50 protein-coding genes and 1 riboswitch (1 of these 51 running past the window's edge) are annotated in these 56,881 nt (G+C 70.6%); of the genes, 23 read left to right on the top strand and 27 right to left on the bottom strand.

Features of this window, described 5'->3' with window-relative positions; all coding sequences use genetic code 11:
* Nucleotides 1–59: 59 nt before the first annotated feature.
* Together ABT352_RS21830 and ABT352_RS21835 are read right to left on the bottom strand one after the other, a co-directional pair.
* Nucleotides 60–1,679: an isovaleryl-CoA dehydrogenase gene (locus tag ABT352_RS21830; protein WP_350946713.1), complete on the bottom strand. Its 1,620-nt coding sequence runs from the start codon at nucleotides 1,677–1,679 to the stop codon at nucleotides 60–62.
* Between the two features lie 281 nt (nucleotides 1,680–1,960).
* Nucleotides 1,961–3,418, bottom strand: coding sequence for an ankyrin repeat domain-containing protein (locus ABT352_RS21835; RefSeq protein ID WP_350946714.1), 1,458 nt, complete (start codon nucleotides 3,416–3,418; stop codon nucleotides 1,961–1,963).
* 164 nt (nucleotides 3,419–3,582) lie between these two features.
* On the opposite strand from ABT352_RS21835, the gene ABT352_RS21840 reads away from it, so the two are divergent.
* From ABT352_RS21840 to ABT352_RS21850, 3 genes are all read left to right on the top strand, one after another.
* A complete protein-coding gene (locus ABT352_RS21840) occupies nucleotides 3,583–4,341 on the top strand; it encodes a DUF1707 SHOCT-like domain-containing protein (protein ID WP_350946715.1) in 759 nt (252 codons plus the stop codon).
* A 109-nt stretch (nucleotides 4,342–4,450) separates the two neighbouring features.
* On the top strand, nucleotides 4,451–4,948 hold the full coding sequence (locus ABT352_RS21845) for a SigE family RNA polymerase sigma factor (RefSeq protein ID WP_350946716.1): 498 nt from the start codon (nucleotides 4,451–4,453) through the stop codon (nucleotides 4,946–4,948).
* A 1-nt stretch (nucleotide 4,949) separates the two neighbouring features.
* The gene (locus ABT352_RS21850) at nucleotides 4,950–5,747 is read left to right on the top strand and encodes a hypothetical protein (protein ID WP_350946717.1); all 798 of its coding nucleotides are present in this window, start codon (nucleotides 4,950–4,952) and stop codon (nucleotides 5,745–5,747) included.
* Between the two features lie 121 nt (nucleotides 5,748–5,868).
* Here ABT352_RS21850 and ABT352_RS21855 read toward each other — a convergent pair whose 3' ends face one another.
* The 8 genes from ABT352_RS21855 to ABT352_RS21890 all read right to left on the bottom strand — a co-directional run bounded on the left by ABT352_RS21855 (nucleotide 5,869) and on the right by ABT352_RS21890 (nucleotide 11,368).
* Complete coding sequence (locus tag ABT352_RS21855; RefSeq protein ID WP_350946853.1) at nucleotides 5,869–7,110, bottom strand: RNA-guided endonuclease InsQ/TnpB family protein; 1,242 nt, start codon at nucleotides 7,108–7,110, stop codon at nucleotides 5,869–5,871.
* Nucleotides 7,111–7,274: 164 nt separating this feature from the next.
* Entirely contained in the window at nucleotides 7,275–8,078 is an 804-nt protein-coding gene (locus tag ABT352_RS21860) for a sirohydrochlorin chelatase (RefSeq protein WP_350946718.1), read from the bottom strand.
* Entirely contained in the window at nucleotides 8,075–8,803 is a 729-nt protein-coding gene (locus ABT352_RS21865; protein ID WP_350946719.1) for a phosphoadenylyl-sulfate reductase, read from the bottom strand. Before ABT352_RS21865 ends, ABT352_RS21860 begins: the two co-directional genes overlap by 4 nt.
* Nucleotides 8,800–8,976, bottom strand: coding sequence for a hypothetical protein (locus ABT352_RS21870; protein WP_350946720.1), 177 nt, complete (start codon nucleotides 8,974–8,976; stop codon nucleotides 8,800–8,802). The genes ABT352_RS21865 and ABT352_RS21870 overlap by 4 nt, the downstream gene beginning before the upstream one ends.
* The gene (locus tag ABT352_RS21875) at nucleotides 8,973–9,116 is read right to left on the bottom strand and encodes a hypothetical protein (protein WP_012893136.1); all 144 of its coding nucleotides are present in this window, start codon (nucleotides 9,114–9,116) and stop codon (nucleotides 8,973–8,975) included. Before ABT352_RS21875 ends, ABT352_RS21870 begins: the two co-directional genes overlap by 4 nt.
* 49 nt (nucleotides 9,117–9,165) lie before the next feature.
* Entirely contained in the window at nucleotides 9,166–10,848 is a 1,683-nt protein-coding gene (locus tag ABT352_RS21880) for a nitrite/sulfite reductase (protein ID WP_350946721.1), read from the bottom strand.
* A 148-nt stretch (nucleotides 10,849–10,996) separates the two neighbouring features.
* Nucleotides 10,997–11,131, bottom strand: a complete 135-nt coding sequence (locus ABT352_RS21885) for a putative leader peptide (protein ID WP_350946722.1) — start codon at nucleotides 11,129–11,131, stop codon at nucleotides 10,997–10,999.
* 111 nt (nucleotides 11,132–11,242) lie between these two features.
* Nucleotides 11,243–11,368 carry a hypothetical protein gene (locus ABT352_RS21890; protein WP_350946723.1) on the bottom strand — a complete coding sequence of 42 codons (126 nt, stop codon included), beginning with the start codon at nucleotides 11,366–11,368 and terminating at the stop codon, nucleotides 11,243–11,245.
* A 192-nt stretch (nucleotides 11,369–11,560) separates the two neighbouring features.
* Here ABT352_RS21890 and ABT352_RS21895 point away from each other — a divergent pair, with 192 nt between their 5' ends.
* The 4 genes from ABT352_RS21895 (at nucleotide 11,561) to rsgA (ending at nucleotide 15,927) form a co-directional block, all read left to right on the top strand.
* Complete coding sequence (locus ABT352_RS21895) at nucleotides 11,561–11,959, top strand: YccF domain-containing protein (protein ID WP_350946724.1); 399 nt, start codon at nucleotides 11,561–11,563, stop codon at nucleotides 11,957–11,959.
* Nucleotides 11,960–12,052: 93 nt separating this feature from the next.
* Nucleotides 12,053–13,063, top strand: a complete 1,011-nt coding sequence (locus tag ABT352_RS21900; RefSeq protein WP_350946725.1) for a YihY/virulence factor BrkB family protein — start codon at nucleotides 12,053–12,055, stop codon at nucleotides 13,061–13,063.
* Between the two features lie 8 nt (nucleotides 13,064–13,071).
* Nucleotides 13,072–13,155, top strand: a riboswitch (ZMP/ZTP riboswitch).
* 32 nt (nucleotides 13,156–13,187) lie between these two features.
* Nucleotides 13,188–14,444 (top strand): serine hydroxymethyltransferase, encoded by a 1,257-nt coding sequence (glyA, locus tag ABT352_RS21905; RefSeq protein ID WP_350946726.1) that lies wholly within the window; start codon nucleotides 13,188–13,190, stop codon nucleotides 14,442–14,444.
* A gap of 364 nt (nucleotides 14,445–14,808) precedes the next feature.
* Nucleotides 14,809–15,927 carry a ribosome small subunit-dependent GTPase A gene (gene rsgA, locus ABT352_RS21910; RefSeq protein ID WP_502992887.1) on the top strand — a complete coding sequence of 373 codons (1,119 nt, stop codon included), beginning with the start codon at nucleotides 14,809–14,811 and terminating at the stop codon, nucleotides 15,925–15,927.
* 182 nt (nucleotides 15,928–16,109) lie between these two features.
* Here rsgA and ABT352_RS21915 read toward each other — a convergent pair whose 3' ends face one another.
* The 4 genes from ABT352_RS21915 to ABT352_RS21930 all read right to left on the bottom strand — a co-directional run bounded on the left by ABT352_RS21915 (nucleotide 16,110) and on the right by ABT352_RS21930 (nucleotide 19,780).
* Entirely contained in the window at nucleotides 16,110–16,424 is a 315-nt protein-coding gene (locus ABT352_RS21915) for a WhiB family transcriptional regulator (protein ID WP_012893126.1), read from the bottom strand.
* A 105-nt stretch (nucleotides 16,425–16,529) separates the two neighbouring features.
* On the bottom strand, nucleotides 16,530–17,486 hold the full coding sequence (locus ABT352_RS21920) for a ferredoxin family protein (RefSeq protein ID WP_350946728.1): 957 nt from the start codon (nucleotides 17,484–17,486) through the stop codon (nucleotides 16,530–16,532).
* Between the two features lie 126 nt (nucleotides 17,487–17,612).
* Nucleotides 17,613–19,145 carry a glycerol-3-phosphate dehydrogenase/oxidase gene (locus ABT352_RS21925; RefSeq protein ID WP_350946729.1) on the bottom strand — a complete coding sequence of 511 codons (1,533 nt, stop codon included), beginning with the start codon at nucleotides 19,143–19,145 and terminating at the stop codon, nucleotides 17,613–17,615.
* A complete protein-coding gene (locus tag ABT352_RS21930) occupies nucleotides 19,142–19,780 on the bottom strand; it encodes a TetR/AcrR family transcriptional regulator (protein WP_350946730.1) in 639 nt (212 codons plus the stop codon). The genes ABT352_RS21925 and ABT352_RS21930 overlap by 4 nt, the downstream gene beginning before the upstream one ends.
* A 46-nt stretch (nucleotides 19,781–19,826) precedes the next feature.
* On the opposite strand from ABT352_RS21930, the gene ABT352_RS21935 reads away from it, so the two are divergent.
* From ABT352_RS21935 to ABT352_RS21945, 3 genes are all read left to right on the top strand, one after another.
* Nucleotides 19,827–21,401, top strand: a complete 1,575-nt coding sequence (locus ABT352_RS21935; RefSeq protein ID WP_350946854.1) for an FAD-binding oxidoreductase — start codon at nucleotides 19,827–19,829, stop codon at nucleotides 21,399–21,401.
* Between the two features lie 75 nt (nucleotides 21,402–21,476).
* Nucleotides 21,477–22,985: a metallophosphoesterase family protein gene (locus ABT352_RS21940; protein ID WP_350946731.1), complete on the top strand. Its 1,509-nt coding sequence runs from the start codon at nucleotides 21,477–21,479 to the stop codon at nucleotides 22,983–22,985.
* Between the two features lie 35 nt (nucleotides 22,986–23,020).
* Nucleotides 23,021–24,616: a bifunctional 3'-5' exonuclease/DNA polymerase gene (locus ABT352_RS21945; protein WP_350946732.1), complete on the top strand. Its 1,596-nt coding sequence runs from the start codon at nucleotides 23,021–23,023 to the stop codon at nucleotides 24,614–24,616.
* An 82-nt stretch (nucleotides 24,617–24,698) separates the two neighbouring features.
* Here the strand turns inward: ABT352_RS21945 and ABT352_RS21950 are convergent, their stop codons facing one another.
* The 5 genes from ABT352_RS21950 to ABT352_RS21970 all read right to left on the bottom strand — a co-directional run bounded on the left by ABT352_RS21950 (nucleotide 24,699) and on the right by ABT352_RS21970 (nucleotide 32,477).
* Nucleotides 24,699–26,042, bottom strand: coding sequence for an MFS transporter (locus ABT352_RS21950; RefSeq protein WP_350946733.1), 1,344 nt, complete (start codon nucleotides 26,040–26,042; stop codon nucleotides 24,699–24,701).
* 238 nt (nucleotides 26,043–26,280) lie between these two features.
* A complete protein-coding gene (locus tag ABT352_RS21955) occupies nucleotides 26,281–28,383 on the bottom strand; it encodes a serine/threonine-protein kinase (protein ID WP_350946734.1) in 2,103 nt (700 codons plus the stop codon).
* A 215-nt stretch (nucleotides 28,384–28,598) separates the two neighbouring features.
* Nucleotides 28,599–30,008: a YlbE family protein gene (locus ABT352_RS21960; RefSeq protein WP_350946735.1), complete on the bottom strand. Its 1,410-nt coding sequence runs from the start codon at nucleotides 30,006–30,008 to the stop codon at nucleotides 28,599–28,601.
* A gap of 122 nt (nucleotides 30,009–30,130) precedes the next feature.
* Nucleotides 30,131–31,579: an AllF/FdrA family protein gene (locus tag ABT352_RS21965; RefSeq protein WP_350946736.1), complete on the bottom strand. Its 1,449-nt coding sequence runs from the start codon at nucleotides 31,577–31,579 to the stop codon at nucleotides 30,131–30,133.
* Entirely contained in the window at nucleotides 31,566–32,477 is a 912-nt protein-coding gene (locus ABT352_RS21970) for an oxamate carbamoyltransferase subunit AllH family protein (protein ID WP_350946737.1), read from the bottom strand. Before ABT352_RS21970 ends, ABT352_RS21965 begins: the two co-directional genes overlap by 14 nt.
* 189 nt (nucleotides 32,478–32,666) lie before the next feature.
* Here ABT352_RS21970 and ABT352_RS21975 point away from each other — a divergent pair, with 189 nt between their 5' ends.
* The 7 genes from ABT352_RS21975 (at nucleotide 32,667) to ABT352_RS22005 (ending at nucleotide 40,575) form a co-directional block, all read left to right on the top strand.
* Nucleotides 32,667–34,238, top strand: coding sequence for a PucR family transcriptional regulator (locus ABT352_RS21975; RefSeq protein WP_350946738.1), 1,572 nt, complete (start codon nucleotides 32,667–32,669; stop codon nucleotides 34,236–34,238).
* 95 nt (nucleotides 34,239–34,333) lie between these two features.
* Nucleotides 34,334–34,549, top strand: coding sequence for an RNA-binding S4 domain-containing protein (locus ABT352_RS21980; protein ID WP_350946739.1), 216 nt, complete (start codon nucleotides 34,334–34,336; stop codon nucleotides 34,547–34,549).
* Nucleotides 34,550–34,830: 281 nt separating this feature from the next.
* Entirely contained in the window at nucleotides 34,831–36,219 is a 1,389-nt protein-coding gene (locus ABT352_RS21985) for a uracil-xanthine permease family protein (protein WP_350946740.1), read from the top strand.
* Nucleotides 36,216–37,085, top strand: coding sequence for an FAD binding domain-containing protein (locus ABT352_RS21990; protein WP_350946741.1), 870 nt, complete (start codon nucleotides 36,216–36,218; stop codon nucleotides 37,083–37,085). The genes ABT352_RS21985 and ABT352_RS21990 overlap by 4 nt, the downstream gene beginning before the upstream one ends.
* Entirely contained in the window at nucleotides 37,078–37,554 is a 477-nt protein-coding gene (locus ABT352_RS21995; protein WP_350946742.1) for a (2Fe-2S)-binding protein, read from the top strand. The genes ABT352_RS21990 and ABT352_RS21995 overlap by 8 nt, the downstream gene beginning before the upstream one ends.
* A complete protein-coding gene (gene cutA, locus ABT352_RS22000; RefSeq protein ID WP_350946743.1) occupies nucleotides 37,551–39,941 on the top strand; it encodes an aerobic carbon-monoxide dehydrogenase large subunit in 2,391 nt (796 codons plus the stop codon). The genes ABT352_RS21995 and cutA overlap by 4 nt, the downstream gene beginning before the upstream one ends.
* A 232-nt stretch (nucleotides 39,942–40,173) precedes the next feature.
* Nucleotides 40,174–40,575: a hypothetical protein gene (locus ABT352_RS22005; protein ID WP_350946744.1), complete on the top strand. Its 402-nt coding sequence runs from the start codon at nucleotides 40,174–40,176 to the stop codon at nucleotides 40,573–40,575.
* 242 nt (nucleotides 40,576–40,817) lie between these two features.
* On the opposite strand, the gene ABT352_RS22010 is transcribed toward ABT352_RS22005, so the two are convergent.
* The 3 genes from ABT352_RS22010 to ABT352_RS22020 are packed head-to-tail and all read right to left on the bottom strand — an operon-like array spanning nucleotide 40,818 to nucleotide 43,867.
* Nucleotides 40,818–41,411, bottom strand: a complete 594-nt coding sequence (locus ABT352_RS22010) for a hypothetical protein (protein ID WP_350946745.1) — start codon at nucleotides 41,409–41,411, stop codon at nucleotides 40,818–40,820.
* Nucleotides 41,412–43,628, bottom strand: a complete 2,217-nt coding sequence (locus ABT352_RS22015) for a hypothetical protein (protein WP_350946746.1) — start codon at nucleotides 43,626–43,628, stop codon at nucleotides 41,412–41,414.
* A complete protein-coding gene (locus ABT352_RS22020; protein WP_350946747.1) occupies nucleotides 43,625–43,867 on the bottom strand; it encodes a hypothetical protein in 243 nt (80 codons plus the stop codon). Before ABT352_RS22020 ends, ABT352_RS22015 begins: the two co-directional genes overlap by 4 nt.
* Nucleotides 43,868–44,315: 448 nt before the next feature.
* Here ABT352_RS22020 and ABT352_RS22025 point away from each other — a divergent pair, with 448 nt between their 5' ends.
* Nucleotides 44,316–44,735 carry a PPOX class F420-dependent oxidoreductase gene (locus ABT352_RS22025; protein ID WP_350946748.1) on the top strand — a complete coding sequence of 140 codons (420 nt, stop codon included), beginning with the start codon at nucleotides 44,316–44,318 and terminating at the stop codon, nucleotides 44,733–44,735.
* Between the two features lie 65 nt (nucleotides 44,736–44,800).
* Here the strand turns inward: ABT352_RS22025 and ABT352_RS22030 are convergent, their stop codons facing one another.
* On the bottom strand, nucleotides 44,801–45,700 hold the full coding sequence (locus tag ABT352_RS22030) for an LLM class flavin-dependent oxidoreductase (RefSeq protein WP_350946749.1): 900 nt from the start codon (nucleotides 45,698–45,700) through the stop codon (nucleotides 44,801–44,803).
* 437 nt (nucleotides 45,701–46,137) lie between these two features.
* Here ABT352_RS22030 and ABT352_RS22035 point away from each other — a divergent pair, with 437 nt between their 5' ends.
* Entirely contained in the window at nucleotides 46,138–46,680 is a 543-nt protein-coding gene (locus ABT352_RS22035; RefSeq protein ID WP_350946750.1) for a hypothetical protein, read from the top strand.
* A gap of 174 nt (nucleotides 46,681–46,854) precedes the next feature.
* Here ABT352_RS22035 and ABT352_RS22040 read toward each other — a convergent pair whose 3' ends face one another.
* Nucleotides 46,855–47,418: a MarR family winged helix-turn-helix transcriptional regulator gene (locus ABT352_RS22040; protein WP_350946751.1), complete on the bottom strand. Its 564-nt coding sequence runs from the start codon at nucleotides 47,416–47,418 to the stop codon at nucleotides 46,855–46,857.
* A gap of 151 nt (nucleotides 47,419–47,569) precedes the next feature.
* On the opposite strand from ABT352_RS22040, the gene ABT352_RS22045 reads away from it, so the two are divergent.
* Nucleotides 47,570–49,177 (top strand): LLM class flavin-dependent oxidoreductase, encoded by a 1,608-nt coding sequence (locus ABT352_RS22045; RefSeq protein ID WP_350946752.1) that lies wholly within the window; start codon nucleotides 47,570–47,572, stop codon nucleotides 49,175–49,177.
* A 41-nt stretch (nucleotides 49,178–49,218) separates the two neighbouring features.
* On the opposite strand, the gene cydB is transcribed toward ABT352_RS22045, so the two are convergent.
* From cydB to ABT352_RS22060, 3 genes are all read right to left on the bottom strand, one after another.
* Nucleotides 49,219–50,160: a cytochrome d ubiquinol oxidase subunit II gene (gene cydB / locus ABT352_RS22050; RefSeq protein ID WP_350946753.1), complete on the bottom strand. Its 942-nt coding sequence runs from the start codon at nucleotides 50,158–50,160 to the stop codon at nucleotides 49,219–49,221.
* An 11-nt stretch (nucleotides 50,161–50,171) separates the two neighbouring features.
* Nucleotides 50,172–51,638, bottom strand: coding sequence for a cytochrome ubiquinol oxidase subunit I (locus ABT352_RS22055; RefSeq protein ID WP_350946754.1), 1,467 nt, complete (start codon nucleotides 51,636–51,638; stop codon nucleotides 50,172–50,174).
* A 489-nt stretch (nucleotides 51,639–52,127) separates the two neighbouring features.
* Nucleotides 52,128–53,000, bottom strand: coding sequence for a polysaccharide deacetylase family protein (locus ABT352_RS22060; protein ID WP_350946755.1), 873 nt, complete (start codon nucleotides 52,998–53,000; stop codon nucleotides 52,128–52,130).
* A 271-nt stretch (nucleotides 53,001–53,271) separates the two neighbouring features.
* On the opposite strand from ABT352_RS22060, the gene ABT352_RS22065 reads away from it, so the two are divergent.
* The 3 genes from ABT352_RS22065 to ABT352_RS22075 all read left to right on the top strand — a co-directional run.
* Nucleotides 53,272–54,339, top strand: a complete 1,068-nt coding sequence (locus ABT352_RS22065) for a fatty acid desaturase family protein (RefSeq protein WP_502992888.1) — start codon at nucleotides 53,272–53,274, stop codon at nucleotides 54,337–54,339.
* A 232-nt stretch (nucleotides 54,340–54,571) separates the two neighbouring features.
* Nucleotides 54,572–55,294, top strand: a complete 723-nt coding sequence (locus ABT352_RS22070) for an SRPBCC family protein (protein WP_350946756.1) — start codon at nucleotides 54,572–54,574, stop codon at nucleotides 55,292–55,294.
* Between the two features lie 209 nt (nucleotides 55,295–55,503).
* Nucleotides 55,504–56,881, top strand: partial view of a Na+/H+ antiporter subunit A gene (locus ABT352_RS22075; protein ID WP_350946757.1) — the start only. Its footprint extends 1,415 nt past the window's final position; the window shows 1,378 of its 2,793 coding nt (coding positions 1–1,378); the start codon lies at nucleotides 55,504–55,506; its stop codon lies beyond the right edge, outside the window.

The following is a 56,881-nucleotide window of genomic DNA, read 5'->3' on the forward strand; positions in this document are numbered from 1 at the left end:
GCCGCGCCGGCCCCCGGCTGCGCCGGGGCCCCCCCCCCCCCACCGCCCGCCACCGGAGGTCAGAAGGAGGCGCGGTCGAGGAGGGCGTCCAGATCCAGGCCGGCGGGCAGGGTGCCGAAGGCGCGGCCGGTGTCCCCGGCCAGGCGGGAGACGCAGAAGGCGTCGGCGACGGCCGCGGGGGCGAGCCGCACGAGCAGGGAGCCCTGCAGCACCAGCGCCATGTCCTCGGCGACGCGCCGGGCGCGGACCTCGAAGTCGCCTGTGTCGTCCAGGGACTTGCGCAGGCGGTCGGCGGCGGCGTCCAGGTGCCGGTCGGCGCCGGCGGCGAGCGCGACCTCGGCGAAGAACACCTCCCGCGCCTCGGGCTCGCGGCCCAGGGCGCGCAGCACGTCGAGCGCCGCGACGTTCCCCGATCCCTCCCAGATGCCGTTCAGCGGCGATTCACGAAACAGCCTGGGCATCTGCGACTCCTCGACGTAGCCGTTTCCTCCCAGGCACTCCAGCGCCTCCGCCGCGTGCGCCGGAGCGCGCTTGCAGATCCAGTACTTGCTCACGGCCAGCGCGGTGCGGCGCAGCGCGGCCTCGGCCTGGTCGCCGGCGATGGCCCGGTCGGTGGCTCCGGCCAGCCGCGTCATCAGGACGGTCGCCGCCTCCGACTCCAGGGCGAGCTCGGCCAGGACGTTGCGCATCAGCGGCTGGTCGGCGAGCTTCCTGCCGAACGCCCCGCGGTGCCGGGTGTGGTGGACGGCCTGCGTGACGCCGTACCGCATGCCGGCCGCCGAGCCGATCACGCAGTCCAGCCGGGTCATGTTGACCATCTCCAGGATGGTCCGCACTCCGCGTCCCTCCTCGCCCACCAGATGGGCCGTCGCGCCGTGGTACTCCACCTCGGCGCTGGCGTTGGACCTGTTGCCCAGCTTGTCCTTCAGCCGCATCAGGTGGACGGCGTTGCGGGTGCCGTCGGGAAGGACGCGGGGGAGCAGGAAGCACGACAGTCCGCCGGGGGCCTGGGCGAGGACGAGGAACACGTCGCACATCGGGGCGGAGTTGAACCACTTGTGCCCGGTCAGGGCGTAGCTCCCGTCGCCCAGCGGTTCGGCGCGGGTGGTGCCCGCGCGAACGTCGGAGCCGCCCTGCTTCTCGGTCATCGCCATTCCCGCGAGCACGCCGCGCTTGCCGAGCGGCGGGCGCAGCCCGAAGTCGTAGCTCCGCGAGGCCAGCAGGGGCTCCCAGTCGGCGGCGAGCGCCGGGCTGTGCCGCAGCGCGGCGATCGAGGCGTAGGTCATCGAGATCGGGCAGCCGTGTCCGGCCTCGACCTGGCTCCAGACGTAGAACTTGGCGGCGCGGGCCACGTGCGCGCCCGGCCTGGCGCTCGCCCACGGGGTGGCGTGCATGCCGTTGTCGACGGCGACGGTCATCAGCTCGTGCCAGGCGGGATGGAACTCCACCTCGTCGATCCGCCTCCCGTAGCGGTCGTGGGTGCGCAGGACGGGCGGGTGCTCGTTCGCGAGCCTTCCCCACTCCTGGGCCTGTTCCGAACCGGCGAGAAGACCGAGCCGGCGCAGTTCCCCGGTGGCCCATCCCGCCCCCTCGCGTTCCACGCCGTCCATCAGGGCGGCGTCGGCGGACACGTCGTGTCCGGTGAGCGGGTGAGCCTGGTTGAAGACGTCATGGGTCACGTGCGGCCTCCGGTAACTCATTCGGCTCGTCGCCGGGTTCTGCGCCTATCTCAACATCCTGCCGGGGGAAAGTTGCCCTTTATTGGGCGCTATATCCGATTTACGTCCGCTGTTGGACACCGGCTTCCGGAAGTTCACCCCGCCGTACGCGTACGGCGCGGACCGCGCGGACACGCGTACGGACCACTGTCGGCCACGCGGGAGGATCCGCGCTCGTCCCGACGACGCCGGGACGAGGCGAGAGCGGGCGCGGACCGCCGGGTGAGGCCCCCGCCCGCGCGTCAGGGATTCTTGACCAGGTCGCGGACGTAGTCGTCGTCCTCGTCGCTCTCCGCGAGCACGCGCTCCGCGCCCCGCTGAGCTCGCGCGTCCCCCCGGGTGGCGAGGCCGCGCGTGGCCTCGGCGACCGTGTTCAGGTCCTCGTCGTCGAGCCTGGCGGCGAGCGCGTCGCGGATCCGCTCGCTGTCCTTGGGGTCCTCCGTCAGGCCCGCCAGGCCCATGGTGGCCCAGTCGCGCACCTCGGCGTCGGGGTCCTCGGTCATGGAGATGAGCAGCGCGAGCCCTTCGGCGTGACCCGGGGGCAGGACGGCGGCGAGCGCGGCGGGATCGGCCTGGGTGCGGGTCCAGCCGTCGGCGGTGACGATCTCCAGCACCTCGGGCAGGGCACGCGGGTCGGCGTGGTGACCGAGCGCGCCGAGCACCGAGCGCAGCACCCGCTCGTCGCCCTCGGTGGCCGCCATCCGTCGCAGGATCGGCAGCGACTCCTCCAGGAACGGCTTCTCGTTCTCGGTGAAGCCGAGCTGGGCGAGCACGTCGACGGCGAACTCCCGCTTGCGCGGATCCTCGTTCGAGCACAGCCGCGCCGCCGCGTCGAAGGTCTCACCGTCGTCGCGCCTGCTCAGCGAGCTCGCCACGGTCCACCAGGTCTCGGCCTCCTCGTCGATGTCCCGGTAGGGCATCGCCCGCTCGACCAGCTCGTCGAACGGCAGCCGCTCGCCCGTGGCGTCCTCCAGCAGGGTGGCGACGGCCGCGTGCCCGCGCTGGCAGGTGAGTTCGGCGACGCGGGTCCCGTCGGGTCCCACCGCCGCGACGGTCACCAGGTCGGTGCCGTCCTTCGCCCTGCTGCGGCCCACGACGAACTGCGAGCCCTCGGGGGCCTGCTCGGTGAGCTGCTCGAGAAGCGCGCTCTCCAGCTGGGTGCCCAGCCAGTCGTAGGCGATGGAAAGCGGCGTGTCGCCGTCGCCGTCGGGCCGGTCGGCCTCGGCGCCGGCCTGCAGCAGCGTCTGTACGACGCCCAGGGCGCCGCGCCGGGTGGCCAGGGTGAGCGGGGTGTCGCCGCCCTCGTTGGCGTCCTCGGGGTTCGCTCCCGCGGCGAGCAGCGCGCCGACCGCGTCCGCCCGCCCGTTGGCGGCCGCCCAGAGCAGAGCGGTCCATCCGCCGGCCTCCCGCCCGGACACGTCGGCACCGGCGGCGAGCAGCGCCCGCAGGACCTCGACATGGTCCCAGGAGGAGGCCACGCACAGGGGCAGTCCCTCGTCCTCGCCGCCACTGATCCGGTTGGGGTCGGCTCCGTGGGCCAGCAGCGCGCGCACGATGTCCACGCGGCCCTGGTTCGATGCCAGGTAAAGGGCGGTGGGCTCTTCCGTGCCGTCGGGGTCGGCGCTCGTGCCGTTCCGCAGCAGCCGCTCGGCCCGCTCGGCGTCGTTGGCCGCCACCGCGTCCAGGAGTTCTCGGTACATGCCTCCGGATCATATGGCGTGCCTCCCCGGCACGGCCGTACGCCGGTCCCGCGCCCCTGGTGGGGGGGCGTCATCCGATCTGATTAGCGAGTTTCCTCCCTCGGGGGGATCCGCACGCCGTAGCAACTCGCGATATGTTGTGAGTTATGAATAATCCCGGGGAAATGCGGGTCTCGGACGCGGAGCGGGAAGCCGCCGTCGAGTGGTTGCGGGTCGCCTCCGTCGAGGGCCGTCTCACCCTCGGGGAGCTGACCGAGCGTACCGAGGCGGCCTACACCGCCGTCACCCAGGCCGAGCTGGCGGTGATCACCTCCGACCTGCCCGGCGGTCGCCCGGTGCCCGCACCCGCCTATCCTCAGCCCTCGTCGGGGGAGGGCGGCTCGGTGCGGCGCTGGTTCGTGGCGGTGATGAGCAGCTCCAAGCGGCGCGGCACCTGGCGGATCGACAAGCCACTCGGCGCCGTCGCCGTGATGGGCGACGTGCTGCTCGACCTGCGCCAGGCGGAGGTGCGCACGGGGGTGGTCGACATCATGGCCACCGCGATCATGGGTGACGTGAAGATCATCGTCCCGGACGGGGTGGACGTCGAGATCGACGGCATCGCCATCATGGGGGACAAGAAGGTCCAGGTCATCGAGGCACCCCCGGGCACGAACGCGCCGCTCGTCCGGGTCGCGGCCTACGCCCTCATGGGAAGCGTCAAGGTGGTCGGGGACTCCAAGGCCAAGCCACTCAAGAAGGCGATGGCGGCCTGGCGCAAGCAGTGGGAGGAGATGCGCGCCGAACTCACCGGCGAATACGGCCACCACCGGGCGGGACCCGGCCCCCACCAGATCCACCCCTCCCCCCAGGAGCCTCCGAGGCCCCCCTGGCCCCCGGCGCCGCCTCAGCCTCCCCACCCCCCTCAACTACCCCACCTCTGAGGGGCCGCCTCACCTCTCGCTCATCGGGACAACTTCGGAGCATGTGCAACATCCCGGGATCCCCAGGGCGTAGTGATCGGTGACATACACCGACAGTGAGGATCCCCCGATGCGAGATCGGGCTGACTTCGAGCACTACGTGGAGCAGTGCTCGCCGCGCCTGTTACGGGCCGCCCACCTGTTGTGCCGCGACTGGGGCACGGCGGAGGACCTGGTACAGACAGCCCTGGCCAAGGCATGGCTCGCCTGGCGGAGGGTGGGTGACGATCCGGACCCGTACGTCTACCGCATCATGGTCAACACCCACGCCACCTGGTGGCGCCGCAGATGGCGCGGAGAGCTGCCGAGCGCTGTCCTCCCCGAGATGCCGGACGGCGACACGATGGACGCGGTGGCCACCCGGGAGGCGGTCCGGCAGGTTCTGGCCGGGCTTCCCGGCAGACAGCGGGCCGTGATCGTCCTGCGTTACTTCGCGGACCTGCCCGACCAGCGGATCGCCGAGATTCTCGGCTGCTCGGTGGCGACCGTACGAAGCCAGGCCAGCCGAGCACTGCGCAAGCTGCGCGTCGATCCCGCGGCCGTCGCCGCGATCACCACGGGGAGCTGAGATGACGATCACCGAATCCGAGTTGCGCGAGATCCTGAACGAGGACGAGGGTGAGGGCCACAACAGGGGGGTGACCGTCGCCGGTGTCCACCGGCACGCCCGCGCGATCAGGCGCCGCCGCCGCTGGACGGCGGGCGGTGCGGTAGCGGCCGTCATCGTCGCCGTGGTGGCCCTCAACACCCCTGCGGGCGGCGTCGCCGACGACCTCGGCATCTGGACCGGCGTCATGGCCCGGCCGTCTCCCACGGTCCCGACGACGTCACAGCCGCTGGGCGGGCCGTTTCCGGGAGACGAGGTCGCGAGCGGCGACTACAGGACCGGCGGGGTACGCGAGGAACTTCGCGTCATGTCCTGGAACAATTCGCTGAAGGTCAGTGTCCGCTGCTCCGGGCCGATACGGCGGGCGGTCGTCTGGATCGGCGACGGCCCCGCGCTGTGGCGTCTCTGCGGAACCGATCCCGATGGAAACGTCGTGGAGGTCTTCACCGAGAACCCGAGCGGTGCGGCGGGGGGCGGCGACCGTCCTGCAGGGGAGCAGGTCGTGACCGCGGCCATACTGCCCGGCGAGATCGACGCAGCGGGCAGGACGGTGAGCCAGTTGGCCCAGGCGATGGACGGCCTCTTCGACGGCTGGGAGGAGCAACTCGCCGCGGCGGAGTCCTTCCCTCTCGACTGGTCGCTCAGGGTACGGGAGATGATCTACCCGCTCTGCCGGGACAACGTGCGTCAGCTGGATCCGCGTACCGGGGAGATAGTCCGCCTGACCTGCGAGGGCAGGGACAAGGCACCCCCCGGGTGAACCCCGGGGGTCCCGAGGGTGGGGGCCGCGCTCAGGCGGTGGCGAGGGCGGGGTGTCGGTGGGTGGCGAGTTCTTGACGCGCTCCCCGGCCTGAAGGGCCGAGGATTCAGTCCGTGCCGCGTCATGCGGCACCTCTGTGGCTACCTGCTTCATCGGCGTCGGCCACCGCGAGCGGTGGTCTTACGTCACCTCCACAGGCGTTTAACGTCTCCGCCTCCCGCCGCCTGTCGGCGGCGGGTTTCCGTCCAGCGGCGACGGTCCGTCGGCCCTCGGCCAGCACGTTGCGTGCGGCGTTGACATCACGGTCATGGACCGCCCCACACGGGCACATCCACGATCGGACGTTCAGCGGCAGAGCGGTGGCCACAGCCGCGCACTGCGAGCACCGCTTGGAGGAGGGGAACCACCGGCCGACCTTGGCGAAGGTCCGCCCGTACCGCTTCGCCTTGTACTCCAGCATGGCCACGAACTGCGACCAGCCCGCGTCATGGACGCTCTTGGCCAGCCGGGTGCGCGCCAGTCCCTTGACCGACAGGTCCTCCACGTAGATCGCTTGGTTGTCGCGAACCAACTGGGTGGAGAGCTTGTGGGCGAAGTCCCGGCGCGCATCAGCCACCCGGGCATGCGCGCGGGCGACCTTGACAACGGCCTTGGAGCGGTTGGCCGACCCCTTCACCGTACGACTCAGGGCCTTTTGCGCCTTACGGAGCCTCTTGGCCGCGCGGCGCAGGAGACGCGGGTTGTCGATCTTCCGGCCGTCCGACAGCACCGCGAAATGAGTGAGACCCAAATCGACGCCGACCTCGGACGTCGTCTCGGGCAGCGGCTCATCACCGGTCTCGACCGCGAACGAGGCGAAGTACCGCCCGGCCGCGTCCTTGATGACCGTCACCGACGACGGCTCGGCGGGCAGTGGGCGCGACCAGCGCACCACCACCTCGCCGATCTTCGGCAGGCGCAACCTCCCGCCCGCCGTGACGGCGAAGCGGGCGTTGCGGGTGAACCGGATCGCCTGGCGGTTGTCCTTACGCGACCGGAACCGGGGCGGGCCGACCTTCGCCCCTTTGCGCTTACCGGTGATGGAGGCGAAGAAGTTGCGGTAGGCGGCGTTCAGGTCGGCCAAAGCCTGCTGCAACACCACCGCCGACACCTCACCCAGCCACACCCGCTCCGACGTCGCCTTCGCGACGCTCAGACGCCGGGACAACTCCGTATCCGAGACATAAGCCAACCCCGCCCGGTGGGCGTCCTGACGAGCACGCAGCCCGTCGTTGAACACCGTCCGCGCACACCCGAACGCCCGCGCCAGCGCCTGGCGCTGAGCGGCGTCGGGATAGAGCCGATACCGGTAACGAAGCTGCACGGTGGCGATGGTCGCATGACGCAACGCCTGAGCGCTCGACAACTCCACGACCAGTTGGGACGCCAGATCGACGTCGCCCCCTTCACCGGCGAATCCACGCACGGGGAGCCCCGCGCCGCCCCGGTGTCCTGCACCTGGTGGGCCGAGCGGCAAGACCAGGAAGGTCAGGGCACGCCCACGCCCTGGAGGGCACTCCCGCGCGGGCCTTCACCCCAGGCCTGAAGGCCGGAGCACTGGCCCGCATTTCGGTAGCGTTCGAGCAGCACCGCGGCGACCTCGGGGGCGGCGCCCAGCACGTCGGCGACGGCGTCGGCGCCCGCCGCCAGGGTCTCGCGGCGGATCCTGTCGGCGAAGTGGCCGGGGGCGAGCAGGTAGGGGGCGACCACGATCCGTGAGGCGCCCGAGCGCCGCAGGCGCAGCACGGCCTCCTCGGGGGTGGGACCGGCGGCCGAGGCGTAGGCGGCGGTCACCGACCGCCAGCCGCGTTGCCTCGCCCAGTCTCCGGCGATCCCGGCGACCGTCGCGTTGGCCCGCCGGTCGCTGGAACCGGCCGAGACCAGCACCACGGCGGTGCCGGGCTCGCCGGGCTCCACGCCGGCCTCGGCCAGGCGCCGCTCCAGTGCGGCGACGAGCAGCGGGTGCGGGCCGAGCGTGGCGCCCGCGTGCACGCGCAGCAGGGGCCTGCGCGCCGTCGCCTCGGCCAGCGCGCCGGGGATGTCGACCCGGCTGTGGTAGGCCTCGGTGAGCAGCAGCGGCAGCACCGCCGCCTCGGTGAGCCCCGACAGCGCCATGGGAAGCGTCGGGGAGGCGTGGTCGAGGTAGGCGGTGCGTACGAGGAGCTCGGGCCGCGCGTCCCGTACCAGGTCGAGCAGGGCCTCCACCGTCGCGGCGGCGCGCGGGTCACGGGACCCGTGCGCCACCGCGACCAGCGGTGTCCCGAGAGCGGCGCCGGTGGCACGCCAGGTCATACGTGGAGCCCGCACTCGGTCTTGCCCATGCCCGCCCAGCGACCGCTGCGCGGGTCCTCTCCCGGGGCGACCTGGCGGGTGCAGGGGGCGCAGCCGATCGAGGGGTAGTCGTCGTAGTGCAGCGGGTTGATCAGCACCCCGTTGTCGGCCATGTAGTTGTCGACGTCGTCCTGCGTCCACCGGGCGATCGGGTTGATCTTGACCATCTGGCGCTTGGCGTCCCACTCGACGACCTTGACGCCGGCGCGGGTGACGGCCTCGTCGCGGCGGATGCCGGAGACCCAGGCGAGATACGGCTCCAGGGCGCGATTCAGCGGCTCGACCTTGCGCAGGTAGCAGCACAGGTCGGGGTTGCGCCCGAACAGGCGCGGGCCCAGGTCGCGCTCCTGCTCCGCCACCGTACGGGACGGCTTCACGTCGATCACGTTCACGTCGTAGACCTGCCGGACGGCGTCACGGGTGCCGATCGTCTCGGCGAAGTGGTATCCGGTGTCGATGAACAGCACGTCCACGCCGGGCTTGACCCGGCTGACCAGGTCGATCAGCAGGGCGTCGCTCATGGAGGCGGTCAGGCAGAGCCGGTCGCCGAAGGTCGCCGCCGCCCAGCGGATGATCTCAAGGGCCGAGGCGTCCTCAAGGAACCGCGCGGCCGACTCGACGATCTCCTGCAGGTCGAGGGTCCCGCGCTGCTGACGTAACCCGACTTCGATGTCCACCAGTGTCATCGCTCGCTCATCCAATCCTCGTTCGCCGCGCGGGCAGGTCGTGCCTCACGGGCCGTCGCGCTCGTCGTCGTGCCGGAACTCACCGTGCGGGCCGTGCCGGCCGCGGTGACCTCTCCGGTCGGAGAGGTCGGCGCGGCCGGCACGTTCGCCGCGTCGGATTCGCCGTGCGTCACGAGCGCACCCCGATTCCGAGAAACTTCAGCTTGAAGGCGCGCACGCACGACCGGCAGTACCAGCCGCCGTCGCCCTCGTAGGGCTCCAGGTCTTCCTCACCGCAGTACGGGCAGTGGAAGGGAACGGCTCGCTCGCTCATCCGCTCCTCCTCGTCCCGCCCGTTACCGAAAGGACGGCGTGTCGGCCGTTCACTTCAGGTCCGCGTCGTCGGCGCGCTGCACCCAGTCGGAGAAGGTCTCGTTCTCGTCCTTCTGCTTCTCGAAGTTGCGGAGCACGCGCTCCACGTAGTCGGGAAGCTCCTCGGAGGTGGCCTTCAGGCCGCGGACCTTGCGGCCGAAGCCGGGGTTGACGCCCAGCGAGCCGCCCAGGTGGATCTGGAAGCCCTCGACCTGCTCACCCTTGTCGTTCACGACGAGCTGGCCCTTGAGGCCGATGTCGGCGACCTGGATGCGGGCGCAGGAGTTGGGGCAGCCGTTGACGTTGATGGTGAGCGGGCTCTTGAAGTCGGGCAGCCGCTGCTCCAACTCGTCGATCAGGTTGGCCGCGGTGACCTTGGTCTCGACGATGGCGAGCTTGCAGAACTCGATCCCGGTGCACGCCATGGTCTGGCGGCGGAAGGTGGAGGGGTTGACCTGCAGGTCGCCCGCCTCCAGCTCGGCGACGAGGCTGTCGACCCTGTCGGGTGCCACGTCGAGGATGACCATCTTCTGCTCGACCGTGGTGTGCACCCGGTCGGAACCGTGCCGCTCGGCGATGTCGGCGATGAGGTTCAGCTTGTCGCCGTCGAGGCGGCCGACCTTCGGGGCGAAGCCGACGTAGAAGTTGCCGTCCTTCTGCGGGAAGACGCCCACGTGGTCCCGGCGGCCGCCGCGCGGCTGCTCGGGCGCGGGGCCGTCGGGCAGGACGTATCCCAGGTATTCCTTCTCCAGGACGTCGCGGAACTTCTCCGGGCCCCAGTCGTTGATCAGGAACTTGATCCTGGCCCGGTGGCGCAGGCGGCGGTAGCCGTAGTCGCGGAAGATGCCGATCACGCCACCGTAGGCGGGGGCGACCTGGTCAGGGGTGAGGAAGACGCCCAGCCGCTTGCCCAGCATCGGGTTGGTGGACAGGCCGCCGCCCACCCACAGGTCGAAGCCGCGCTCGCCGTTCTCGTTCACCACGCCCACGAACGCCACGTCGTTGATCTCGTGCACGGTGCAGTGCGCCGGGCACCCGCTCACCGCGGACTTGAACTTGCGCGGCAGGTTGGAGTAGGCGGGGTCGCCGATGTAGGTGTCGTGGATCTCCTGGATCTGCGCGGAACCGTCGATGACCTCGTCGGTGTCGATCCCGGCCAGCGGACAGCCCAGGATGACGCGCGGGGTGTCGCCACAGGCCTCCGTGGTGGACAGGCCCACCGACTCCAGACGCTCCCAGATGTCGGGAACGGCCTCGATCTCGATCCAGTGCAGCTGGATGTTCTGCCGGTCGGTGACGTCGGCGGTGCCCCTGCCGTAGAGGTTGGAGATGTCGGCGATGACGCGCAGCTGGGCCAGGTTGAGCCGGCCGCCGTCGATCCTGACCCGGAGCATGAAGTAGCGGTCGTCGAGCTCCTCCGGCTCCAGGATCGCGGTCTTGCCGCCGTCGATCCCGGGCTTTCGCTGGGTGTAGAGCCCGAACCAGCGCATCCGGCCGCGCAGGTCGGAGGGGTCGATGGAGTCGAAGCCGCGCTTGGAGTAGACGTCGATGATCCGCTGACGGACGTTGAGCCCGTCGTCGTTCTTCTTGTTCTCCTCGTTCTTGTTCAGCGGCTCGCGGTAACCGAGAGCCCACTGACCTTCGCCGCGCGGGCGCTTGTGATGTCGGTTCGCCGACCGGGCTGGGGTCGTCATGCGCGCGTCCTTTTTGTGGCTCGATGGAATGATTTCCGGACGCGCACAGGCGGCACCTCCCGCCTCATCGTCGAGTGCGGGGGTCGATTACTCAGAAGAGGACGCCTGTTACGCGGCCGAGCTGGGTGAAATCAGCAGGGGGCGACTGTTAACGGACGTCACAACAGATGGCGCTGCGGACACGCAGGAGGTCGACGTGGCGTCGCACGACGAGCAAGGGGTCCGCTGGCATGTCTACGACGATACCTTGGGCACGGTGGATGTCCAATGCGGGGTCCACCATCTGGACGCGGACGTGGTATCGGGAGTCGCGCGGGGAGCGGGGGCAGCCACCCGTCGAGACCCCGCCGGACGGCGGGGTCTCGACGGGTGTGGCGGGCGCCGGGGGTTCGGATCAGCCCTGGCGGGGCCAGTCCAGTGCCGACTCCCGGGGCTCGTGGACGGGCTGGTGCTGGCAGTCGCACCACGAGCCTCCCCGGCACTCGTCGTGCCGCCGCTCTTTGCAGTCCTCGCAGATCATGGCTCCATTCTCTGCCCTTTCCGGCCGGGGCATCACTCGGCTCCTCCCTCGGACCTGAGCCGCGATCGACAGGGACTTCACCGGAGCGTCGCGGCGAAACGGGCGCTCCACTCGGGTCGGGGTCCGGATCAGGGGCGTTTCAGGGAGACGCCGGATGGAGCAGGCGCCCTTTCACCTGACATGCTCGTAAATATGCGGACACTGTTGAACGTCATTTGGTTGGTCTTCGCGGGGATCTGGCTGGCGATCGGCTACGTACTCGCTGGAATCGTGTGCTGTGTCCTGATCATCACGATCCCGTTCGGCATCGCGTCGTTCCGGATCGCCGCCTACGCGCTGTGGCCCTTCGGCAGGACCGTGGTGCGCGACCCCGACGCGGGCGCGCTGTCGACCATCGGCAACGTGATCTGGTTCGTCGTGGCCGGCGTCTGGCTCGCGATCGGGCACCTGCTGACCTCGATCCCGCTCTTCCTGTCGATCATCGGCATCCCGATGGGCCTGGCCAACCTGAAGCTGATCCCGGTCTCCCTGCTGCCGCTGGGAGCGCGCATCGTCGACGTCGACGACGCCGAGGCGTTCTACCGCAGGTAGGTTTCGCCGCGGATGCCGAGGGCAGCCCGGTGAGATTCGATCGTTGCCCGCCTGACTCGTGATCAAGAGCGGCTAGGAATACCGTTGTGTGGCATGACGTCCACTGATGCCCCGGCTCATCGGCCCGGGCCCGAGCGGCGCCCCCCGCGCGGGCCCGGGGTGCGGTTGCGCGCCGGCGTCGCCTGGTTGCGCAGGGACGTCTGGGGCAGGCTGCGGGCGCTGCTCTCGTGGATCCGCGGCACCGACGTGTGGACCCTGATCGTCGCGACCACGAACGCGGGCGTCACCTACCGCGTCACCGGCCTGGCGGGTGAGGCGGCCTTCTTCGCGTTGCTGTCGCTGCCGCCGTTCATGCTCGGCCTGATCGGCATGCTCGGCCAGCTGACCCGCGTGTTCGGCCCCGAGACGGTCAAGAACGTCAGCGACTGGATCGACGAGCAGGCCCACCTGCTGTTCACCGACAACGCCGTGGACACCGTCGTCACCCCCCTCATCGAGGACGTGCTGAAACCCGAGAACCAGGTCTCGCTGATCTCCCTGGGCTTTCTGCTCGCGCTCTGGTCGGGCTCGCGGGCGCTGTTCGTCTACGTCGACCTGATCTCGGTCGCCTACGGCCTCGGCGAGGAGCGCGGCATCATCCGCACCCGCCTGATGTCCTTCGGGTTCTACCTGGCGGGTCTGCTGATCGGCCTCGTGGTGATGCCGGTGCTCGTCCTCGGCCCGGCCGCGCTGCGCGGGGCCCTGCCGGCCGACTACACCGTGCTGGTCGACATCCTCTACTGGCCGGTGGTGGTCATCGGCTCGGTGATCTTCCTCACCCTGCTCTACCACGTGAGCGTGCCCGTGCGCACGCGCTGGTGGCGCGAGCTTCCGGGAGCGATGCTCGCCCTCGTCATCTGGATCGCCTGCGCCGCCGTGCTGCGCGCGGTCCTCGCCGCCTGGTTCTCGCCCGTCTCCATCTACGGCTCGCTCGCCGCTCCCATCGCCGTGCTCTTGTGGCTCTACATCACCGCGCTGGCCGTGCTCATCGGCGCCACGCTCAACGCCGAGGTCGACCGGCTCTGGCCTGTCGAGGGCGCAGGTCGCGCCGGGCGTGCGGCTTAGTCCGCTATCGTCTAAGCCGCGACTGGCGCATAAGGTGGGAGAGACCACCGGGGAGCGAAAGGGCGAGGAGGCCGAGCGCCTGGGTCTTCGCGCGATGTCGACGACGACAGGGGAGTGAAGGCGCATGAGCGCTCTTTCCAGCGTGGATCCGCAGATCGCCGAGCTCATCAAGGCCGAGGAGCGGCGGCAGTCCGACACCGTCAAGTTGATCGCCTCGGAGAACTACGTCTCCAAGGCCGTCCTCGAGGCCACCGGCACCGTCCTGACCAACAAGTACTCCGAGGGCTACGCCGGCAAGCGTTACTACGAGGGCCAGCAGGTCATCGACCAGATCGAGACCCTCGCCATCGACAGGGCCAAGGCCCTGTTCGGCGTGAACCACGCCAATGTGCAGCCCTACTCGGGCTCGCCCGCCAACCTCGCCATCTACCTGGCCTTCCTGAAGCCGGGCGAGACCGTGATGGGCATGGGCCTGCCGTTCGGCGGCCACCTGACCCACGGCTGGTCGGTCTCGGCCACCGGCAAGTGGTTCAACCCGGTCCGCTACGGCGTGCGGCAGGACACCGGCCGCGTCGACATGGACGAGGTGCGCGAGATCGCCCTGCGCGAGCGCCCCAAGCTGATCTTCTGCGGTGGCACCGCGGTCCCGCGCACGATCGACTTCCCGGCCTTCGCCGAGATCGCCCGAGAGGTCGGGGCGGTGCTCGCCGCCGACATCGCGCACATCGCGGGCCTGGTGGCCGGTGGCGCACACCCGTCGCCCGTGGGCCACGCGGACGTCATCTCCACCACCACCCACAAGACCCTGCGCGGTCCCCGGGGCGCCATGCTCATGGCCACCTCCGACGAGCACGCCACCGCACTCAACAAGGCCGTCTTCCCCGGCCTGCAGGGCGGCCCGCACAACCACACCACCGCGGCCATCGCGGTGGCGCTCAAGGAGGCGTCGACCGACGAGTTCAGGGACTACGCCCGCCAGGTGGTCATGAACGCGCAGGCGCTGGCCGAGGAGCTCCTGGCCCGGGGCTTCGACCTGGTCTCCGGCGGCACCGACAACCACCTCATCCTCTTTGACCTCACCCCCAAGGGCATCGGCGGCAAGCCCGCCGCCCAGGCCCTCGACAAGGCCGGGCTGGAGACCAACTACAACAGCGTGCCCTTCGACACGCGCAAGCCGTTCGACCCCTCGGGCATCCGCATCGGCACCGCGGGCGTGACCAGCCGGGGCATGGGCGTCGCCGAGATGCGGCAGATCGGCGCCTGGATCGACCAGGTCGTCACCGCCCTGGCCAAGGACGAGGACGAGGCCAAGCACGTCATCACCCGGGTCCACGGAGAGGTCAGGGAGCTCACCTCCCACTTCCCCGCCCCCGGTCTGTGATCTCCTCCCCGGAGGGCGGGCCGCGATCGGGGTGATTCTCCACTCCGATCGCGGCCCCGCCCTCCGGGGGATCTCCACCGGTTCGCGGCGCACCGGGCGACGTCCGGGCCGGGTGGAGCCCTCCGGGCTCGGCCCGGGGGATCCCGGGGCACCCCGGGAAACACGGCAAAAATGTGTTTGCGCCGGACGGGAGGCACTGCGCTAAGGTTCTCCCGAAGAAGCCGTTCGAGAAACGCGCGGCCACGAGGCGACAGGAGGTGGGAAGCATGCGGGTTGTTCTGGTGAGCCTGCCGTCCATCAACCTCCGGGTGCCCGCCTAGCCGATTCGCGACGAGGCACCCGGCCTTCCACAAGGGTGCTTACGTTGTCTTCGCCGATCATCTCTTCTTCATCCGTTCTCACCTCGCTCGGCTGGAACGACTCTCTCGCCGCCGAGCTTCCCGCAGGCCTCATCCCCGCCCGGGTGTCCCGCGTCGATCGCGGTGCCGCCGAGGTGCTGACGGCCTCCGGTCATCTCCGGGCCCACTACGGCGCCAGGGTGCGGCGCGACGCCGCCGCCGACCCCGTGGCCCTGCCCTGCGTCGGTGACTGGGCCGGGCTCCGCCGCCTGGCCGAGGGCCGTTTCGAGCTGGAGGCGCTTCTGCCCCGGCGCACCGCGTTCGTGCGCGGCGGCGTGGCCAGGGTCTCCAGGGGCGGGCTCTCCGGCGACTCCCAGGGCCAGGTGCTCGCCGCCAACGTCGACGTCGTCTTCGTCGCGGAACCCGCCCTGCACGCCACCGACACCGCCGACCTGGGCAGGATCGAGCGGCTGCTCGCGCTCGCCTGGGAGAGCGGGGGGCGTCCCGTGGTGCTCGTCACCAAGTCCGACCTGATCGGCGAGGGCCTCGGCTTCCTGATGGAAGAGGTCGCCTCGGCGGCGCCGGGTGTGGACGTGCACCCGGTCTGCTCCGTCACGGGCGAGGGCGTCGACATCGTCCGCGGCTATCTCGAGGGCACGCGCACCGCGGTGGTGCTGGGCGCCTCGGGGGCGGGGAAGTCGACGCTCGTCAACGCCCTGGCGGGGGAGGGGGTGATGGAGACCCAGCAGGTCAGGGCCGGCGACGGCCGGGGCCGTCACACCACCGTGCACCGCGAGCTGATCCCGCTCGCGGGGGGCGGGCTCATCATCGACACGCCGGGTATCCGCCGCATCGGCCTGTACGACATGGGCGAGGGCGTGGACATGGTCTTCTCGGACCTGGAGGAGCTCGCCGCGCGGTGCAGGTTCGGCGACTGCCGCCACGACAGCGAGCCGGGCTGCGCCGTGATCGCCGCGATCGAGGACGGCACGCTCGCCGAGCGGCGGCTGGAAAGCTGGAACAAGCTTCAGCGGGAGGCCGCGTGGATGGCGTCCAGGACTGACGCGCGGCTCCGCAAGGAGCTCCAGGGCAGATGGAAGAGCATCACCAAGGAGATGCGGAAGGCGGGCCGCAACAGGCCCTGAAACGCGAAAAGGGCCCTGAAGGGAACCGATGGGCCCTGGTGAGAAGTGGAAGCGCGGGGGAAACCCGCCGTGCGGTCGCCCGTTCCGGGGGGCCGCACGCGCGGGGCCCGACGCGACAACGTGTGATCTCGCAGGGGGTTCGCGAGATCACACGTGCGGGGGAAGCCGGGTGGAGGTACTGCTCAGGCGACGGCACTGATGCCGGCGCTGGCGGCGCGGCGCATACGACGGCGACGCTCGGAGGCGCGCTCGTCCTCGTTCAGACCGCCCCAGGTGCCGTACTTCTCCGGACGGGAGAGCGCGTAGTCCAGGCACTCGGCGCGAACAGGGCACTGGGCACAGATCGCCTTGGCCTTACGCTCGCGGATGTCACGCTCGGGCTGACGCTCGCCGTCGGGACCGAAGAAGAGCACGAGGTCCTCGCCCCGGCACGCGGCGTCATCCTGCCAGCCCCAGCTGGGCCGAGGCCGGGCGGTCTGCCGACGTACCTGAGACATGAGAAAACCACCTTATAGTGAGAGGGTATTTCTGGTTGATGCCGCATTGGACGCTTGTGACGTCCCTGAGGACAACGCCTGGATTGGCCGTGATGTTCCCTCAGGTCAGGTCAGCGCGGACGTGGCGTACCGCACAGGGGCTACCCTGTCCAGCGTGACCAGCCGGTAGGTAGTGATCGTATCGGCGCAAGCCGTACCGCATGGCGTTGTCAGCGTCATGGGTTCAACCACTACCCGAAAACGGGTGCCATTACCGCGCACAAATGCCTCGGTGACGGCGCCGTCCAACCTGGAGGATTCCACGGCCACTCCGCCAACCGAGAGATCACCCGTATGAACGCGGATGAAATGCTCAGCGGCCTGCAGTGGCTCAGGGATGCCTGCGCGTCCCCGGAAACGGTCGAGGATGACCTCGCCGGACCGGTACGCGTTGGCTGCCGCGATCGCAGCAGCCTGAGACATGCTGCCGTAGTAAAGCCCGTGTGGCAAGCACACGAGGTTGGCGGCGTATCGATCGCCGCCAACATGTGATGTTTCCCATACTGTGTCCGGCAATGTTTTTGCCAAGGACCGAGCGAGGGGTAGTCCAATGCGGGCGCAGCACGCGTTGCGCTTGGCATGCGTGCAGACCAGAAAAACCGGCTCACTCACAAGTATGCAGGACTCCGGGACCACTCCGGCCACCACGTTGTCAAGGTTAAGATCGTCCGGATCTGCGATGACGCCTTCGGCGATCCACGGTTCGGCCGATCCGGAGTCGGCGACCATGACGTGAATGCCGGTTTCCACGAGGTTTCTGCGTCCCGGGCGGCGGATCAGCTGGGGGCGGATGCCGAGGCGGGTGGCCCGTTTGACAAGAGTGTGAACTTCCTTGGGAAGATCGCAGTCTTCCAGGTGGGAGGCCCAGGGGCCGGGGTGCTCGATGAGAAGCCAGAAGCGGGCTCCGACGGTCGCGCTGGCGTGAAGTGGCAGCTCACCGGTGTGACAGCCCGGAGGGTGGGTGCACCCCTTGGCGGCTCTGACCGCTCTGTCCGCCCTGCCCACGACGCTCCCCGTGCTCACGCTCTCTCCTCGCTCTGACTTAGGTAAGACTAACCTAATGGTGAGAGAGGGGTGGCGAGGAGCGAAACGATCACAGCTGGGTGAAGGCGCGTGCGTCGGCGGCCTTCCGGCTCCGGCGGGCAGACGTCAGTAGGCCAGTGCGGCACGCGCCATGGGGAGGGCCGCGTCGCGGTCCCGCAGGACGAGGCCGACCCTGGTGCGCCGGTCCAGGAGGTCGTCCACGTCCAGGGCGCCCTCGTGCCTGACGCCCCAGACGAGCTCGGCCCCGGTGACCCCGGTCGGCCCGGGCTCGGCCAGCCAGGGGTCCTCCGCCATCAGGGACCGTACGGCGGCCGCCTCACTCCCGTACCGCTCAAGCAGCCGGTCCGCCTCCCGGTCCTCGCGCCCGTCGCCGTTCGCGTCCTTCCCCGGGTGCGCGCCGGCCCCGACGAGGGGAAGGTCCGCCGTGCGGCTCGGTCCCGCGTCGAGCCCGCCCAGCGACACGGCCCGGTCGATCGCGTCCTCGGCCATCCGCCGGTAGGTGGTGAGTTTGCCGCCCACGATCGTCATCAGCCCGTCCGGCGTGCTCAGCAGCGTGTGCCTTCTGGACAGGTCGGCGCTGCGGCCGCCGCCGGCGCCGGCGAGCAGTGGGCGCAGTCCCGCGTAGGTCCCGGCGACGTCCTCGCGCCGGATCGGCTCCTCCAGCACGGAGTTCAGGATGGACAGCAGGAAGGTCACGTCATCCTCCGGCGCCTGCGGTACGTCGGGGACGGGGCCGTCCACCGCCTCGTCGGTGAGCCCGACGTAGACCCGCCCGTCGGGCTGGGGAAGAACGAGGACGAAACGGTTGCTCTCCCCGGGAACCGGTACGTGCAGCCCCGCGGCCAGGCCGGGCAGCGTCTCCGGTCGCAGGACCAGGTGGGTGCCGCGCGAAGGGCTCAGCCGGATGCCCGGGTGCAGTCCGGCGGCCCAGACGCCGGTGGCGTTGACCACCGTCCTGGCCCGGATGGTGAAGATGTCCCCGTCGAGTTCGTCGCGGACCAGCGCGCCGTCGCCCGACAGCTCCAGCGCACGGCAGCGCGTCAGTATCCTCGCCCCGTGGGCCGCAGCGGTCCTGGCCACGGCGATCACCAGGCGGGCGTCGTCGGTCAGGCGCCCGTCCCATGACAGCAGGGCGCCGCGCAGCCCGCGCGAGTCCAGCGGCGAGGCGAGGGCGAGAGCCTGCGCGGCGGAGATCCGTGAGGGGCCGGGCAGGAGGTGGCTGGGCGTGCGTGCCGCGACCCGCAGCCCTTCGCCGAGGCGGTATCCGGTCATCAGCAGCGCCGCGTGGCGGCGGGAGACCTCGGGGACGAGCGGCAGCAGGTAGGGATGGGCGCTGACCAGGTGCGGCGCGGTGCGCCCGAGCAGGTGGCCGCGCTCCACCGCGCTCTCGTACGCCACCCCGACCTGCCCTTTGGCCAGGTAGCGGAGCCCGCCGTGGATCATCTTGGAACTCCACCTGGAGGTCCCGAAGGCGATGTCGTGGGCGTCGATCGCGGCGACGGAGAGGCCGCGGGAGGCCGCGTCGAGCGCCGCCCCGGCGCCGGTCGCGCCCAGCCCCACCACCAGCACGTCCACCACGAGGTCGCGCACCTCGGCCAGCTCGCGTGCGCGGCGGGCGGCGTTGAGAGAGGAGTTCACGGTCGCAGGTACCTTTCCAGGAGCGTGGCGAGCTCGGCGTCCAGGTCGTCCAGGCTGACCGGGGCGTCCGTGCCGCCCGGGCCACCTGGGCCGTTCGGGCCGCCCGTGCCGTCCGGGGTGTCGGGGGCGGCCGGGTCGAGCATGGTCGGGCCGGAGAGAAGGAACGACTGGGCGGTGAGCAGCACCGCCCTGGCCATCCTCGCCGGGTCACCGCGCCGCACGGTGCCCCCCTCCTGGCCTCGGACGATCGCCGCCTCGACGAGCGCGAGCATGGCCTCGTGGCTCGCCCCCCTGCGGTCCAGCAGGTAGGGCAGGAGCAGCTCCGGGTCCACCTCGACGATCTTTCGCCAGAGCGGATGGTCGCGCAGTGCCCGTACCGCCGCCACCGCGGAGGTGACCGGGTCCCCGGTCGCGAACCGGTCCGCGACGCTCACCCACTCGCGGGTCATCAGGTCGGCGACGAGGGTCCGCATGTCGGGCCAGCGGCGGTAGATCGTCATGCGGGAGAGCCCTGCCCTGCGTGCCACGTCGGTGAGCGTGGCACGCCGCACCCCCACCGCGAGGACCACCTCGCGGGCGGCGTCCAGCACCTGGCCGCCGCTCTCCGCGTCCGCGTTGTGACGAATAGACGTCATGTGTCACAGTGTAAGGGTGGAAAATCCGACGAGTGCCACCGAGCCCATGCTCTGGTCCGGCTGGGGTGATCCCGGCAAGGCCGCCGACCTGCCGGAACCGGTGAGAAAACTGCTCCACGACGTGCTGGGCGTGAGCCCGCGTCCAGAGCGGGCCGCCGGGCTCGGCGAGGTGCGGTTGCCCGCCGTGACCCTCTCGTCGCCCGTGCGGGCGGAACTGTGCGGCGTGGTCGGCGCCGATCACGTGCGCTCCGACGACGAGGCCCGCGTCCGGCACACCCGTGGCAAGTCCACCCCCGACCTGATGCGTATGCGCGCCGGAGACGGTTCCGACGCGCCCGACGCGGTGGTGCTGCCCGGTTCGCACCGCGAGGTGCTGGAGGTGCTCGCCGTCTGCGCCGCCCACCGGATCGCCGTGGTCCCCTTCGGGGGCGGAACCTCCGTGGTCGGCGGCCTGGTCGCGAGCAGGCAGGGCTTCGCCGGTGTCGTCGCGCTGGACCTGGTCCGCCTGGACCGGCTGATCGCCGTCGACGCCGAGTCGATGGTCGCGGAGATGGAGCCAGGGCTCCGGGCACCTGGGGCCGAGCGGCTTCTGGCCGGGCACGGGTTCACCCTAGGTCACTTTCCGCAGTCGTTCGAGTACGCCACGCTGGGAGGCTTCGCCGCCGCCCGTTCCAGCGGGCAGGCCTCGGCCGGGTACGGGCGTTTCGACGACATGGTGGTCGGCATGACCGTGGCCACTCCGCGCGGGACCCTTGAGCTGGGCCGGGCGCCCAAGTCGGCGGCCGGGCCCGACCTGCGCCAGGTGATCCTGGGCTCGGAGGGGGCCTTCGGCGTGATCACCTCCCTGAGGCTCCGCGTCCGGCCCGTGCCCGAGGAACGGGTCTACGAGGGGTGGCGGTTCGCGTCGTTCACGGAGGGGTCGGCCGCGCTGCGACACCTCGTCCAGCAGGGCGTCGTGCCCACCGTGCTGCGCCTGTCCGACGAGACCGAGACGATGGTGGGCCTGGCACGCCCCGGCGAGATAGGCGCCTCGCCGACCGGTGCGGGCTGTCTGGCGATCGCCGGATACGAGGGCTTCTCCGAGGTGCCCGCCCTGCGCGAGCGGGTCGCCGCCGTGCTGTCCGGGCTCGGAGGCGTTCCTCTCGGCACGGATCCGGGGGAGTCGTGGGTTCACGGACGCTACTCGGCGCCCTATCTGCGCGACTCGCTGCTCGCCGCCGGCGCGACCGTCGAGACCCTGGAGACGGCCGGGTTCTGGTCCAACCTGCCTCGCCTCTACGACGCCGTACGGCTCTCGCTGCACGCCTCGCTCGGCTCGCCGCTGGTCATGTGCCACATCTCCCACGTGTACGGCACCGGCGCCTCCCTGTACTTCACGGTCGTCACGGCGCAGGGCGACGACCCCGTCGGGCAGTGGCGAGAGGCCAAGCGGTCGGTCAACGAGGCGATCGTCGCGGCCGGGGGCACCGTCTCGCACCACCACGGGGTCGGTCGCGACCATCGGGAGGCCTACGCGACCGAGATCGGCGACCTGGGTGTGGAGATCCTGCGCGGGATCAAGGGCAGGCTCGACCCCGAGGGCATCCTCAACCCCGGCGTTCTCGTCCCGCCGGGCGGGTGAGGGACACGGCTTCGAGATCGGCCGCCTTTCCCGAGAGGTGTGCGGCTTTTTAAGATCATTGCCAAGATATGGGCCATGGTTGACATAAGACAGGCGGCGGAGCGCGGGCGTGAGGTCTCCTCCCGGGTGTCGAAGGAGGGGGCGGGCTGGTCCTGCGCCCAGACGGGCACCTTCAAGGAACTGCTGCCCAGTAAGGAGACCTTCTCCTGGCTGAACCCGCGCACCATCTGGCGGTCGCGGAACGAGGTCCTCGCGATCCTGTTCGGAGACCCCTCGGGGCAGGTGAGGGCGCGCTGGGTGGGCTCGCAGCGGGACCGGGGCGTCGACCCCTCCTTCCGCATCCCGATGGACGTCGGCTCCGGGTTCTCCTTCCTTGTCCTCGGCGACACGGGGGAGGGCGACGCCTCGCAGTACGCCGTGGTGCCGGGCATGCTCAAAGTCGGTGAGGACACCGCGTTCGCGGTTGTCGCCAGCGACGTGATCTACCCCACCGGCTCGGGCAACGAGTACGAGGACAAGTTCTTCCGCCCGTACCAGGACTATCGAGCGCCGATCTACGCGATCCCCGGCAACCACGACTGGTACGACGGGCTCGGTGGTTTCATGCGCGTCTTCTGCGAGGCCCCCGCCCTGGAGGCCGAGAACGAGGGGTTCAAGCTGTCGCCCTCGGGATTGCGGGGTCTGCTCTGGCGCAAGCCGGAGAAGATCGACGAGGCCCGGCTGGCGAGGGCGCGCGAGCTGCGGGCGAAGCCGGAGCAGCGGGCCGTGCAGCCCGCCCCCTACTGGGCGATGGAGACCCCGGGGCTGCTCATCGTCGGGGTGGACACCGGTATCCGCGGCGACATCGACTCCGAGCAGGCCACCTGGCTGCGCGAGGTCTCCCGCGATCCCCGGCCCAAGGTGCTGATCACCGGAAAGCCCATCTACAGCCGTAACGACTACAAACCGTCGAAGCTGGCCGGCGGCGGAACCATCGACGACATCGTCACCGACCCCGCGCACAACTACGTCGCGGCGATAGGCGGCGACGTGCACAACTACCAGCGCTTCCCGGTCAAGGTCGGGGACCGGACCATCCAGTATCTCGTGGCGGGCGGATCAGGGGCCTTCATGCACGCCACCCACACCATCCCGAGGGTCACCGTGGGCGGCGTGCACGAGGACGACTACCGCTGCTACCCGCTGCGCGGTGACTCGCTCTCGTTCTACAGCGGGCTCTACAGTGACCGGCTGCGCATGCGGTGGCTCTACCTCACGCCCGACGAGAGCGCGGCGCTGATGTCCCGGCGGATCGGCAACACCCCGGTGAGGGACATCCCGGCCGTGCCGATCACCCGGCGGATGCGGTGGGTCGCCAGGATCCTCGGCGGCTGGCCGATGCCGCTGCGGCTCCCGGTGGGCAGGACGTTCCACCGCTACCTGTCGGAGCTGTCCGACTGGGACACCCCGCCGTTCTTCAAGAGCTTCCTGCACGTCTCGGTCACCTCGGAGGCCCTCACGATCCGCTGCTTCGCCGCCACCGGCTGCCTGCGGCAGGAGATCGAGCCCCCGGTCGAGGACGAGATCGTCATACCGCTCGTCTGATCGAGAATGTCGTACCGGCGTGGCAGGGTGGGCGTATGCACGTGTCGGTCGCGGCGGCTCCCGGGGGTGGGGGTGTGCTGCGTGTGGACGGCGAGCCCGCCGGGGCCGTCGCCGATCTGACCTCGGCCGTCCGCGAGCTGGAGGCCCGGGGGCCGCGCTGGGTCTGGGCCGACACGCGGGAGGTCTACCCCGCCCTGCTCGCCGCGGGGGTGCGGCTCGCGCGCTGCCATGACCTCGCGCTGACCGAGGGCCTGCTCCTCGCCCACGAAGGGCGGTTCGGCGAGCCGAGGTCGGCCCCCGCGGCCTACGCCCGGCTGCACGGCCTGCCCGTGCCCGACGATCCGCACGGCCCCCAGGCACGGCAGGCCACGCTTTTCGAGGAGGAGGCGTCCCCGCCGGACGCGGACCTGGTCGCGGAGGTCTACGCCGACCAGTTGCGGCGCGTGGAGGCGACCGCCGACCCCGGGCGCTTCCGGCTCCTGGTCGCCGCGGAGTCGGCCGGGGCGCTGGTCGCCGCGGAGATGGCGAGGGAGGGCATGCCCTGGCGCCGGGACGTGCACGACGAGCTGCTGACCGGCCTGCTCGGCCCGCGTCCTGTGCACGGCATGCGGCCCGCCAAGCTCCAGGCCCTGGCCGACGAGGTGGCGGCGGCGTTCGGCACGCCGTTCAACCCCGACTCCCCGCAGCAGATCGTGAGGGCGTTCAAGGCGGCGGGCGTGCCCGTCGCCTCCACCAGGGCCCACGACATCAAGCAGGTCGAGCACCCGGGCGTCGCGCCCCTGCTCGCCTACAAGGAGATGGCCAGGTTCTACAGCTTCCACGGCTGGGCCTGGGCCGACCAGTGGGTGCGCGACCACCGTTTCCGGCCCGAATACGTGGTGGGCGGCGTGGTGACGGGCCGGTGGGCGACCAACGGTGGCGGGGCCCTGCAGATCCACAAGCTGATGCGCAAGGTCATCGTGGCCGACGACGGCTGGACGCTCGTCGTCGCCGACGCGGCCCAGCTGGAGCCGCGTGTGCTGGCCGCGATGGCGGGGGACGTCGGCCTCGCGAGGGCGGCCGGGCAGATAGACCTCTATCAGGCGCTGGCGCAGGCGTTCGGCGGCGAGCGCGACAACGCCAAGATCGCGATGCTGTCGGCGATGTACGGAGGCACCAGCGGAGACGCGCCCAAGCTGCTGGCCGTGATGCGCCGGCGCTTTCCCCGCGCCTACCAGTTCGTGGAGGACGCCGCCAGGGCGGGGGAGGAGGGCAAGGTGGTCCGCTCCTGGCTGGGCCGCACCTCGCCCCCGCCCTCCGCCCGCTGGCGGGAGCTGGTCTCCGGCCCCGAGGGAGGCCGCGCGGCTCGCGACCGCGGCCGGTTCACCCGCAACTTCGTCGTCCAGGCGACCGCGGCCGAGTGGGCTCTCGTGCTGATGGCCGTGCTGCGCGGCCTGCTTCCCGCCCCGGCCAGACTGGTGTTCTTCCAGCACGACGAGGTGATGGTGCACTGCCCGGCCGAGCAGGCGGAGGAGGTCGTCGCGGCGGTCGGCAAGGCCGCGGAGGAGGCGACCCGGTTGTTGTTCGGATCGACCCCGGTGCGCTTCCCCATGCTGGCCGTCCCGGTCAGGTGTTACGCCGACGCCAAGTGACGCCCGGTGGGGCCGGGCGTCTTCGGCGGTTTCGGACACTCCCGGGCGCCGGTTGAGCGGATCGGGTGAGGGCGGTCGTGGCTCAGGCGCGGGTGAGGGCGAGCCAGGCGCCGGTGACCGTCACCATGACCGCGACCGCCGCGCCGAGCACGCCGTACGACAGACCACCGACGATCAGACCGGCGATCACGGTGCCGGCCGCGCCGCAGACGTTCATCAGCAGGTCGGAGAGGCCCTGCACGGGGGTGCGGTGTTCCAGCGGCACGGCCTCGCTGAGCATCGCCGAGCCGGAGATCAGCCCGAACGACCAGCCGAGGCCGAGCAGGAGAAGTCCGACGGCCACCTGCGTGACGTCGTGCGTCCCGGCCCCGCCCGCGAGGACGGCCGCGGCCAGCAGCAGACCCATTCCCGCTACCAGCACCGTTGTCCTGCCCACCCGGTCGGCGAGCCAGCCGACCACGGGCGACAGGACGTACATCCCCGCGATGTGCAGACTGATCACGATCCCGATGACCGTGTACGTCGAACCGCCGTGGTCGAGGTGGACCGGGGTCATGGACATGATCGAGACCATCGCGGTGTGGCTCACCGCGATCGCGACCAGCGCGCGTGCCGCCACGGGTGTCCCGCGCAGCACCCGCCAGGCGGTGCGGAACGTCCCGGCGCTCTTCTCCGAGGGGGCGGGTCCGGGCGCGGGGACGTCGGAGTCGGGGGACGTGTCGGAAGACGCGTTGGAAGACGCGTTGGAAGACGCGTTGGAAGACGCGGAGCGGGCCAGGAGCAGGGGGTCGGGACGCAGGGCGACCACGATGATGCCGAGGGCGATCGCGAAGCTCACCAGGGCGACGGCGAACGGGCCGCTGCCCGACGGCATCCCGAGCCCGGTGCTGAATCGCTCGGCCGGTTCCGCCAGGTTCGGCCCGGCGACCGACCCGACGGTGGTGGCCCACACCACCAGCGAGAGGTGCCTGGCCGAGTGCCCCGGCGGGGACAGATCGGTCGCGGCGTAGCGCGAGGCGAGGTTGCCCGCGCTGGCCGCGCCGAACAGCACCAGCCCGGCGAGCAGCAGCGGCCAGGAGCCCAGGGCGACCGCGAGCAGCGAGACCAGGCAGCCGAGCAGGGCGCAGCCGTAGGCCAGGGTGAGCCCGGCGCGCCTGCCACTCCTCCCGGACGATTTCGCGGTGGGCAGCGCGAGCAGCGCCGCACCCAGCACGGTCGCGGTGCCGGCCAGCCCGCTGAGCGCCGTGGAGCCGGAGAGCTCCCTCACGGTCACCGAGCTGAAGGTGAGCCCCACTGCGACTCCGATCCCGCCGCTGATCTGGGCGGCGGACAGGACGGTGAGCGTCCGCCGCTGTACGGCGGTGACTCGCGTCTTCCTGCCGGGGGAGGCGCCGGGGGGCGTGGTGTTCGTGGGGTTCGCGGTCACGAGCGAAGTCTGCCATCACTCATGACCGAGCCACGAGACCTTTTCGGGAGCGGCACGGTGGACGGCGGGCGCGACCTGGACATGGCGGGACGGCGGTGCGGGGTGAAGGACGACGGGACGGGGTTCGGCCGATGAGGCATGTGATGAGACGAAGAAGCACGGACGGCGGGAGGGATCGGTGGTGAGGTGAAGGATGGTGGACGGCGGGAAGGCCGGGGGTGACGGCCGGTCGCCGGGATCAGCTGACCGAGCTGAAGGTGGCGAAGAACGTCTCCAGGATGTCCGCGTTCTTCTCCCAGTCCAGGTCCTGGACCTTGAACGTGATCTGGTAGGCGGTCCGGCCGTTGAGGGCGACGTAGCGCGTCAGCCCGTGCATCGGGACACCGTTCGGCTGGACGTAGGTGTACTCCCAGTCCGCGGCCTTCCACGTACGGTAGTTCACCGCCATCACGCTGACCTCGGTGTATTCGTCCAGGCCCTTCTTGCTGGCCTTGCCCAGTGCCGTCATCGGTTCCTCGACCGGCACCTCGGTGACGACGATGGTCTGCCCGCCGCTCTTCGGCCCGGTGAAGGTGACCACTCCGCCGGAGCTCGCCTTCACCGTCCAGTCGCCGGGCACCGCGCCGGAGACGCCGGCGGCGCTCGCCAGTTTGAAGCCCTCGGGGATCTCCTCGCTCGGCCCGGTGGACGTCACCGGCGCGTCCGTGCCGGAGATCGCCGTGGACGGGATCGTGGAGACCGGGGTGTCGGAGGCGTCGCTGGGCAGGAAGACGAGCAGTCCGGCGACCACGATGGCCAGCACGCCGCCCCCGCCGAGCATGAGCAGCCGGAAGTCGGGGCCGCCCTCGCTGTTTCCCCGGGCGCGGCGCGAGGTCCCGCGCATCCCGCTCCGGCCGGGCGAGGTGACGGACCGCGAGTCCCGTACGGCGGTGCGGGAGGACGGTTCCCGCGCCGAGGGGGTGGGCCAGAGCGTCGCCTCGCGGGCCCTGGACGCCTCGCTCTGCCCGCCGTGACGCGGTGCGGACGACTGCGCGGGCGACAGTGCCGGCGACGGTGCCGACGATGCTGCGACGGGCAGATCACCGGAGAAACTGCTCAGCGGGTCGAACGGGTCTCCGTCGGGTCCGGTGGCCGGGATGCGCAGCGCGTCGTAACCGCGCTGGTGCCCGCCGGTCAGACCGGTGGCCCCGCCCGCCTGCGGGAACCCGCCCGAGCCGGACGCGGGAAAGGACAGCAGGTCCGCGCGGTGCGACCTCGGAGGGCCGGAGAGCGCGTCGCCGCCCGAGGAGTCGTTGGCGTACGGGACCCGGATCGGCCCCGAGGGCGTCTCGATGATCCGGGAGGGGGGCGGCCCCGACGGCGCGTTCAGCGGGGGCACCAGGTGGATCGGCATGGAGTCGCCCGGGATCGGCATCGACGAGGGCATGGGGCTGGGCGCGCGGTTCGGGGTGCTGGAGCCGTGGCTGCGCAGCACCCGATCGAGCAGGTCCGACACCTGCGAGGCGCTCATCCGGTCGGCGGGGTTCTTGCGGAGCAGGCCCTCGATGACGGCGATGAGGGCACCGGCCCGCTGCGGGCGGCTGGGCTCCTGGGTGAGGATCGCGCCGAGCACGGCCACCGCGTCCGGTCCCTCGTAGGGGGGTCGCCCCTCGACCGCCGCGTACAGCGTGGCGCCGAAGGACCACAGGTCGGAGGCCTGTGTGAACGGCTGGCCCGACAGCCGTTCCGGCGGGATGTAGGCGGGCGAGCCCATCATCAGGCCGGTCTGGGTGACCGTCACGTCTCCCTCGATCGCGGCGATACCGAAGTCGGTGAGCACCACCCGGTCGGAGGTGAGCAGCACGTTGCCCGGCTTGACGTCGCGGTGCATGATCCCGGCGGCGTGGGCGTGGCGGAGCGCGTCGAGCACCCGGACGCCGATCTCCGCGGCCTGGACCACGGGCAGTGGCCCGCTCTGCCGCACGGCCTGCTCCAGCGACCAGGCGCGGACCAGTTCCATCACGATCCAGGGGCGGCCGTCCTCCTCGACGACGTCGTGGACGGTGACGATGCCGGGGTGGCTGAGCCGGGCCGCCGAGCGGGCCTCGCGCAGCATCCGCCGGTGGGCTCCCTGCTTGCCCGCGTGGTCGAGGCCGTAGGGGAGGATCAACTCCTTGACCGCGACGTCCCGGTCGAGCAGGACGTCGTGCGCGTGCCACACCATGCCCATCCCGCCACGTCCGACCGGTGACACCAGGCGGTAGCGCCTGCCCACCAGCCGGCCCTGGCCCTCCGGTGTCGCGCCCGCGGAATCGCCGCCCTCAGGCCCCAGGGGGTTTCTCCCGAGCAAGCGATCGGTCATCGTTCCCCGTTCCCCAAAACCAGCCCTGTGCGGTGGACACGATATCGGGAGGGCATTTGGTTATGGAAGTTTGCATGCCGAGAAGGCGTATGACGGTATTTGTCAGGATCGGTGCTCTTCAGATCACTGATCTTGCGTCCACGCTCTGAACGTCGCCGAATGCTACCGGCGGATGGAGAAATTGTCAGCTTTACCCAATCTTAATAGACAAAAGATCAATACGTAGCCGTGTGTTCATGATCGGCGGCCTCGGCGAGTGCGGCGAGGGCCGAGGTGAAGGCCGAGGCGGGCGGGCTGACCAGCCCCGCGCCGACCTGCCCGGTTCCCGCGACCCGTCCGGCGATACCGGTGTTCACGGTGGGCAGCAGGCCGGTCCTGGCCACCAGCGTGACGTCGACGCCGACCGGCGTGCCCCGGAAGTCCAGCCCCGGGATCTGGTACGCGGGATGCTCGGCCAGGGTGATCTCGTACATGGACCGGGTGGCCGCCATCGCGTCCGACACGTTCCCGCCGACGAACCTCACGATCGCCGGGGCCGCGGCCATCGCGAAGCCGCCCAGCCCCGCCGTCTCGGTGATCGTCGAGTCGCCGATGTCGGGGTTGGCGTCCTCGGGGCCGTAGGCGCCCAGGTAGAGGCCGTCCGGCACGCCCGCGGGGCCGGTGAACCAGCGGTCGCCCAGCCCGGAGACCTGGATCCCGAAGTCCGTGCCGTTGCGGGCCATCGCGACGACCATCGTGGAGCCGGGGACGTTCCTCGCCGCGTCCGTGCTGACCTTGCACGCGGCCATGCCCGCGTTGAGGAAGAAGTGGTCGTTGCCGTTGACGAAGCGCAGGACCTCGGAGGCGTGGCCGGGCGCGGCCTCCACCACGTCGGGGGCGAGCTCACGCACCATCAACGAGGTGGCGGCGCGGTTGCGGTTGTGCAGCTCGTCGCCCATCTGCAGGGCCTGGGCGGCGAGCGACCTGAGATCGAGCGGCCCGCTCCGCTCCAGGGTGGCCTGGAGCACCGGGCCGAGCACATCCGCCATCCAGCGCAGCCGCTCCAGCACCTCGGGCCCGTACGCGCCGTAGCGCAGCACCTTGCCCAGCCCCTCGTTGAGCGAGCAGTAGGCGGTGCCGCCGTGCTCGGCGTCGCGCACCTCGAACATCCACATCGACGGGGTGACCACACCCGCCATCGGCCCGACGGTGCGGTGGTGGTGGCAGGAGTCGAACCGGGCACGTCCGGAGGCGAGCCGCTCCTCGGCCTCCTCGGGGTCGGCGGCGAGCCCTTCCAGCAGCATCGCCCCGATGAGCGCGCCCCGCATCGGTCCCGACGCCCGCTCCCACTCGATCGGCGGGCCGGCGTGCAGGAAGGTGCCCTTCGGCAGGTCGAGCACCTCGTGCGCCGGCCGTACCCCGACGAGTTGCGGCCGCGCCGTGACCAGGCGGCCCACGGCCGTCTCGTTGGCGCGGACCCTGCGCGGGTCGGCCAGCACCCTGGCCAGGTCGGCCTCGGTGCCGGGCATCGGCGGGCGCCAGTCCACCCGGACCCGCGAGACGGCCTGCGCGTCCAGCGCCTCGCCGAGCACGTCGGCCCCCACCGTGATCACTTCCGGCTCGCCGGAAAGCATGGACAGCGTCATCACTTCTCCCTGATGAACCTGAGACCCGAGCCCGGAACGGGTCTGAAGACCCGAGCCGGAAACGAGCCCGGAAACCTCCGCTTCCGAGGAGGAGGCACGAACGGCGTGAACAGTGCGAACGATCAACGAGTGTTCGCGGTGATCCCGGCGGCCACCCGCGCGGCGTACCCGGCCGCCTCGGCGTTGGACGTGAACACCGCGGCCCCCGCCGCGTTCAGTGCCCCGGCCTGCGCGGCCAGCCCCTGCGGGTCGCCTTCCGAGCCGACCAGCGCCACCACCGCGGTGACGCCTCCGGCGACGGCCTCGGCGATCGCGGGCGCGAGCCTGGCGGAGGGATCGGGATCGGAGCCGTGGCCGAGAACCACGTCGAGCAGGACGACGTCGCCGGGCGGCACCTCGGCCAGGGCCTCCAGGCGGAGCGTCGGGTCGATCATCGGATGGGCCCTGCCGACCGTGTAGGCGTCGTCGCCGAAGTCGGTGAACTCGCCGGTCCCGGCGATGAGCCTCGCCTCCACGCACAGCGTCCCGCCCGAGTAGATTCCCCGCACGTTCCTTTCCGCGCCGGGGCCACCTGCCCCGGAGGGAGACGCGGGAGACGCATCGGCTGTCCCGGGGGCGGGCCAGGAGGGCCAGGTGGGGATCGGGGCGCCGAGGGCACGCAGGGCGGCCTCGGTCACCGAGGTGAGGTCGGCCCGTCCGGGACCGAGCAGCGCGGTCACGACCGGTGTGCCGAGCCTCGCGACGGCCTCCTCGACGGCCCGCGCGACCTGGGGGGCCGGAGGCTTGGAGATCAGGACGATCAACTCGGTGGCGGGGTCGGCGTCGAGGGCCTCCAGAGCGCGCAGGGTGGACAGCCCGCCCACGTCCGCGGACAGGTCGCGACCGCCCACGCCGAGCACGTGGGACACCCCCACTCCCGCGAGGTCGAGCAGGCAGGTCACCTGCTGCGCGCCCGTTCCCGAGGCCGCCACCAGCCCGACAGGACCGGGCCTCAGGACGTTCGCGAAGCCGAGGCCCGCCCCGCCGATCACAGCGGTGCCGCAGTCCGGCCCCATGACCAGCACGCCGCGCTCGGCGGCGCGCCTCTTGAGCAGAACCTCCTGCTCGACCGGCACGTTGTCACTGAAGATCATTACCGACAGTCCGGCCTCGACCGCGTCCAGCGCCTCGGCGAACGCGTGCGGGCCGGGCACCGAGACGAGGGCGAGGTCGGCCGCGTGCTCGCGGGCCGCGGCGCGGACGGTGCGCGGAGGGAGTTCGGCGGCGCCGTCTCCGACCCCGCCCGCGGACAGGGACGGGGCCGACAGCGCGGCCAGCAACCCGTCCAGTTCCGCGGACGCGGCCTCCAGGGCGTCACTCTCGCCGCGCAGCGCGATCAGCAGGTCGGCGGGCCCGGCCTGGGGGAGGTCGAAACCCAGCTCGGAGGCGATCTGCAGGTTGAGTTCGGTGGCCATCGCCACCACCGCGACCTTCACGCCGGGCAGCGCGCTCGCCGTGCGGCTGACCCGCATCAGGCTCACGGAGTCGTGGTAGACCCCCGTACGCGTCCGGACCACGTCAGTACTCGCCATTGCCCCCGCCTTCCAAATCGATCACCGCCGCGAGCCCGATCCGCAGCCCCCACGCCAGATCGGCCCCGGAGGTGTGGCCCAGTTGCAGGAGGCGGTGCAGCGCCGGCTCCAGGGAGTGCCGGCCCGCCAGCCCCCGCAGCACGGCCAGTACCTCGCCGCTCGCCTCGCCCCGGGCGGCGCAGTGCAGCAGCGCCGCCGAGATGGGGGTGGTCCTGCCACGCACGTCGAAGGTGACCGCGGCAGCGAGCCAGTCGGCCAGCCACACGGCACGTCTCGCGCCCACCGCCCCGCCCAGGTGACGCAGCGCGACCAGCAACCCCGCGAGCACGTCGTCGCCGCTGGGCGTGAGCCCGGGACCCAGGCCGACCAGCTGCTCGGCGGCCGTCACGCTTTTCAGCAACGAACCCTCGGCGCACCCCTGGGCCAGCAGGCCGGCAGCGCCGTTGCCCTCCAGCCCGGGACGCCTCGGCGACCGCTCGCACAACTCCGCCATCGCGGGCAGCGAGCGGGCCAGCCGCGCCGTCTCCACGGCACCGAGCGCCGGGGCCGGGTTCCACCAGCGGTGGGCCCGCAGGCTGAGCCGTCCGACGTCGATCGAGCCGTCTCCGACGGACGCCTCGTCGCCCACCGCGACGCGAGGCATCGGGTCGGTGACCACCATCGCGTTGGGCAGGCGGGTGGCCTCCCCGGTCACCACCGCGATGACCTGCGGTTCCATCTCCGTGCGTACCTCAAGGTAGACGCCTGCCGGGAAGGCCGCCAGCACCCGCGCCGGGCGGCGGGGCGCCTCCAGCACCTGGCGCAGGGCGGTACTGGCCGCGCCGGTCCCGTGCGTCCACGCGTGTACGCGCTGCGTCTTCGGCGCCCTCGGCGTCCTCTGGCGTGTTCCAACGGTCATGAGCGCTCCTCGGCAGGCCCCGTAGGTGTGAAGGTGCTCTCTCCAGCGGTTCGCTCGCTCACGGACTCCCCCATCCATTGAGCAGACGGTAGAACGGGCGTGAACGCAGGCCGTACGGAGAAAGCTGCCAACACTCCGCTCAAAGGTTGGCTCTTCCTGACAGACGGGTCCATCAGTCACAATCACCTCATGGAACCCCCCGTACGCCCGGCGAGCACCGGAACGATCATTCACGGCGTCGCCGTCGGCGAGGTCCTCGGCGTCTCGACACTCGCGGGAGCCCGGCTGATCGCGGGGGAGCGGGGGCTGGACCGTGTCGTGCAGCGCCTCAACGTGATGGAGGTGCCCGACGTCCTGGCCTGGGTCAAGCCGCACGAGCTGCTGCTCACCACCGGCTACCCGCTGCGCAACACGCCCCAGTCGCTCGGCAGGCTCGTGGCGGACCTCGACGAGCGCGGCCTGGCCGCGCTCGCCATCAAACTCGGCCGCTATCTCGACGAGTTGCCCGAGGAGATGGTGGAGCAGGCCGACCGGCTGGGATTCCCGCTCATCCAGCTTCCCGACGACGTCGGCTTCGACGACATCCTCAACCAGGTCCTCACCGACATCCTCAACCGCCAGGCCGCCGTACTGGCCAGGGCGGAGGAGGCGCACCGGGCACTGGTCCAGGTCGTGCTCGCCGGGGGAGGACTGCGCGAGGTGACGGCCGAGGTCGCCGGGCTGCTGGGCGCGGGGGTGGCCGTGCTGGACGGGACAGGGCACGTGCTGGCCGCGGCAGGGCCGGTCGAGCACGTGGCCGCGCTGCGCGAGGCCTCGAAGGGGCCCGACGGGCGCCACGCCTCGGTGCCGGTGGTGGCGGGCGGCCACCACCACGGCAGGATCGTCGCCTGCGGCCCGGTCGGGGCGATCGGTGACAGCGACGTCGGCATTCTGGAACGTGCCGCCACGGTCGCCGCGCTGGTGGTGACCCGGCAGGAGGCGGTCAACGCCGTCGAGAGCAAGTATCGCGCCGACTTCCTGCGCGACGTGCTCACCGGGAGGGCGGGAGGCTCCGAACGGGTCGCCTCCCGGGCCAGGGCCTTCGGCTGGGACCTGCAGCGCCCGGTCACCGTGCTGGTGGCCGAGCTCGACCCCGAGGGCGACGAGCGCGCCGCCCAGGACCGCCTCGTCACGTGCTGGACCGGTGCGATGCGCCGCCACGACGCACGCGGCGCGGTGGCCGGGTTCTCCCACGAGGTCGTCACCATCGTGGACGCCTCCGTCGACGCGGGCCGCCTCGCCAAGGACGCCGCCGCGGCCTTCGCCGAGTCCCTGCCCGCCACCTTCTCCACCGGCGCGAGCCGCACCGCCATCGGGGCCGAGGCGCTGCCCGAGGCGTACGGCCAGGCGCTGAAGGCCGCGCGGGTGGGCCGCCAGCTCCACGGCAACGGCGCGGTCGCGAACTTCGACCAGCTCGGCGTCTACCGGCTGCTGTCGCTGGTCAACGACACCGCCGAGCTGCACGCCTTCGTCCGCGAGACCCTCGGCCCGCTCGCCTCCGACGACGACGCGGAGAACGCCGACCTGCGCCGTACGCTGCAGGTGCTGCTGGAGACCAACCTCAACGTGGCCGAGACGGCGCGCAGGCTGCACTTCCACTACAACACGCTGCGCTACCGGATCGGCAAGCTGGAGCGCATGCTCGGCGGCTTCACCGAGGACGCCCACCTGCGCCTGAACCTCACCCTCGCCCTGCACGTCCTGCGGATGCGCGGCATCTGACGGCGGCGTCCGGCGGCGGCGTCCGGCGGGGGGCATCCGGCGGCGGCGCCCGGCACGGCGAGGAGGGCGCGCAGGCGGGATCTAAGCTGTTCGGCGTGAACGAGACCTTCGAGCTGGAAACCGAATACATCCCGCTGTGCGACCTGCTCAAATACTGCGGCGTCACCGAGACGGGCGGTCAGGCCAAACACTTCATCGCCGACGGCAACGTGCTGGTGGACGGCGAGGTCGAGCTCCGCAAGACTTGCAAGATCCGTGACGGCCAGGTGGTGAGCGGCGACGGCTTCGAGATCCACGTGGTCGGGAAGTGACCGCTCCGCGGTCCGCGTGGCCGGGAGGGTGACGGCTCCGGGATCCGGGCGGCCGGGAGATCGACGTGCCCCGTGGCGGGCGCCGCGGGCGGCCCTCACCGGGGCGGCGGGTGCGCGGTGTGCGAGCTGTCCACTGCTACGCCCCGCAGATTTGGCAGATCATGACGATGTAAGGGCATGCTTTCGGTCCTAACGTGCCCGCAACAGCTGTAAGGGGATTCGCCGGAGGGAAGCCCGCGGGGTGGTTCACCGACCGACGGCCCGGTGAAAGGTGGGGCTCGATGGTTGCAGGTTGGACGAAGTACGGCGACGGCAGAACGCTCGCCCCAGGAGAGGTGGTCAAACCCGACGAGCGGCTGTCATGGCCGCGGATGGTCGGATTCGGGGCGCAGCACGTCGTCGCGATGTTCGGTGCGACCTTCGTCTTCCCCCTGCTGATGGGACTCGACCCCAACGTCGCCATCATGTTCTCGGGCGTCGGAACGATCATGTTCCTGCTCATCGTGAAGGGAAAGGTCCCCAGCTACCTCGGGACCAGCGCGTCGTTCGTGGGCGGCGTGCTCGCGATCCGGGCGCTCATGGGCGGTGACACGCCCGCCACCGACGCGATCGTCACCGGTGCCATCCTCGTCGCCGGACTCGTCCTCGCGCTCGTGGGCGTGGCCATCCACTTCCTCGGCGTACAGATCATCAACCGCGTCTTCCCACCGGTCGTCACCGGCGCCGTCGTCATGCTGATCGGCTTCGGGCTGGCGCCCGTCGTCGCCGACATCTACTGGCCGCAGGACCAGTGGATCGCCCTGATCACGATGACCGTCACCTTCGTCCTCATCGTGCTCTTCAAGGGCTTCATCGGCAGGATCGCCATCCTGCTCGGTCTGATCGTCGGCTTCGTGCTCTCCTGGCTGGCCGACAAGGTCTTCGGGAACATCACCGCCTTCAACGCGGGCACCGGAGCGGTCGACACGCACCCCAGGGTGGACTTCAAAGACGTGGCGGCGGCCGACTGGATCGGCCTGCCGAGCACGCACTTTCCCGACTTCAAATTCTCCGCCGTGCTGCTCGTGCTGCCGGCGGTGATCGCGCTGGTCGCCGAGAACGTCGGCCACGTCAAGGCCGTCGGCGAGATGACCAAGACCGACGTCGACCCGTACATGGGCCGGGCGGTCGCCGCCGACGGCGCCGCCACCGTCGTGGCCAGCGCCTTCGGAGGGTCCCCGACCACCACCTACGCCGAGAACATCGGCGTCATGGCCGCCACCCGCGTCTACTCGACGGCCGCCTACTACATCGCCGCCGTCATCGCGATCCTGTTCGGCCTCTGCCCGAAGTTCGGCGCGCTGGTCGCGGCCACGCCGGGTGGTGTGCTCGGTGGCATCACCGTCATCCTGTACGGCATGATCGGCCTGCTCGGCGCGAAGATCTGGGTCGAGAACCGGGTCGACTTCGCCGACCCCGTCAACCTCGTCCCGATCGGGGCGGGGATCATCCTCGCCATCGGCCCGGTCAAGCATATGATCAGCTCGGACTTCACGCTGGAGGGCATCGCCCTCGGCACCATCGTGGTGGTGGCCGGCTACCACCTGCTCCGGGTCATCGCCGGGCGGGGCGGCAGCGGCGGCGGTGCCGGTCCGCAGGTGTCGGAGCCGCGACGAGAGGCCACCGGGTGAAGCCACCCCCGTTCGAATACCACGCTCCCCGCTCCCTCGGCGAGGCGCTCGACGCCCTCGCCGGGGCCGGGGAGCACGGCAAGGTGCTCGCCGGGGGGCAGAGCCTGATCCCGATGCTGAACATGCGGCTCGCCGCCCCCGCCCACCTGGTCGACATCAACCGGCTGGCGGAGCTGGCGTTCGTCGACGTCACACCGGAGGGCGTCCGCGTCGGAGCCCTCGCCAGGCACGCCCAGGTGGAACGCGACGGATCGGCCGCCGCCGCCCAGCCGCTGCTGGGCAAGGCGCTCCGGCTGGTCGCCCACCCGGTGATCCGCAACCGGGGAACCGTGGTCGGCAGCCTGGCCCACGCCGACCCCGCCGCCGAACTGCCCGCCGTCCTCGCCCTGCTGCGGGGCTCGGTGCGCCTGGCGCGGCCCGGCGCCGTCAGGGACGTGGCCGCCGACGACTTCTTCACCGGCCCGCTGGAGTCGGCGGTCACCCCCGGTGAGCTGGCCGTCTCCGCGTTCTTCCCCGCGCCGCCCCCGCGCTCGGGCACCGCGTTCCGCGAGGTCGCCCGCAGGCACGGCGACTACGCCCTGGCCGGGATCGCGGCGCTCGTCGTCCTGGACGACGACCTGAGGATCACCTCGGCGACGGTGGCGTGCGTGAGCCTGGGCCCCGTGCCGCTGCTCGTCGACGTCTCCGAGGCCGTCGGCCACCGCCCGGCCGCCTCGGCCGACTGGGCCTCGGCGGCCCGCGTCGTACGGGACCGGGTCGACCCCGAGGCCGACATCCACGCGACCGCCGCCTACCGGCGGCACCTCGCCGGAGTGCTCACCGAGCAGGCACTCCGTGACGCCGCCAGGGAGGCCGCGGATGCATGAGATCACGCTGACCGTCAACGGGGTGCTCCGGCAGGCCGAGGTTCCCGCGCGGCGGCTGCTGTCGGACTGCCTGCGGCACGACCTCGGTCTGACCGGCACGCACGTCGGGTGCGAGCACGGCGTCTGCGGATGCTGCACGGTGCTGCTGGACGGCGAGCCCGTCCGCTCCTGCCTGACGTTCGCGGTCACCGTGGACGGGCGCGACATCACCACCGTCGAAGGACTCGCCGACTCCGACGGCACGCTCTCGCCGGTGCAGCGGGCCTTCGCCGAGTGCCACGGCCTGCAGTGCGGCTTCTGCACCCCCGGCTTCCTGTGCACGGTGACCGCGCTGCTGCGCGACAACCCGGCGCCGACCGACGAGGAGGTGCTGGAGGGCGTCTCCGGCAACCTGTGCCGGTGCACGGGCTACCAGAACATCGTCAAGTCCGTCCACCGCGCGGCCGAGATCATGGCGGAGGACCCGTGACCACGAAACTGTTCGGCGAACCGGTCACCCGGCGCGAGGACCCCCGGCTGCTCACCGGCAGGGGCCTGTACCTGGACGACCTGGGAGCCGGGGCGCTGGAGGCGGCGTTCGTCCGCTCCCCGCACGCCCACGCCAGGATCCGCGACATCGACGTCTCGGCCGCCATCGAGGTCGAGGGACTGGTGGCGATCTACACCTGGGAGGACCTGCCCGGCGCGCTCGCCCAGCCGCTGCCGCTGCTCATCCCGCACCCGGCGCTCACCCACGGCCGCACCGCGTACCCGCTCGCCCGCGAGATCGTCAGGCACGTCGGCGAGCCCGTCGTGATGGTCGTCGCCCGCGACCGCTACCTCGCCGAGGACGCCTGCGCGCTCATCCAGGTCGACTACGAGATCCTCAAGCCGGTGGTCGGCGTGGAGGAGGCCGCGCAGTCAGCCCAGCTCGTCCACGAGGGCGTGCCGGGCAACGTCGGCGCGCACCTGGTCCAGGAGGTGCCCTCGGACGCCGGGCTCGGCGCGCGCGAGGCGATCGACGCCGCGCCGCACACGCTGTCCTTCCGGCTCGACATCGAGCGCAGCGCGTCCATGCCGCTGGAGGGCCGCGGCGTGCACGCCCGCTGGGACGCCGACGACCGCTCCCTGCGCGTCCACTCCAGCACCCAGACCTCCACCAGCGTCCGGATGGCCATCGCCGCCAAGCTCGGCCTGCCGCTGCCGAAGGTCGAGGTGATCGCCCCCGACGTGGGCGGCGGGTTCGGCGTGAAGATCGTCCACCCGTGGCCGGAGGAGATCCTGGTCCCGTGGGCGGCGATCACGCTCGGCCACGAGGTGAAGTGGACCGAGGACCGGCGCGAGCACTTCGTCTCCTCCGCGCACGAGCGGGCCCAGGTGCAGTCGGTCCGGGTCGGCTTCGACGACGAGGGCCGGGTGCTCGGCCTGGACGTCGAGATCCTGCACGACCACGGCGCCTACACGCCGTACGGGATCATCGTGCCGATCATCACCTCCACCCAGCTGCTCGGCCCCTACCGGATCGGCGCCTACCGGGTCGAGTTCTCCTCGATCTACACCAACACCGTGCAGGTCACCCCCTACCGCGGGGCGGGCCGCCCCCAGGGGGTCTTCTGCATGGAACGGACGATGGACCACATCGCCGAGTATCTGGGGGCCGACCGTACGGCGGTGCGCGCGGCCAACTTCATCCAGCCCGACGAGTTCCCCTACGACCAGGGCCTGATCTTCCAGGACGGCCGCCCGCTCATCTACGACAGCGGCGACTACCCCGAGTCGCTGCGGATGCTCAAGGAGCTGATCGGCTGGGACGACTTCCCCGCGTTGAAGGCCCGCGCCGCCGCCGAGGGCCGCACGATCGGGATCGGCGTCGGCTGCTACGTCGAGGGCACCGGCGTCGGCCCGTACGAGGGCGGGCACGTCCAGGTCACCTCGGACGGCCGGGTGCACGTCTCCACCGGCCTCACCTCCCAGGGCCAGGGCCACGAGACGGTGTTCGCGCAGATCGCCGCGTCCGAGCTGGGCGTGCCGATGGAACGGGTCTCGGTCGTCACCGGCGACACCCGCAGGTTCGGCTACGCGGTCGGAACCTTCGCCTCGCGCGCCGCGGTGATGAGCGGCAACGCGATCGCGCTGGCCTGCAGGAAGGTGCGGGAGAAGGCCCTGCGGATCGCCGCCGACGCGCTGGAGGCCGACCCCCGCGACCTGGAGATCGTCGACGGGGAGGTGCGGGTGGCGGGCACCCCCGGCGCCTCGATCCCGCTCGCGACCGTGGCGGTGCTGTCCAACCCGCTGCGCTACGCCTTCGACGAGGAGGCGGCCAGAGCCACCCAGTTCGCCGGCGCCGCCTCCTACGACCGGCCGCCGGTGGCCGACGGGGAGGAGCCGGGGCTGGAGGGCCGCGACTACTACTCGCCGATCCGCTCGACCTTCGCCTCCGGCATGCACGCCGCCATCGTCGAGACCGACCCGCTCACCGCCGAGATCCGCATCCTGCGCTACGCCGTCGTCCACGACTGCGGCAAGCTGATCAACCCGATGATCGTCGAGGGCCAGATCCACGGCGGCGTCGGCCAGGGCGTCGGCGGGGCGCTGTACGAGAAGATGGTCTACGACGGTCACGGCCAGCTGCTGAACGCCTCCTTCATGGACTTCCTGATGCCGTACGCCACCGAGGTGCCCTTCATCGAGACCGCGCACCTGGAGACGCCGTCCCCGCTCAACCCGCTCGGTATCAAGGGCGCGGGCGAGGCGGGGGTCATCCCGGTCTCGGCGGTGCTCGCCTCGGCGATCGAGGACGCCGAGGGGATCCGGATCGACAAGATGCCCATCTCCCCGTCGGAGCTCTTCGACCTGCGCCACGCCGCTACGACCTGACCTCCGGGGGCATCGGGGTTCCCGGGGCCGGCTCTTCTCGGCCCGACGCGAGTCGTCTCCGGGAGATCTGCGGGATCACTCGGCCGCTTGACCGCGCGTTCACGCTACCTCGTCCTATCTTGTCGGCGCCTCAGCCGCACCCTGGAGCCTTACAGGTTGTCGAAAGCACGGCCGAACAGTGATCGTTGCCTAGGTTCCACAGAACAACGGTTCATCTAGGAAGGATCAACGAGTGATCACTCGTCGAATCGGCGCCGTCGCGCTTGCGGCGGTTTGCGCCGCTGTGCCGCTGACCGCTCTTTCCGCATCCGCCGCCCAGGCAGGCACGGCAGCCTTTCTCGGCCCGGTGAAGTGCGCTCCGATCAGCAACAACGAATTGTGTGCGCGTGGTATTACCGGAAGTCCGGGCGGTTACGACGTGGCCTACTACAAGAACGAGGGATCCAAGCTCACTGCGCGATTCCGCCTGATGTGCATAAATGGTTTCCAGAAAGACGACAACGGCCCCTTCTCCATCTCGGCGGGCCAGGTGAAGAGCTTCGTCTTCGCGGTCGGTAACCAGGGCTCATGCCGGGTGCGAATGCAGGACATCACCAACGGAGGGTACTACTACAGCCCTTACGTGGTTCCCTGAAAATCGGTGGACAACGATCTGTCGCCTCATCGATAGATCGTTGAATCGAAAAGCCGTCGGGCGCCGCCTTCGAAAGGAGGCGACGCCCGACGGCTTTTCGCGGGTTCCGGTGACTCCTGTCCTGTCGCCATGCAGGTGGTGACAGGTCGGTGCCAGGGCTTCCATTTGCGAACCTGACAGTCGTTGAGGCCAAGCGCGACTGTTCGATCGTGAAGGCCTTCTGAGGAGTGATGGGGCTGGGGCTATTCGCCGAGTGCGCACTTGTAGAGGTGGCCGTAGCGTTTCTGGGCGATCCGCATCAGGTCGATCATGTCCCTGATCCCGTCCCTGCCTTTGGCGACTTGCGCCAGGTAGAGGGTGATGATCCGTTGCTTGCCCCCGCAGGCGAATCTCGAAACCACTCGGTATGGCTGATCGCTGAACGGACCCTCGGGGAAGTGAACCGCCAGCCCTTCGCCAAGATCGGTAGGCAGTGTGACTGCGCCGTGCCTGCTGTAGGCCGCGCGACGGTCGTCCATGACGTAGTCCAGATGCTCTCGCGTTGATCCCGCATTCTCCTGCATCCAGGCAACCGTCAGTGGTTTGGACGTGGTGTTCGGCGTCCAGCAGTCACCGGTCCCGTCGTTGCCACTCGTTTCCTCGCTGAGAGTCTTGTCGACACCACTGACCAGTTGAAACGCCTGATCAGGTACAAGCCTACAGATGTAGGGTGCTGAATCAACGATTGCACCCGTGTTAATCGGTGCCGGCGTGAGGGCGGGCGTGTCATCCAGAGTGCACCCCGTAACGATGAGCGCGATGGCGGTCAGCGTAACCGGCAGGCTGTGAATCCTCACTCAACCACCTGCCGAGGGGGGCGGGATCCGAAGATTGAGATAGTCGTCCACCTCGCTGGTTATGCGGAAGGTGCCGTTGAAACGATCGATCAGATCGTTGCTCCCGCCATTCTCGCGAACCCATGTGAGAAATTTTTCGTATTCGGCTGGGCTCATATTGGTGAAGGGAATAAGCTTCGGAGGAGTTCCAGTCGCGAAGATTTGACCTTTCAGGTCGACGTCGTTCAACAGGCCCTTGTTCAGCATGGCTGTGGCGATCATCTGTTCCGCCAGCCTATTTATTCCGACCCGATCGTCTGCCAGTGTCTGGTATGTCTCGTCCAGACTCAGGCCCTTATCCGAAACCAGTTGGGCAGCCTGATTGGAGATCGCGTCGTAAGCGGCTCCGGAAATCTTGTCGTACTGACTGGTGATCAGTTCACCAAAGGCTCCTTCGGCCAGCGTGCCTACCTGCTTGGCGCCTGGGAACGGGACCAGCCCGATCGTTTCACGCACCATGTTCTTTACTGCCTCGCTCGCCTTTTTGTCGTCCAGTCCCTCGGCGATCAACGTCTGGCGGTGAATCTCCACCATGTGTGAGAAAGGACGAGCCTCGGCCACGATGTTGTCCACAAGGAACTGTTTGACGTCGGCCTTGCCGATGCGGCCGTCCTCGTCGAAGTCGAAACGTTTGAGATCGGCCGCGGTGAAGCCGAGTGCCTTGAGGTTGGAGGCGTCCAGACCGACCGGGGGCATGCTGTCGAGGGCCGCCTTCATGTGCTCGGTCTGGGCGCGGAGCAGTGCCTCGAAGCCCCGGTCATCGCGGGTGGCCAGGGCCAGCGCGTACGACATGTCCGTGGCGTCGGCCTTGCCGAACGTGCCGTGGTTGAGGAGCACGTTGGAGAGCTGGTCGATGTTGGCGGCCATCGCCCGGGCCAGTGGATAGCGCAGGGGGTCAAGCCGAGCCAATGCCGCCCTGTCGGTGATCTCCAGGTTGCCGTCGTCGGCCTTGCCGAAAGCTCCTCGGACCTCGTCGGCCAGGACCTTGGTCAGCTCGGCGGCCAGCTTCCGGGAGGTGGCGTCCTGACCCGTCGTGGCGTTCAGCAGCACGTTGGTGAACGATTCGTGAGCGCCGGTGTAGCGGAAGGCGTCCAGTCTGGTGGTCAGCAGATGGGTCAACACGGACTGCTTCCACCCCGCCGGAGTGTGGGCGAGCAGCGCCTGGGAGGACTCCTTACCGGACCCGGCCGCGTGCAGCAGGTCTTCCACAACCGTCGTGTTGGAGGGTTTCCCGTTCTTTTTCACCGCTCCCGCCCCCACGTTCAGCAGGGGACCCAGGCTCAGTGCGGCGGCCAGGTCGAACAGGGGGACCTGCCTGCCGTTGACCACCGCCTGGCCGAGCACGTCCTTGCTCGCCGCCCATCTGCCCTCGTACTGCTCCTTCTCGTAGGCGACCGCGTCGCCGCCGACGAGTTCCATGAACCGTGCGGAGAGCGGTGGTTTCCCGTCGTTGGCGCGCCAGAGAAGTGCCTGTGCCTGGTATCCGGCGTATTTCACATCGCCGACGGTATGTTCGGTCCGGCCCTGCTCGGCGAGTTGTTTGAGGAAACCATCGCCCGCGTACGCGGGATTCTTGGGATCGGTTCCCTGGGCGAGGGCGTCGCCCAGCATGCGCAGGACCTGCCTGCCCTGTGCGGAGAGACGTTCCAGCCGCGCCGTGTCGCCCCGGTTGCGGGCCTCGTTCAGTTGCGCCGCCAGGGTGCCGGGAAGCTGGGTGACACCCTTGGCCCCCAGCTTGGCCAGGAGCACCTTGGCGAACTCCGGGTCCTTGCCGCGGCCCGCGTACTTCTGTAGCCGGGCGAGAGCCTTGTCGTCGCCACCGGCGGCGAGTAAGGCCGCGCCGGCGGCCAGGCTCCCGTCGAGCAGGCCCTGGGCGGCGTCCAGTCCGTCGGGCATCCGCATGAAGGATCCCTCGGGTCTGGAGGTGCCGAAACTGATTTTCTCCCGCTCCAACTCGCGGACCAGCGCCTGTCTTCGTCGCAGGTCGGCGGCCTGCTTGTCGACCCGTCCGGCCAGGTCGCGTAGGCGCAGCGCCGGAGAGGTGTCCAGCCCGGCACGCTGGAGCTCGCCGTACAGCGTCTGTGCCAGTTGTTCCAGTCGCCCGGCCGTCTGGGTGTGCTTGCTGGTCATCGTGTCGAACTCGGGTTGTTTGACACCGGTGAAGCTCGACTCGGTCATGCCTTGCCCGGTAGCGATGCCAGCTTGCTCTGCGCACTGTGTACTGCTGTGGTGAGCAGGTCACGCAGTTCTCGCTGATGGGCATGAACCTCGGTGCCGAATCGGGTGCCCGTCGGCCCCACCCACGCGTCGTTCTCCATCAGACGGCAGGAAGGGTCAAGTGCCCACCAGTGCTCGTCCGACAGCCGCTGAATCCGCTCCACCACTGCCCGCATAGCCTCTCGATCGAGGTCGGCCACAACGATCCTCTCGTATGGCTCACCGTACAGAAACAGTTCAGGAGGCGGCTCCCGTTCATTTCACAGGTTAAACAGCGGCACACCTGCCAAACAAGTCCCTCCCTCGCGGAATGGTGAAACAGATCGAATTTCTGTGGCGAAAATGTGTGCACGATTTTCGAGTGGCGGACGATAAGTGTGGCCCTAAAAGTCGTTTATATGCATGTGAATTATGGGTTCCGGTCGGGTCCCGGTAGGTGTCACGGGCCGAAGGGCGCACTCTGCGGACCGGTGACCGAACCCCCTTGCCTGACCTTGGCGGGCATTACGCCAAGGTCAGGCAAGGGGTGGTCCGCGTGTGGAGGGCCGAGGGGCGGTCGTTGTCCGCGACATGGCACCGTGGGCATGTATCTCGTGAACCGCACGCGTCACCTGCATCGCAGGGGCACGGAGACGAAGAGGAGCGATCATGTCAAAGCCGCCGCTTCCCGATGAGGCAGTCGCGATGCTGAAGAAGCCGAACCCCGCCGTCATCACCACGCTTCGGCCCGACGGACGGCCGGTGTCCACGGCCACCTGGTATCTCTGGGACGACGGCCGGATCCTGGTCAACATGGACGAGGGCCGCAGGCGGCTCGACCACATGCGCGGTGATCCCCGCGTCTCCCTCACCGTGCTCGACGAGAACGGCTGGTACACCCACGTCAGTATCAGCGGGAACGTCGCCGAGATGTATGACGACAAGGATCTGAGCGACATCGACAGGCTGTCCCGTCAGTACACGGGGAAGCCGTACCCCCAGCGGGACCGCGGCCGGGTCAGCGCCTGGATCGAGATCGTGAACTGGCACGGCTGGGGCGCGCTCAAGGACAACAGCCAGCCCGGCTGACGACCGCCGCCCGCGTCGCCGCAGCGGCGTCGGCCGAAGAGGGCGCCGAGCCCTCATCGAGGTGGTCAGGGCAGGAGGGTGCGGGTCTCGGCCAGGAGGTCGCACTGCTCGCGCCAGTCGCCTCCCGCGAACCCCAGGACCACGTGACGCGCCCCGGCCTCGCGGTAGGCGGCGAGCCGCTCGGCCACCTGCGCGGGTTCGCCGGTGAGGGGCAGACGCACGGCCTTCTCCATGGGGATGCCGTATCCGGTGATGCGCGAGGCGATGGCATCGAGGGTGGGCAGTCCGGGAGCCGTGCCGAGGACGCCGGTGGCGCCGATGGCGACGACCGGCTCCGGGCGTCCGTGGGAGGCGGCGAGCTCGGCGAGCGTGGCCCTGCCCGAGGCCACCTCCGACGGGGGGATCATCGAGGGGAACCAGCCGTCCCCGTGGCGGGCCGCGCGTCGAACGGCCACCGCCGACGCGTTGCCGACCCAGATCGGCGGGGGCGTCACGGCCGGTTCGAGCCGTACCTCTCCCGGCTCGTCCACCAGTGCGACGGTCTCCCCGGCCAGTAGCCGCGCGAGCAGCTCCAGCGCGGTGTCGGTGCGCCTGCCGCGCTCCCCGTACGGCACTCCGGCCGCCGCCCACTGCCCGGGGCCGCCGCCGGAGCCGACGCCCAGGACCAGCCGTCCGCCGGAGACGTGCTGCAGGCTCGCGACCTGTTTGGCCGCCCACGCCAGGGGGCGGATCGCCGGGACGAACACGCTCGCCCCGACCCTGATCCGCGCGGTCGCCCCCGCCGCGACGGCGAGCGCCACGGCGCAGTCCAGTGACGCCGTTCCGGTGGCCAGATGGTCGCCGTGCCAGACGCCGTCCAGCCCTACCTGCTCCGCGTGCCGTGCGGCGGTGCCCAGGTCGAGCCGCTGCTCTCGCTGTACGGCGACGCTGGGCAGGATCACTCCGATGTCCATGAGGGAGGCCATGGGGGTCAGTCTTCAACCTCAAGTCTTCTTGAGGTCAATCGCGCTTTCGTGGAGATGTGTGCAGGAGCTCTCGTCTGGTTTCCAAGGCGACAAAAATATAGTCAGATAAATTAATTACAATACCGACAAATAGTACGTTGCTCTGAGCTGGTGGTCGGGTTGATCTGGCTCTTTCTCTCGTTTTCTGTTGCTTCTCCAGATCGTATTGCCCTCCGTCTTTCGGGAAAGGAAGATTTCGCTTTACGCTACTCCTGTAGTCAGGAATGCATCTTCTGCCGCCGGGTGGGAGACAGGGTGGAGAGGGTGCCGGGAGGGAGATCGGCATGGATTTCATGGGGTCGAGGAGTCGAATCCGGGCGAGGGCGAGGGCGAGGGCGAGGGCGGACGAGGACGGGACGTGGAGCAGGAGGGCCCGGACCGGGAGGAGCAGGGGAAGGGTGGCGAGGGCGCTCGCCGCGGGGGTGTTGCTCACCGGGGCCGTGGTGTCGGCTCCTGCCGCGCAGGCGTCCGCGTCGGGACAGGCCGGGGCGAGCGCGCCCACCGGGTCCGGGCAGGTGGTGAGTGCCGCCTTCCCCTACCGCTTCCGTACGGCGAGGGTCACCCGGTTCCAGCAGCTGAAGGGGCAGCCCGCCTGGGCGAACAGCGCGCTCTCGCGCGTCAGGAACGCGGTGTGGGTCTTCTCGGGAAACGGCACGTTCGCCTTCAACACCACCAACGTGCGCACGGACCTCTATCCGCTGCGCGGCCGGTTCCAGAGGCAGGGGAACAGCTGGGTCTTCGCGGCGAACGGTTCGTCGCGGATCGGTGGCAGCAGTAACTTCACCGAGATGGTGGGCAACATCGACTTCAGCGGGAACCGGCCGGTGATGACGTTTCACTGGGCGAGCGGCGCCGGTTACGGATCGGTGGTGAACGACCAGCGATTCGGCGCGGGAGCGTCTTCCGCCTACAGTTCCACGCTGATCCTGTCCGTCGGCTGAGTCGCGTCCGGGGCGGTTCCGGGCCGGGGGTGGGTGCGTCCCCGGCCCGGAACGGCTTCTCCGGATCTTCGGTGCGCCCGGTTCGGCGGGTTCTCGGCGCCTGGTTCTCTTCATGCCCACCGATCCTCCGGCGGCCTCGCGAGCGTGCTCACGGGCGCTCGCGACGGCCGGTGGTCAGCGGCGGGGGGAGCGTCGCGGCTTGGCGGGGGCGGCCGATGCCGAGGGGACGCTTTCCGGGGCGAGCTCCTCGACGAGCCGGCAGGTGTTGTGCTCCGGGTCGAGGCTGTCGGCCCGGGCGGCGAGCCTGCGCAGCAGCTCCCGGAACACCGAGCGGTCGGCGGGGTCCAGCGGCTCCAGCACATGGTCTTCGGCGTGCTCCAGCCGGGTCTGTGTGTCGACCCAGGCCGCCCTGCCCCGCTCGGTGGCGACGACGCGCTTGTTGCGCCGGTCGGCGGGGTCGGGGCGGCGCTCGACCAGCCCGGCCTTCTCCAGGTCGTCGAGCAGGTAGGTCATGACGGTCTTGTCGACGCCGAGACGCTGTGCCAGCGCGCCCTGGCCGCCGGGGAGTCCCTGGGCCGCCGCGGCGAGCACCTGGTAACCGCGCGGGCCGCCGGGGAGGTGGCTGACCAGCGCGTTCGCCGTCCTGACGTAGGCGCGGAAGACGACTCCGAGGGTCCAGCCCAAATCGCTGTCCAGGGCGTCCTGGGTCTCGGCACTGGTGGGTCGGGGCGCGGGCATGTCACGAGGTTACCAGGATCGACGGTTAGCGAGACCTTCTGTTTGACAATTCATCTGTTTTACATACGATCTGTCCTGCCGCACCATCGCGGTGCCGCGCGTCCGGAAGGGACGTGTGTCGCGCATCCGAGATGACGCACCGAGGAGAGACATGCCCGACTACCGGCACGAGTTGTTGTTCGGGACATTCCTGACACCGGTGGCCGACCAGGCCGAGAGGGTCGTCGCGCTCGCCAGGCTCACCGAGCAGGTGGGGCTGGACCTGGTGACCGTGCAGGACCACCCGTACCAGGCGCGGTTCCTCGACACGTGGACCCTGCTCTCGGTCATCGCGGCCGGCACCTCGACGCTGCGAGTGTCGCCGAACGTGGCGAACCTGCCCCTGCGCCCGCCCGCGGTGCTCGCCCGCAGCGTCGCGACCCTGGACATCCTCAGCGGTGGCCGCGTCGAGCTCGGGCTGGGAGCGGGCGCCTTCTGGGACGGTATCGCCGCTCTCGGTGGCCCGCGGCTGACCGCGGCCCAGGGGGTCGACGCGCTTGAGGAGGGCATCGAGGTCATCCGGGCCATGTGGGAGGCAGGGGGCAGAGCCGTGCGGGTGGACGGCGGCCACCACCGCGTGCGGGGGGCACACCCCGGTCCGGCCCCCGTCCACGACGTCGGCATCTGGCTGGGGGCCTACAAGAGGCGCATGCTCGACATGACCGGCAGGCTCGCGGACGGCTGGCTGCCCAGCCACGCCTACGCCGGCCTGGACGCGCTCCCGGCGATGAACGCGATCATCGACGAGGCCGCTCTCGGCGCGGGACGCTCACCCGCCGACATCCGGCGCCTGTACAACATCGGCGGCACCTTCACCGGCTCCGGCCGCGCCTTCCTCCAGGGACCCGCGGGCGTGTGGGCCGAGCAGCTCGCCGAGCTCACCCTGGACCAGGGGATGAGCGCCTACATCCTCGCGAGTGACGACCCCGACGACATCCGGCGGTTCGCCGCCGAGGTCGTCCCCGCCGTACGCGAACTCGTGGACGCCGAGCGTGCCGGTTCGCCTGCGGCCACCGGCGCGGGCCGGCCCACCGGGGTGAGTGCGGAGATCGCGCGGAGCGTGTCACCGGACGTCACCGCCCACCCCGCGCCCGTCGCCGCTCTCGGCGGCGGGGTCCCTCCCGCCCTGGGGGTCACGCCGACCCCGGACGACGGCACCCGGCTCTCCGATGTCCGGGTCTGGGACGAGACCACCCGGCCCACCGGTCCCGCTCCCGACCCGGCCCGCACCTACACCCCCAGGGAGCAGGCGGCGGGACGCCATCTCGTCGACGTCCACGACCACCTCCGCCAGGAACTGGCCGAGGTACGGCGGCTCGTCGAGGAGGTCACCTCCGGAGCGATGGATCCCGGCATCGCGCGCTCGCACATCAACGCGATGACGATGCGCCAGAACAACTGGACGGTCGGCGCGTACTGCGAGTCCTACTGCCGGGTCGTCACGACCCACCACACCATCGAGGACCAGAGCCTCTTCCCTCGTCTGCGCCGCGCGGACCCCGGGCTGGTGCCCGTCGTCGACCGGCTGGAGCAGGAGCACCACGCCATCCACGAGGTCCTCGAAGACGTCGACCGGGCGCTGGTCGCCTTCGTCTCCGAACCCGACGGTCACAAGGCCCTGCGGGGCGCGATGGACCTGCTGAGCGACACGCTCCTGTCGCACCTGTCCTACGAGGAGAGGGAACTCGTCGAGCCGCTCGCCAGGCTCGGCCTGCACTGAGGCGGCTGCCCGGGGCGGCCGGGTCGGGGTGGCCGGTGTTCTCAGGAGACCTCGGCGACCAGGCGCTTGCGGAAGACCCAGTACGACCAGGCCTGGTAGCCGAGCACGAACGGCAGCGCGATGAGGCCGATCCAGGTCAGCACGCCCAGCGTGTACGGGCCCGAGGCGGCCTCGGCGACGGTGAGGCCGGGGAAAGGGGCGGGCCACAGGGCGCCGAACAGGGCGGCGCCGCCCAGCGCGATGGACGAGGCCGTGGCGGCGAAGGCCCAGCCGTCCCGGCCGCGCCAGGTGAGCGCGATTCCGGCGGCGAGGGCCGCCATCGCGGCGAGCGAGGCCGCCCACAGCCACGGGGCCGCCGACCACGCGTCGATCGTCGTGGTCGCGACGGGAATGGTCGACAGCGCCGCCACCGCGGCGGGCAGTGCCACCACGGAGGCGATCAGGGCGGTGCGCCGGGCACGGGAGCGCACCGGTCCCGTGGTCTTGAGCGCGACGAACACCGCCCCGTGCAGCACGCACACCGAGAGCGAGAACACTCCGCCGACGAGGGCGGCCGCCGCGCTGCTCCGCAGCAGATCGGCGAAGACCGCGCCCCACAGGAACGCGGGCAGGGCGCTGCCGACCAGCACGCCCAGGTCGCACCAGACGCGGTCGGAGGCGTGCTGGACCTTGCCGCGCCACTCCAGGCCGACGCCGCGCACGATCAGCCCGACGAGGACCAGCACGATCGGCAGGTAGAACTCGCTGAGCAGTCCGGCGTACCAGGCGGGGAAGGCGGCGAACATGGCGCCGACCGCGGTGATCAGCCAGACCTCGTTGCCGTCCCAGACCGGGCCGATCGTGCCCAGGACCTGCTTGCGCTCGGCCTCGTTCCTCGCCAGTACGGGTGCCAGCATGCCCACGCCGAAGTCGAAGCCCTCCAGCACGAAGTAGCCGGTCCACAGGAACGCGATGACCGCGAACCAGAAGGTGGTGAGTTCCATCGTCGTCGCCTTCAGTACATGAGGGTCGGCTGGAGCCGGGCGTCCGCGTCCTCGTCGTCGCGTGAGGGCGGCGGCGCGAGGGGAGCGGCGGGGGCGGCGGGCTCGGGACCCGCCTTGACGTGGCGCGTGAGCAGTACCGCCTCGGCCAGCGCGAGCGCGCCGTACAGCGCCGTGAAGACCGCGAGCGAGACGGCCACCTCGGCCAGGCTGACGCCCGGCGAGACGCTCGCGGCCGTGAGGAGTTCGCCCTGGACGGTCCACGGCTGGCGGCCGATCTCGCTGAGCAGCCAACCGGCGATCATCGCGACGGTCGGCAGTGGCAACGCGAGCACGCAGAACCGGGCGAACCAGGTGGGGATCTCCCGGGGGGCGAGGGGGGTGCCGCGCCGCCTGCGGCGGGTGAGCCAGAGACCGAGCACGGAAAGGGCCACCGTGGACAGACCGAAGACGATCATCACGCGGAAGGACCAGAAGACCACCGGCAGGTTGGGCCGGTAGTCACCGGGGCCGAACCGCTCCTCGTACCGCGCCTGCAGGTCCTCGGTGCCCTGGACCACGGCGTTCGGGTCGCCGGTGGACAGGAAGCTGAGCAGCATGGGCACCTCGATCCCGGGGACGGGCGAGAACGCCGCGCCGGCGGTGTCGTGCCGCAGTCCTTCCGCGGCGGCGAGTTTCATGGGCTGCTGCTCGTACAGCAGCTTGGCCGACATGTCGCCGCTGCCCGCGACGAGGGCCCCGGCGATCGCCGTCATCAGCAGCGCGGCCCGCATCGGGGTCCGCCAGATGCTCGGGCCGCCACGCGGCGCCGTCACCGAGGCCGTGCCGGCACCCGGGAGCGCGCCGGCGCCGGTGCGGCGCTCGCGCAGGAGGTGGTAGCCGCAGATCGCGAGCACGAAGCCGCCCGCCACGACGAAGGCTCCGGCGATCACGTGGGGCACCTGGGCGAGCGCCGCGGAGTTGGTGAGCACCGCCCACAGGTCCGTCATCCTGGCCTTGCCGTCGACCACCTCGTACCCGACCGGGTGCTTCATCCAGGCGTTGGCGGCGAGGATGAAGTACGCCGACAGGTTGGACCCGATGACCGCGGCCCAGATGGTGGCGAGGTGGACGCGCTTGGGGAGCCTGTCCCAGCCGAAGATCCACAGGCCGATGAAGGTCGACTCCAGGAAGAACGCGAGCAGTGCCTCCAGGGCGAGCGGCGCGCCGAAGACGTCGCCCACGAAGATCGAGTACTCGCTCCAGTTCATGCCGAACTGGAACTCCTGCACGATGCCGGTCACCACGCCCATCGCGAAGTTGATCAGGAAGAGCTTCCCGAAGAACTTCGTGAGCCGCAGGTAGTGCTCCTTGCCCGTCCGGTGCCAGGCGGTCTGCAGGCCGGCCACGAAGACGCCGAGACCGATCGTGAGGGGTACGAACAGAAAGTGGTACACGGTGGTCACCCCGAACTGCCACCGGGCCAGGTCTAGTGCGTCCATCTTCCCCTTGCGTTCCCTTCGCGGGCCAGGAGCTCTACGACTCGTAGTTCTACTACTAGTAGTACTACGGCTTGTAGAGCAACGGGAGGGAGAGGCGCCGCGAACCGCTGCGATCTTTGTCACATGGCCCGGTGGGAGACCGCACTTCTCCGTCGAACCAAGATCGTCTCTGTCGGCTCGCGACGCCGGATCTTCCTCGTGCCCCCGAGAATCCCCTCTCGGGCGCCCCTCGCGCGCAGGACATGTGTTCCGCCGGGCCCGGCGATCCCCGCGCCCGCTTCCCCCCGGGGCGTGGCTCAATGATGGGCCGGGCGCCCTCTCCGGGACGTCCGTCTCCTGGGGGATTTCCGGGTACGCCGGGCGGTGGACCCGCCGTCCGGTACGCGGCCGAGATCGCTTGGAGGGTTACGCCGGGCGGTGGACCCGCTGTCCGGCACGCGGCCGAGATCACTCGGCGGGTCGCGGCCTCCCGCTGTGCGCCGAGATCGCTCAGCGGGTCGCGGCCTCCAGATACGCGTCGAGGTTGCCGATCTCGAAGCCCCGGCGCTTGATCTTCGCGACGAGGATCCCGAAGTCGCGGGCGAGATTCGGACGGAAGTGCAGCAGCAGGACGTCTCCGGGGCGGAGCTTCTTGTCGGGCACCTGGTAGGCGATCTTCCCGCCCGGCTGCACGGTCGCGGTCCAGAGCAGGAGCGCGTCGATGCCACAGGCCTTGGCGGCCCTGCGGGTGAGGGTGTTGTGGTTGCCGAACGGCGGGCGGAACAGGGTGGGGGTGGTGCCGGTGTGCCTGCGGATCAGCTTGGAGACGCCGCAGATCTCGGCCTTCTGGCCCTCGTAGCCGAGCGCCGGCAGGTTCGGGTGGGTCAGCGTGTGGTTCTCGATCGTCGCCCCCGCGTCGCGCAGGTCGCGCACGTACCCCCACTTGCCCGCACCGAGGTATCTGCCGCCCTGTGCGGTCGGGTCGGCCGCGCCCCTCGCCTCCACGGCGTCGCGGGTGACGAAGGCCGCCACGGGAATCCGCTGGTCCCGGATTCGCGCCACGAAACCGGGGTCCTGCTCCCAGCCGTCGTCGATGGTGAGGAAGACGACCTTCCGCTTGGTGGGAATGGAGCTGATCACCGGAGGCAGGCCGTCGCCGGGGCGGGGGATCCTGCCCACCTCGCCCGGCCTGGGCCTCACCCCGGGAGGTCCTGTCGGTCTCACCGCCTGCTCTCCTGAGGAGGGCTTCGAGGCTCGGGAGGCGCCCGGCGCGGAGGTGGCACCGTCCTCGCCCGCACCGTCGAGGCCGGTGGCACACCCGGCGCTCACCGCCAGAGCCGTCGCCGCCGCCGTTCTGACCGTCCAGTATGTCCCCGATGCCATGGGCGACCATCCTGCCAGCAGCCGGGAGCCCGGCCTAACGCCGCTGAAAGCGGCGAATGTGATTACTTCCATGACTACCCTGCGGCAACCCCTAAATCCGTATATTTGCCGGGGTAGGGTCAGCACTACCACAAGCTGGGGTGGAAGCGGGGGTTTGTGATCACAGCTACCGCGCAATCCTAAGATGGCCGTCCTGCTTGGTTGACGCAGATCTGTGCCCCTCCTTGCTGACGCAATCATGTCGAATGATCCGGCCCATTTGAGGAGAAGCGTGTCCAACTCAACCGCGATCGATGACGAGGACCTTCCCGCCATCCCGGCAAACGGGGAGCGGGGCAGTGATTTCGCCCGCCTGTCGCGCCGGATCGCCAAAGCCGGTCTGCTCGACCGGCGCCCCGGTTACTACGCCGCGCGACTCGGCCTGGTCGCCGCGGCCTTCGTCGGCGGCTGGGCCGCCTTCTTCGCCCTCGGCGACTCGTGGTACCAGCTGCTGGTGGCGGCCTTCCTCGCGGTGGTGTTCGCTCAGATCGGGCTCGTCGCCCACGACCTGGCCCACCGTCAGGTCTTCCGCTCCCGCCGCTCCAGCCAGCTCGCCGGACTGGTGGCGGGAAACCTCGCCATCGGCATGAGCTACGGCTGGTGGATGGACAAGCACACCCGTCACCACGCCAATCCCAACCACGAGGACCACGATCCCGACGTCAGCCCCGACTTCCTGCTCTGGTCACCCGAACAGGCCGCCGTCAGCAAGGGGTTGCCCAGGTTCATGGGCCGCTGGCAGGCGTTCCTGTTCTTCCCGCTGCTCACGCTCGAGGGGTTCAACCTCCACGTGTCCAGCGTCCGGGCGCTGGCGCGCCCGACGATGAAGAACCGCGTGCTGGAGGCCTCGCTGCTGGTCGTGCACGCCGTCCTGTACGTGGGCGCGCTGTTCGCGGTGCTGTCTCCCGCCAAGGCGGTGGTCTTCTTCCTCCTGCACCAGGCGATCTTCGGCGTCTACCTGGGCTGCACCTTCGCCCCCAACCACAAGGGCATGCCGATGCTCAGGGGCGAGGACAAGCTCGACTTCCTGCGGCGCCAGGTGCTGACCTCGCGCAACGTGCGCGGCGGCGTGCTCCTCGACGTCGTCCTCGGCGGGCTCAACTACCAGATCGAGCACCACCTCTTCCCGAGCATGCCGATGCCCAACCTGCGCCGCGCCCAGCCGATCGTCCGGGCGTACTGCGAGGAAGTGGGGGTCGACTACCTGGAGTCCGGGATCGTCAGCTCGTACGCGCAGGCGCTGCGCCACCTGCACGACGTGGGCGAGTCCCTGCGGGTGAAGAGTCCCGCGCCCGGCTAGTCCGTTCGGATCGGTCGGTTCGGCCCGTCCCGCGGGGCCTCGCGTTCGGCCCGTCCCGGGCGGGGGCCCGCGTTCCGCAGGCGCGAAGGCCCCGCCCGGGACGCCGAGGCTGCGTCCACGGCGTCGGCGCAGCACTGACACAGCACTGACACAGCACTGACAAGGGCGGGGCGCGGCGGCGGGCAGATGTTGCTGTTATCCGCCCGACCGGCGATTGCCTATGGTGCTTGGTGTGAAGCTCGCAGGCAGTGCCGTGCTCGGCATCGACAGAGATCGTGTGTGGTCAGCGCTCCAGAACCCGGCCGTGCTCGTACGCACGATCCCGGGGTGCGAGCGCCTTGAGGAGACGGGGCCGGACACCTACCGGATGACCGTCACCGCGGGGGTGGCCTCCATCAAGGGCGTCTACCAGGGCGAGGTCGCCCTGTCGGACCCCGAGGCACCGGAACGGTTCGTGCTCAGGGCCCGGGGCCAGGGCGCTCCGGGAACCGTGGACGCCACCGTGGAGATCCGCCTCAGCGAGGTCGAGGGCGGCACCCGGGTCGACTACGACGCCGAGGCCGTGATCGGGGGCATGATCGGCGGCGTCGGCCAGCGCATGCTCGGCTCCGTCGCGAGGAAGACCGCGGGGGAGTTCTTCTCCGCGGTGGAGAGCCATCTCGCCTCCGGAGCGGTTCCCGCCGTTCCCGCCGGCCACGCCCTCGCCGAGATCGCGCCGGGCGACGAATCCTCGCTCGCCGCACCCGCCGCCCTCTCGTCCGCCACGCCGGCATCGTCGGCCGGGGCGGGCCAGGCCGGAGCCGCGCACGTCTTCGAGCGCCCGGTCCCGCCCAGGGAGACCACGTCGGGAGTCCCCGCCTGGTCGCTCCTGGCCGCCTTCGGGATGGGCGCGGGCGTCGCGCTCGGCGGCGCGGTGATCGGCTGGTTGCTCGGCCGTGGCGGCGGAAAGCGGTGATGTCGCTCACAGCCGGAGCAGGGTGATCGTTTCCTTCGCCCGCGCCGCCGGAGATGTGAATGGCCCTGCCAGCAGGAATGCTCATAAAGTTGATCATGGATCGGTGGCGGGCGGGCGCCCCCGGACCAGGCGGCCCGCGAGTTTGACCTGTCAAAGTCGGGCCTTCTAGGATCCTGGCGTACGTCTGCCACGACGGGTCACGGGGGAACATGGAGCCGCTGCTGATCCTGCACGCCGTGGCGGCGATGCTCGCTCCGGCGTTGGTACGCCGCTTCGGCAGGAACGCGTTCTTCCTGCTCGCCGTGCCACCCGCCTGCGGATTCGTCTACACGATCTGGATCGCCCTCACCGGCATCCCCGTCGAGTCGCACCACGACTGGGCGCCCGGCCTCGGCATGGGACTCTCCTTCCGCGTCGACGCGCTCGCCCTGCTCATGATGGCCCTGGTCACCGGCGTGGGCACCCTGGTCGTGCTGTACTGCTCGCGTTACTTCTCCGCGGGCAGCGAGGGGCTCGGCCTGTTCGCCGGGGTGCTCGTCGCCTTCGCCGGGGCGATGCTCGGGCTGGTGGTCGCGGACGACCTGCTGCTGCTGTTCGTGTTCTGGGAGCTGACCACGGTCTTCTCCTACCTGATGATCGGTCACGATCCCGCGAGCAGAAGCAGCCGCAGAGCCGCGATGCAGGCGCTGATCGTCACCACCACCGGTGGCCTCGCGATGCTGGGCGGCATGATCATACTCGGCGAGTCGGCGGGAACGTACCGCATCTCGCAGATCGTGCAGAGCCCGCCGTCCGGTGGCCTGACGGCGGTCGCGGTGGTGCTGATCCTGATCGGAGCGCTGTCGAAGTCGGCGGTCTTCCCGTTCAGCATGTGGCTGCCCGCCGCGATGGCCGCGCCGACCCCGGTCTCGGCCTACCTGCACGCCGCGGCGATGGTGAAGGCGGGCGTCTACCTGCTCGCCCGCCTGGGCCCCGCCTTCGGGGAGCTCGCCGCCTGGTGGTGGACCGCCGTACCCCTGGGCCTGCTCACCATGCTGTTCTGCGCCTGGCGGGCGCTGCGCGAGCACGACCTCAAGAAGCTGCTCGCCTACGGCACGGTGAGCCAGCTGGGTTTCCTGACGGTGCTGTTCGGCGCGGGCACCCGCGACGCCGCGATCGCCGGGGTCGGGATGCTGCTCGCGCACGCGTTGTTCAAAGCCTCCCTCTTCCTGGTCGTCGGCGTCGTCGACCACTCCACCGGCACCCGCGACCTGCGCAGGCTGAGCGGTCTGCGGCGCTCGGCACCCTGGCTGGCCGCGGTCGGCACCGGGGCCGCCGCCTCGATGGCCGGCATCCCGATGTTCCTGGGGTTCGTCGGCAAGGAGGCGGCCTTCGAGTCGCTGATGACCGGGCGGGGCATCGACACGGCGGTGCTCGCCGGGATCGTCCTCGGCTCCGCGCTCACCGCCGGCTACAGCGCGCGTTTCGTGTGGGGCGCCTTCGCCGCCAAGCCCGGTGTCGAGCCGGTGGACGTGCGCTCCTTCGGCGCCGCGGAGTTCGTGCCGCCCGCGCTGCTCTCCGCGCTCGGCCTCGCCGCCGCCCCGTTCG

It is taken from the genome of Streptosporangium sp. NPDC000563 (assembly GCF_040299985.1).
Classification (GTDB): domain Bacteria; phylum Actinomycetota; class Actinomycetes; order Streptosporangiales; family Streptosporangiaceae; genus Streptosporangium.

Coding starts and splice junctions, on each gene's coding strand:
- ABT352_RS21835 (WP_350946714.1), bottom strand. CDS start 3,418: ATGTACCGAGAACTCCTGGACGCGGTGGCGGCCAACGACGCCGAGCGG.
- ABT352_RS21840 (WP_350946715.1), top strand. CDS start 3,583: ATGCGGGTCTCGGACGCGGAGCGGGAAGCCGCCGTCGAGTGGTTGCGG.
- ABT352_RS21845 (WP_350946716.1), top strand. CDS start 4,451: ATGCGAGATCGGGCTGACTTCGAGCACTACGTGGAGCAGTGCTCGCCG.
- ABT352_RS21850 (WP_350946717.1), top strand. CDS start 4,950: ATGACGATCACCGAATCCGAGTTGCGCGAGATCCTGAACGAGGACGAG.
- ABT352_RS21860 (WP_350946718.1), bottom strand. CDS start 8,078: ATGACCTGGCGTGCCACCGGCGCCGCTCTCGGGACACCGCTGGTCGCG.
- ABT352_RS21865 (WP_350946719.1), bottom strand. CDS start 8,803: ATGACACTGGTGGACATCGAAGTCGGGTTACGTCAGCAGCGCGGGACC.
- ABT352_RS21875 (WP_012893136.1), bottom strand. CDS start 9,116: ATGAGCGAGCGAGCCGTTCCCTTCCACTGCCCGTACTGCGGTGAGGAA.
- ABT352_RS21880 (WP_350946721.1), bottom strand. CDS start 10,848: ATGACGACCCCAGCCCGGTCGGCGAACCGACATCACAAGCGCCCGCGC.
- ABT352_RS21885 (WP_350946722.1), bottom strand. CDS start 11,131: ATGGTGGACCCCGCATTGGACATCCACCGTGCCCAAGGTATCGTCGTA.
- ABT352_RS21890 (WP_350946723.1), bottom strand. CDS start 11,368: ATGATCTGCGAGGACTGCAAAGAGCGGCGGCACGACGAGTGCCGGGGA.
- ABT352_RS21895 (WP_350946724.1), top strand. CDS start 11,561: ATGCGGACACTGTTGAACGTCATTTGGTTGGTCTTCGCGGGGATCTGG.
- ABT352_RS21900 (WP_350946725.1), top strand. CDS start 12,053: ATGACGTCCACTGATGCCCCGGCTCATCGGCCCGGGCCCGAGCGGCGC.
- glyA (WP_350946726.1), top strand. CDS start 13,188: ATGAGCGCTCTTTCCAGCGTGGATCCGCAGATCGCCGAGCTCATCAAG.
- ABT352_RS21915 (WP_012893126.1), bottom strand. CDS start 16,424: ATGTCTCAGGTACGTCGGCAGACCGCCCGGCCTCGGCCCAGCTGGGGC.
- ABT352_RS21930 (WP_350946730.1), bottom strand. CDS start 19,780: ATGACGTCTATTCGTCACAACGCGGACGCGGAGAGCGGCGGCCAGGTG.
- ABT352_RS21935 (WP_350946854.1), top strand. CDS start 19,827: ATGCTCTGGTCCGGCTGGGGTGATCCCGGCAAGGCCGCCGACCTGCCG.
- ABT352_RS21940 (WP_350946731.1), top strand. CDS start 21,477: ATGGTTGACATAAGACAGGCGGCGGAGCGCGGGCGTGAGGTCTCCTCC.
- ABT352_RS21945 (WP_350946732.1), top strand. CDS start 23,021: ATGCACGTGTCGGTCGCGGCGGCTCCCGGGGGTGGGGGTGTGCTGCGT.
- ABT352_RS21955 (WP_350946734.1), bottom strand. CDS start 28,383: ATGACCGATCGCTTGCTCGGGAGAAACCCCCTGGGGCCTGAGGGCGGC.
- ABT352_RS21960 (WP_350946735.1), bottom strand. CDS start 30,008: ATGACGCTGTCCATGCTTTCCGGCGAGCCGGAAGTGATCACGGTGGGG.
- ABT352_RS21965 (WP_350946736.1), bottom strand. CDS start 31,579: ATGGCGAGTACTGACGTGGTCCGGACGCGTACGGGGGTCTACCACGAC.
- ABT352_RS21970 (WP_350946737.1), bottom strand. CDS start 32,477: ATGACCGTTGGAACACGCCAGAGGACGCCGAGGGCGCCGAAGACGCAG.
- ABT352_RS21975 (WP_350946738.1), top strand. CDS start 32,667: ATGGAACCCCCCGTACGCCCGGCGAGCACCGGAACGATCATTCACGGC.
- ABT352_RS21985 (WP_350946740.1), top strand. CDS start 34,831: ATGGTTGCAGGTTGGACGAAGTACGGCGACGGCAGAACGCTCGCCCCA.
- ABT352_RS21995 (WP_350946742.1), top strand. CDS start 37,078: ATGCATGAGATCACGCTGACCGTCAACGGGGTGCTCCGGCAGGCCGAG.
- ABT352_RS22015 (WP_350946746.1), bottom strand. CDS start 43,628: ATGACCGAGTCGAGCTTCACCGGTGTCAAACAACCCGAGTTCGACACG.
- ABT352_RS22025 (WP_350946748.1), top strand. CDS start 44,316: ATGTCAAAGCCGCCGCTTCCCGATGAGGCAGTCGCGATGCTGAAGAAG.
- ABT352_RS22030 (WP_350946749.1), bottom strand. CDS start 45,700: ATGGCCTCCCTCATGGACATCGGAGTGATCCTGCCCAGCGTCGCCGTA.
- ABT352_RS22040 (WP_350946751.1), bottom strand. CDS start 47,418: ATGCCCGCGCCCCGACCCACCAGTGCCGAGACCCAGGACGCCCTGGAC.
- ABT352_RS22045 (WP_350946752.1), top strand. CDS start 47,570: ATGCCCGACTACCGGCACGAGTTGTTGTTCGGGACATTCCTGACACCG.
- cydB (WP_350946753.1), bottom strand. CDS start 50,160: ATGGAACTCACCACCTTCTGGTTCGCGGTCATCGCGTTCCTGTGGACC.
- ABT352_RS22055 (WP_350946754.1), bottom strand. CDS start 51,638: ATGGACGCACTAGACCTGGCCCGGTGGCAGTTCGGGGTGACCACCGTG.
- ABT352_RS22060 (WP_350946755.1), bottom strand. CDS start 53,000: ATGGCATCGGGGACATACTGGACGGTCAGAACGGCGGCGGCGACGGCT.